Here is a 57,671-nt window from a genome sequence, read left to right on the forward strand (position 1 = left end):
GATAGTCTAAGGCATGTGTTTTTGATAGGTCTTCTGGATGATCTATATAAAAGAATCCTGGTGTTCTTAAGCCTGCTTTAGCAAAAGCTTGACGCATGAGATATTTATTTCGGGTTAATGCTGCTACTTCTGGTTCAATACTTGGAGTATTGATTTTTTTTGCAGCCAAAGCTGTCCATAGGATAGCTTCTTCGCGAAGGGTCATAATCCCAGAAATATTGCGTTCTTTTGCTCCCGTTGCAAAAGTGTCTAGAGCTGCCTCTGGGTTATCAAAAACAGGAAGTTGCCAAGTTGAAGTGACTGCTGCGGGGTGTTGAGTGGGAGCGCTTTCAGCGGTATCATAGATCATTATTAATTCGATATTAGCTGCTTGTGCTGCTTCAAATATAAATGGTAGTTTTGCATTGCGCTGGCAAACTAACGCGAGTTTTTTCATTTTGTTTCCTCATTAAATTTGGAATTTTGGGCACGACGTTTCTGTTGCCATGTAGATACCTTTGATGCATCTATAAATAAGAGTGTCATCCCTATAACAACTACAATCATAGCAATTATTTTGATCATATTGAGAGAAGGGCTCGAGCCGATTATCCATTCACATGCAACCACTGCAAAAGGGGATAATACGCCGATAGTATTGGCGTATAATACGCCTCCTTCGGCTAAAACTTTTTGATATAATACGTAAACTGGTGCCGAGCAAACAGTTCCTAAAATCAATATTTTAAATATATCTTCTAACTTAAGATATAAGAGTGGGGCAGGATCAAAAATAAATAATGGCATAAATGATGCGACAGAAATTGTTGTGATCCAAGCCAGTGAGGTGAGCAAAGGTAAATTTTTAAGATAACGTTTAGACAATAAGCCATAAGCAGAGTAAGAAAGTGCTGCTGTTAAAGCAAGAGCTATTCCTATTAGGTTATAATATCCACCTTCTCCACTGTTTATATTAAATGCTATAGCTGCTACACTGACAATTATCACTCCGCTAAACTTCAGCCATGAGAATTTAAGGACATTTGTCAATGCACCTAATATATAAGTAATCCCTGGAATAGTAGCGAGAACCATAGTTAAATCACTGGCTTTGAGCGATTTTAATGCACCAAAGCTGCATACAAAATACAGCGAAAATCCTAACACTGAGAGAATTAAAAAAGAAGGTATCATGGAAAGCAATGGTAGGGATCTGAAAACAGCTTTCTCACGAAATACTGCAATCAGCCATAAGGTGGCTGCGGTGGCAAACAACCTAAGTCCAACCGCATGCATGACGGGTATATTGCTAACCAAATTCTTAGATAATAACCAACTTATGGAAAACAATGCTAGAATAGCAAAGGTAAATAAGAATAACTGTCCTTTTAAGAAACTCAATGATTTAATCCCCTAATAATGTACTGTGCATAAGATGATGTTGAAAAATTAAATCGTGACTTTGAAGTCTGTGGTTTTCCAAGATTATTTTGGATATAATCCTTAGCTCCTGCCAAATAAGCGTCATCTAAATTTAATGCTTCAAGTGTTTCTATATCTGCTATCATCAATACTATTACTTTTTCAAGACGCTCCAAATCAAATTGAAGATAACCTTGATTTATTTCAATCAATGCTTTGTTTTGCATCAATATTTCAAAAAGCAAGACACCTGTGCCAGCATCGAATGTCATATGCTGATCAGAACTTTTTGGCTAACGAAATATGCGTTTTAATAGAACAAATTCAGTTGTTTCTTTCCAAAATTTTGGATGATTTTGTAGCATAATACGCACTGTAATTAAATCAACTTTAGTTTCTTCTAGAAGACCTGTAAACCAATTTAATTTTATATACAGATTTTTATCCAATGGCCGCGGTCCGGTATGATGTGCATAGTCATGATAATAGCCCCACAAACAGCGAGCATCGTAAATGTCTTCTTTAGATAAGTTACGACTATGCAATTGACCGAACAGGAATTTACTATCTCGACCGAGTAAACGTTCAGCTTCCACAATTGTTTGCTTGTTGTAAATATCAAAGAATTTACTGAAAAAAAACAAAGCAAATGCTTGCTTATCAATTTTTTGAGCAGCTGCTACAGATTCTGGGAATAGAACAATGCAATTGCCTTCTAAAAAACCTCTTGATGCTATTCCCATTTTTATACATTGAAATGGTGATACATAATTATTTGTATATTTTGAGGCGTCAGCAAGATAGGCCGTTTCATGACGATATCCTGTAACTAATTCCAGCCGGAATCCTTCTGGATCAGGTCCATTTGTTGCACGCATTGGAGCCAAGAAAAACAAGGGCGCATCTGGTAATGGGGCTTTGAAAGCAGCCAAAGTGTTATCAAATTTAGGAGGGGTCGTTAAACCGCTGATCATCCACTGATGAAGATCATCAGAAGTGGTCGCTAAAAGTTTTGGAGATAATCCGTCAAGAATATTGGCATGGTGGTTCAGCAGAGTGATCAATTCATTGATCATATTATTATCTGCTGAAGTTGGTTCTTTAATGCTCCCATCTCGTTCTTGGCGCATACGGAATTTGTCAACCAAGTTAACAATGGAAAGAAGCGCTTCAGATTTTTTCATGATGAGTTGACTTTAGTGAGTGGAGCAAAAAGGCCATTGGCACTTGTCCAAAATTTTCGACAATACTCAGCCTATAGCGATTTGCCGCAACCGATGTTGTGATACAAGCATCTGCTTTTTCAGCCTTACAAAGAACGGCTGCATCAGCATTGCTGTTGGCAAATACTTTGTCATATTGATGAGCTACCAGAGATTGCGGGGCAGGATGAGACGCTATGGTTTTAATTTCATCAGCGTTATTGCGTTTAGCTAAAACCATAGAGTGAGTAGGCATGATAAAGCTGTCAAATAATTGCATATCACCTAAACGGGTAAATATGAGTGTATGCAAATCAGGGTAAGCAGCACAACTTAAGAGATAAGCATCTTTTTTTTGAGCAAGTTCATTAAATGCTTCTTCAAGAGTTGCGTATTATATAATACGGGATCTCGAGTCAGTGGACAAAATATTTTTATTGTGATTGTCAAGCCACCACTGTGTTGCTGCTGCACAGTTAGTATCTGCAGGGCCAAGTGTATAGATAAAAGCATTATTTTCAGATTACATAATCTCTATTCTTTTAATTATGCGACTAAATTTAAATTAGTGTGATATGATAGAGTATATCAAGAACAATGCGTTAAGTAATTTAGTGCTTTATAAAATAATGTATATATGAAAGAAAATTTACAATTATAATTTTGTCTGTTCATTATTCTATCATGCCGTAAAACAGCGTCTTTTAGGGGAGTAATTGAGCAGAAAAATTCTATGCAGGGTATTTATTGGATATGTTAGAGAATTATTGAAATGGTTAAGCGAAGGTGAATGACACGTAAACCGTACTGCTCTATCATTTTTTGGATGAGCAGCGTTTTTGAATCTGTTCATATTGATAATACTATTGTAGGTGAATAATAAGCAAATTGGTAAGGCATGAACATCTTTGCCATAAAACTCAATATGTTTAACTTCTTAATTAAGATAATACTTTTAGAAATTGTTTTACTATTATGATTGTATTAAATATATAAAAGGCAATCATCATTGTCTTGTTTGTAAAAGAAACATGAAATATAACTCTTAAATCAGATTGAGATTGGTAAGATTTTTTTCTTCTTTGGAATCGTTAAGAAGGTCAGATTAAACCTTATTCAAGCTACAGAACCTAAAGAAACAGTCGTTTTTTTTGAAAAGATCAGAGGTAAACAAATATGCGTGAGATTTTGGATCATGTTGATATGCCATTGAATAAGAAGAGTTCTGTTCAAAAGGTTCAAAATCTTTCATTCCAATCACACCCAAAACGGTTTTATAAGCAAGTGAAGATCGCTTGTGAGGAGGGCGGCTTTACGATTTTGTTGGATGAACGTCCTGTAAAAACGCCCGCAAGGCGTCATTTTCATGTGCCAACAGAAGTGTTTGCTGAATATGTTGCTCAGGAATTTGAGAACCAAAAGCACGTTGTTGATCCTGCAAAAATGCCGATGACGCGTTTGGTTAATACTGTTATTGATGGTATCGCTGATGATATGCAGGCGGTTTTTGAAGATTTATTGCGTTTCGTTGCATGTGATATGATCTTTTATCGTGCACAGACACCTAAAGAGTTGGTGCAAAAACAATCTGCACAATGGGATCCTTTATTAGATTGGGCTGAAGAAAAATTGGGTGCACGGTTTTATTTGACAGAAGGGCTGATGCATGTGGAACAATCACCAGAAGCACTTCAAGCTGTGAGTCATTATTTACGAAGCGTTGAGTCTGCTTATATGCTTGCTGCACTTCATATGATGACAACATTAACGGGATCTGCTCTCATTGCTCTTGCTGTTGCTGCGGGAAACATTGATGCTGATCATGCTTGGTCTATTGCCCATTTAGATGAAGATTGGATGATGGAACAATGGGGAATAGATAAAGAAACAATCGCACGTCGTGCTCATAAAAAAGTTGAATTTAAGGCTGCTGCTACAATTGTTACAACTTGTTTATAAGATTTTTTTGTTTCCTTGTGCTTTTTCTCATTACAGTATTTTTGTGATTTTTTGAGGATTGGTTTTTACTTTTTCAAGTCCAGGAAATATTTCATTGGTTATGTTTAAGATTGCTTCGTCATTACCACGGATAAAATACCATTGGTTATTTTGAAGAAGGGCAATAATTTCAGTTTGAATAGAGCATTTTTTTCCAGAACTTGTTGTGGTTACAAGCTCTACGGGTATAACAAAATAAGGGGTACCATTATCAAGGGTACCTTCACGTTTTTGTTTTTGATCAATGTTGATCGTTTCAATCTTGTAACTTTCTGCCAACTGTTCTATTTGGCTTTTCATGATTTGTCTAAATTGTGATTTACTGAGATTTTTCTGGGCAGTTAAGCGGTTGATGACTTGGGGAGGGATAGCATTTAAGATGGTATTTGCATCGGCATTTTTAAGTGCTTCACTATAAGCAGATGTTGCTTGTTCAAGGGTTATGAGTTTTTGGTTTGTAATCGTATGTGCTTGAGTTGTTGATGTGATAAAGACATTGCATAAAAGAACGGGAACGAGAAAATAAATTCGCGGCATTAGAAACCTTGTTAATTCATTTGAAGAGATTCAACACATTATAAAGGAAAAGCAGATGAGCAGAAAGCCTCTTGTGCTTTTGCATGAGAAGAATATCCACAAAAATGGAGGCTTTTGCCTCCATTTTAAATACCAAAAGAGTGCGTATTGATTGTTTAAACGGAATAGTACATATCAAATTCAATAGGATGAGGCGTTGTTTCGTAGCGCAAAACTTCTTGCATCTTTATTTGAATGAAGGAATTAATCTGATCATCATCAAAAACATCGCCAGCTTTAAGAAAGCCACGATCTTTGTCGAGTGCTTCAAGTGCTTCACGCAAACTTCTTGAAACGGTAGGGATGTCTTTGAGTTCTTTTAAGGGAAGATCATAAAGGTCTTTATCCATAGCATGTCCAGGGTGAATTTTGTTTTTGATACCGTCAAGACCAGCCATTAAGAGAGCGGAAAATGCCAAATAGGGATTGGCTGTTGGGTCTGGAAAACGTACTTCTACACGTTTTGAGTTTGGTGAGGAACTCATTGGAATACGGCAAGATGCGGAACGATTACGTGCAGAATAGGCAAGAAGAACAGGAGCTTCATAACCAGGAACCAAACGTTTATAGGAGTTTGTGGATGGGTTGGTAAAAGCATTTATTGCTTTTGCGTGCTTAATAACACCACCGATAAAAAACAGACAGGTTTCTGATAGTCCGGCATATTCATTTCCTGCAAAAATGGGTTTGCCATCTTTCCAAATGGAGAAGTGAACATGCATTCCTGACCCATTATCACCAAAAACTGGTTTTGGCATGAAGGTTGCTGTTTTTCCATAACTGTTTGCTATTTGATGCACGACATATTTAAAAATTTGCATCTTGTCAGCCTCGCGAACAAGTGTATCAAAACGAATACCCAATTCATGTTGGCCTGCTGCTACTTCGTGATGGTGTTTTTCGACCTGTACCCCCATATCTTTGAGTGCTGTGAGCATTTCAGAACGCATATCTTGGCAAGAATCAATCGGCGGAACAGGAAGGTAACCTCCCTTCATTCGTGGGCGATGTCCTAGATTGCCTGTTTCATATTCCATATCATCATTAGAAGGAAGTTCACTTGAATCGAGTTTAAATCCTGTGTTGTAAGGGTCTGTTTTATAGCGCACATCATCAAAGATAAAAAACTCCGCTTCTGGACCTACATTGATTGTATCTCCAATGCCTAAAGATTTCATATAAACTTCGGCCCTTTTGGCGATAGAACGAGGATCTCTACGATAAAACTCTCCAGAGACAGGATCAAGTACGTCACAAAATATGACTAAAGTAGATTGAGCAAAAAAAGGATCAATATGTGCTGTTCCAGGATCTGGCATTAAAACCATGTCAGATTCATTAATTGTTTTCCAACCAGCAATTGAAGAACCATCAAACATGACACCATCACTAAAAGTATCCTCGCTGATCTCTGCGATATCCATTGTAATGTGATGCAATTTTCCTCGTGGATCAGTAAAACGTAAATCAACAAAACGGATTTCGTTGTCTGTAATCTGTTTGATAATATCTGATGCGGTTGTCATATTCAATTTCCTTAATGTGACGTTGAGGTAGATAAAAAAGTGAATTTTCTCGTTATTTATTAAAGAGCATCGATACCGGTTTCGTCCGTGCCTATACGAATTGCATCATCAATGGAAAAGACAAATATTTTTCCATCTCCTATATGTTTGGTTTGAGCTGCTTTACGTATTGCATCAACAGTTTGTTCTAGTTTGTCATCGGACACGACAATTTCGATCTTTACTTTAGGTAGAAAGTCAACAACATATTTCGTGCCACGATAAAGTTCTGTATGTTCCCTTTGACGACCAAAACCTTTCGCTTCTGTTACTGTAATACCATGTAATCCAATTTTTTGAAGCGCTTCTTTCACTTCATCAAGTTTGAAAGGTTTTATAATGGCTTCAATTTTTTTCATGCTGAAATTATCTCCAACGTTATTTTGTCTTTTTAGACTGCATCACATTATATTGGCAACTGTAAGATGTCCAACAGATAGTTTGTGCACAAAAAGTCATAAATGATGACACTATATACTCTTGGAGGAGAACTTTTTTGTATAATAAAGTGAAATATTATTGTTTTGGAAAAAGCTTACTATCCTTGTAAACGAATCAAAATAATATAATAAGAGTATTTGGTTTCTTTTTTGTTATATAATGCCTTTATTTATAACAATAATTAGACGTTTCCCATATTGAGTGAGGAATTCTAATAACGTAAGATTTTCTCATTTTAGATCTTCTTATAGTAAATCAATCAAATTATATCTTTGTTTATCAAGAGATACGAGCGTGTGGATAAAAATATTTGAAAAAATGACTAAAAATGCCTTTTATGAAAGCTTTCGATAACCAAAGGTTGTTGCAATATTAAAGGGTATGGATGGGACAATATTGGAAAAGAGTGTGATGATGCCGATTACGCTCCTTCATAGATGATGGTGTATAATAATCAATTTCCCATTCTCGGGTGATGTCGTGAAATGGGCTTAGGGAGTGTTGAGAAATATTTCTTTGAAACAGATGTGTGAATTGGCAACGCAAATATATTCCGTTTGGGGTGTTGTGTCCCTTCGTGAGGAATGTAATCCTATTAAAGAATGCGATAAACAAAAGCGTGAAGCAATGCGCAATCTTCATTATTTAAACAATATTGCTGCGGATGCTTTTGAAAGCCGTCAAGATGAATTAAAAGAAGATGTTAAATATGGGAATTGGGTTATACCCTTAAAACTTCGTATTCTGCCAAAATTAGGCTGTCTGGTCGTTTCAGCTATAAACAAAACAGAGAATAAATATGCAATTATGCGCGCATTCTTATTTGGCAATACGACAACTGAAACAGCTTATAAAGCGCTAAATTGTTTTTAGTCTTTGCTTCAAACATGTTGCACCACTGGAATTAGGTGTTGGTTTACAAGTAATAATAAAAGTACAGGCTTTGTTAGTATGCTGTATTTTACAATGGAAAGCGTTTCTAAGAATTGGAATTATAAAGAGATGGGCGCAGTAAAACATCTTTTAGAAATTTTCCCGTATAAGAAGCGGGAACCTTAATGATGTCTTCAGGGCGTCCAATTGCAACAATTTCACCACCGCGATCTCCACCTTCTGGTCCCAAATCAATAATCCAGTCGGCTGTCTTTATAACATCAAGGTTATGTTCAATGACGATGACTGTGTTACCTTGCTCGACTAGTTCATGAAGCACTTCAAGAAGTTTGGAAATATCGTGAAAATGTAAACCTGTTGTCGGTTCATCCAAAATATAGAGTGTACGTCCCGTTGTTTTACGAGAAAGTTCTTTCGCAAGTTTTACACGTTGTGCTTCCCCACCAGAAAGTGTGGTTGCTTGCTGTCCTACTTTTATGTAACCCAATCCTACTTTAATGAGAGTTTCCATTTTATTATGAATAGCGGGAATAGCTTGGAAAAATTCCTCTGCCTTTTCAATTGTCATATCCAAAATATCGGCTATAGACTGTCCTTTGAATTTTATTTCTAGTGTTTCTCGGTTATAGCGTTTTCCTTTACAGACATCGCAAGTAACATAGACATCAGGTAAAAAGTGCATTTCAATTTTGATGACTCCATCGCCTTGACATGCTTCGCAGCGTCCTCCTTTAACATTAAATGAAAAACGCCCAGCTTTATAACCGCGCGCTTTTGATTCTGGAAGATCGGCAAACCACTCACGAATTGGTGTAAAAGCGCCTGTATAGGTTGCGGGATTAGAGCGTGGAGTGCGTCCAATAGGGGATTGGTTGATATCGATGACTTTATCAAGAAATTCTAACCCTTCAATTTTATCATAGCTGGCGGGGCTGTGATGAGAGCCCATGATATGATGTGATGCTGCTTTGAAAAGCGTTTCAATAAGAAATGTTGATTTTCCTCCTCCAGAAACACCGGTTATGCATGTGAATGTTCCAAGAGGAATGTTCGCATTGATATTTTTGAGGTTATTGCCTTTTGCGCCAATGACTTTAAGTGTTTTCGTTTTTGATATTTTTCGTCGCTCTGTCGGCATTCTAACAGCCATTTTTCCTGCAAGGTATTGGCCTGTAAGAGAGGCTGAATTTTCTATAATTTCCTGCGGTGTTCCTTGCGCTATGATTTCTCCACCATGAACGCCCGCGGCAGGGCCCATATCGACAACATAGTCTGCTGTGAGGATAGCATCTTCATCATGTTCAACAACAATAACTGTATTGCCAAGATTGCGCAAATGGCGCAGCATTTCCAAAAGGCGTTCATTATCGCGTTGGTGTAAACCGATAGATGGTTCATCTAAAATATAAAGAACGCCTGTAAGACCAGAACCAATTTGGGATGCTAACCGAATGCGTTGGCTTTCTCCCCCTGAAAGTGTTCCTGAATTTCGAGACAAGGTAAGATATTCCAATCCTACATGATTTAAAAAAGCCAAGCGTTCGCGAATTTCTTTTAAAATACGTACGGAGATATTACGTTGTTTTTCTGTGAGATATTGATGAACATTGGCAAACCAATCATCTGCTTTTGAGATGGAAAGATCTGATATTTGCCCAATATGCATTCCATTGATTTTTACAGCAAGTGCTTCTGGTTTTAAACGATAACCATGACAAGCTGGGCAGGGCGAAGAAGACATATAGCGTTCGATTTCTTCTCGAGACCAAGCAGAATCGGTTTCTTTCCAGCGTCTCTCCATATTAGGGATAATTCCTTCAAAAGGTTGGGTCGTTTTATGCGAACCAGAATGATTTTTATAAATAAAAGAAATTTCATCTCTTTTTGTACCGTAGAGAATAGCTTGTTGTGCTTCATTAGAGAGTTCACACCATTGATCTGTGAGTTTGAAACCGTAAGCTTTTCCTAATGCTTCTAAGGTTTGTTTATAGTAAAGTGAATCTGATTTAGCCCAAGGGGCAATGGCGCCATTCTTGAAGGTAAGATTTTTATTGGGCACAATTTTCAGTGGATCTATTGCTTTTTTGATGCCCAGTCCATCGCAGAGAGGACAGGCGCCAAAAGGATTATTGAACGAAAAAAGGCGTGGTTCGATTTCAGGGATAGAGAAACCCGATACAGGGCAGGAAAATTTTTCTGAAAAAATGATCCGTTTGTGTGTATCATTTTTTGATTTATGAGCAGATTCCTTTGTCGTTTCTTTTTGTGTCAAGGGTTGGTCTGCCATTTCAGCAATGGCAAGTCCATTGGCTAGTTGTAAACAGGTTTCTATACTATCAGCCAAGCGAGAGGTGATATCTTTCTGTACAACAATGCGGTCTACCACGACATCGATGTCGTGTTTATATTTTTTATCCAGAGGTGGAATGTCAGGGATTTCATAAAATTTGCCATCAACTTTAGCGCGTTGAAATCCTCTTTTTAAAAGTTCTGTTAGCTCTTTTTTATATTCTCCCTTTCGTCCTCGCACTAAGGGTGCCATAATAAAAATTCGCATTCCTTCTGGTAAGGACATAATTTGATCCACCATTTGGCTTACTGTCTGGCTTTCAATAGGAAGTCCTGTTGCAGGAGAATGAGGAATGCCAATACGAGCAAAGAGAAGGCGCATGTAGTCATGGATTTCAGTAACAGTGCCTACTGTTGAACGAGGATTGCGGCTGGTTGTTTTTTGTTCAATGGAGATAGCTGGAGAGAGACCGTCTATGCGGTCGACATCGGGTTTTTGCATGACTTCCAAAAATTGGCGTGCATAAGCTGAAAGGCTTTCGACATAGCGGCGTTGTCCTTCAGCGTAAATTGTATCAAACGCTAAGGATGATTTCCCTGATCCAGAAAGTCCTGTTATAACGATGAGTTTGTCACGAGGCAGATCAAGATCAATATTTTTAAGATTATGCTCACGTGCACCGCGAATGGAGATATATTTTTGATGAGACATACTTTATCCTTGGCATATGTGGCAAAAATTGAGCACCTAAAATGGAATAAAACTGTTTTTTTAGAATTACAATGTGTTTAACTGCTTTAATGCAAAAGGAAGGTATAAGTTTTGTGAAAAAAATACAAATGAGCAGCTTTTTATTCTCTCGTGGTGGAATAAACTATGTGTTTTTCTCATCTTTTGTTATAATTACACTGAATACAGTATTAGGAAAGGATAGCAATACCCATATTGATGGTCAATTGCGACATGTAAATTGAAGGTCAAGATGGTTATGACTGTTATAGAACAGAGTATTTTACGAATTAAAATTTTGGAGTTTATACGATGGCTGGTAGCCTTAATAAAGTTATTTTGATTGGTAATCTTGGTGCGGATCCTGAAATCCGCCGTTTAAATTCTGGTGATCAAGTGGCAAATCTGCGTATTGCTACTTCAGAAAGTTGGCGCGATCGGAATACAAATGAGCGAAAAGAACGCACTGAGTGGCATAGTATTGTTATTTTTAATGAAAACCTTGTCAAAGTTGCAGAGCAATATTTAAAAAAAGGCAGCAAAATTTATATTGAGGGGCAGTTACAGACACGAAAATGGCAAGATCAAAATGGAAATGACCGTTATACAACAGAGATTGTTTTGCAAAAGTACCGTGGCGAATTACAAATGCTTGATGGGCGGGGAGCTGCGAGCGGGGAGCAAGGAGTAAGTCAAGGCGGGAGTTATAGTGGTGGTTTTGCCGATAGTCATTCAAATCAGAGAAATACTTTTGGTCAAAACAATCATCAATTGGGAGAAAGTTTTTCACACAAATTAGATGATGACGTCCCTTTTTAGGAGTCTTTAAATTGCAGTATTATGATCATTTTATGGTTTGTTTGTTTCAGATTTTTGAAGTTTAGCAAAATAAAAATTGTTCATTATTATTAGTAATTTAAAATATAAATTAATAACATCTTGAAAAATATTGTTAAATTTCTTTTTTGTCATGGGAGAGAAATTAGCATTTTGGTGTATTTTTCGCTATAAATAAAGTGAAATGATTCTTTTTTGAAAGTTTTGAAACTGTGACCGATCTTACTCCACACCCAGAACGTGATGTGCTAACCGGTATTGAACCAATCAGTATTATTGATGAGATGCAACGCTCCTATCTCGATTATGCGATGAGCGTGATTGTTTCACGTGCACTTCCTGATGTCCGTGATGGTCTTAAGCCTGTTCATCGACGTATCCTTCATGCTATGAATGAGATGGGGCTTTCTTTCAATAAGTCGTATCGTAAATCTGCTGGTGTTGTTGGTGAGGTTATGGGGAAATTTCATCCCCATGGTGATGCTTCAATTTACGATGCATTAGTGCGTATGGCGCAGGACTTTTCTTTAAGAAATCCATTAATTGATGGTCAGGGAAATTTTGGTTCCGTTGATGGTGATCCACCTGCGGCCATGCGCTATACTGAGTGTCGTTTAGAAAAAGTTTCAGAAGAACTTTTAGCTGATATTGATAAAGATACTGTTGATTTTCAGGATAATTACGATGGGCGTGAACGTGAACCGGTTGTCTTACCAGCACGTTTTCCTAATCTTTTGGTCAATGGATCCGGTGGAATTGCTGTGGGAATGGCAACTAATATTCCGCCCCATAATCTTGGTGAAATTGTTGATGCGTGTATCGCTTTGATTGATAATCCCGATATCACATTCGATAAAATAATTGAAATCGTTCCTGGTCCAGATTTTCCTACAGGGGGCATTATCCTCGGCCATTCTGGTGTTCGTGCAGCTTATGAAACAGGGCGTGGCTCAATTATTATGCGCGCTAAAGTTGAGATCGAAGAAATTCGCAGTGGTCGACAGGCAATCATTGTGAGTGAGATCCCTTATCAAGTTAATAAGGCAACGATGATTGAGAAAATGGCCGAATTGGTGCGTGATAAACGCATTGAGGGAATCTCTGATTTGCGTGACGAATCGGATCGTGATGGATATCGGGTCGTTATTGAGCTGAAGAAAGATGTTGTTGCGGAAGTTGTTTTAAACCAATTATATCGGTATACGCCGCTACAAACTTCCTTTGGTTGTAATATGGTTGCTTTGAATGGAGGAAAACCCGAACAGATGACGTTGCTTGATATGCTTCGTGCATTTGTTTCTTTTCGGGAAGAAGTCGTCAGTCGGCGAACAAAATATCTTTTGCGTAAAGCGCGTGAACGGGCCCATGTTTTGGTTGGTCTTGCCCTTGCTGTTGCCAATATTGATGAAATTATAGCGCTTATTCGCAAAGCTCCTGATCCGCAGACAGCACGTGCACAGTTAATGGAGCGACGCTGGCCGGCGATGGATGTTGCGCCTTTGATTAAACTTATTGATGATCCTCGTCATATTATTCATGAGGATGGTACTTATAATCTCTCTGAAGAACAGGCGCGTGCTATTTTAGAATTGCGTTTGCAACGATTGACAGCCCTTGGGCGTGATGAAATCGCTGATGAATTGAATAAAATTGGCGTGGATATCGCTGACTATCTTGAGATCTTGGCATCACGCGTACGCATTATGTCTATTGTTAAGGATGAGTTGAGTGCTCTTCGTGAGGAATTTGCAACGCCGCGACGTACCGTATTTGGTTTTGGTAGCGCTGAGATGGAGAGTGAAGATCTGATCGCACCAGAGGATATGGTGGTAACGGTAAGCCATAGTGGTTATATTAAGCGTGTGCCTCTTAATACCTATCGTGCACAGCGACGTGGTGGTAAGGGGCGTTCTGGTATGTCCACGAAGGATGAGGATTTTGTAACGCGGTTGTTTGTGGCCAATACGCATACTCCGGTTCTTTTCTTTTCATCACGTGGGATTGTTTATAAGGAAAAAGTTTGGCGATTGCCGCTGGGGACACCCCAATCGCGTGGGCGGGCTTTGATCAATATGCTTCCTTTACAACAAGGTGAGCGTATTACAACGATTATGCCTTTGCCTGAAGATGAAGCGAGCTGGAGTGCATTAGATATTATGTTTGCGACAACACGTGGGACTGTGCGTCGTAATAAGTTATCAGACTTCGTTCAGGTTAATCGTAATGGTAAAATTGCAATGAAACTTGATGAAGAAGATGAAATTCTTTCTGTCGAAACCTGTACAGAACATGATGATGTTGTTCTAACAACAGCCAATGGACAATGTATCCGTTTTCCAGTTATAGATGTTCGCGTCTTCGCGGGGCGTAATTCTGTGGGGGTTCGTGGTATCAATTTGGCTAAAGGTGATAAAGTCATTTCGATGACAATTTTAGAGCATGTCGAGGCGACGTCCATTGAGCGTTCTGCTTATATTAAACGTGTAATAAATGAACGGCGTGCTTCTGGTGCAGATGCTGATGTTGAAGATGTTATAACTCTTGATGAAGAAGATGGGGGTGCTGAAACAGAGTTAACAGATGAACGTTATGCAGAACTTCATACACGTGAACAAATGCTTTTGACAGTGAGTGAGTTTGGTTATGGTAAACGCTCTTCTTCCTATGAGTTCCGGATTTCGGGACGTGGCGGAAAAGGGATTCGTGCAACAGATCCATCTAAAACAGCTGAAATTGGTAAATTAGTAGCGGCTTTTCCGGTGAAAGCGCAGGATCAAATTATGTTGGTATCAGATGGGGGACAACTTATTCGTGTCCCTGTTGAGGGAATTCGTACTGCTGGGCGCTCAACTAAGGGTGTTACAATTTTTAATACAGCCAAAGGTGAAAGAGTCGTATCGGTTGAACGTATTTCTGAACCTGAAGATGATACGAGTTCATTAGATGATGAAGGTGAGAAGCATTCTGATACAGTTGATATGAGCGAAGAAAAATAATTTTGAAGAGGAAGGAGTAAAGTCATGAAAATTGCTCTTTACGCAGGTTCTTTTGATCCTCTTACAAACGGTCATCTTGATGTTTTAAAAGGGTGTTTTGTGTTAGCTGATAAGGTGGTCGTCGCTATAGGCATACAGGGTAACAAAAAAGCACTCTTTAGCTTTGAAGAGCGTGTTGGTTTTATTACCCAAGTAGGGAAAGACTTTTTCGGTGCAGATTTTAATCGGTTACAGGTTCTTTCATTTAATAACCTTCTCATTGACAAGGCACGTGAAGTTGGTGCTTCATTTCTCATTCGCGGATTGCGTGATGGTACTGATCTTGATTATGAAATGCAAATGGCAGGGATGAATGGCATTCTGGCTCCTGAATTGCAAACTGTTTTTTTGCCGGCAAGTGTTTCTGGGCGTGCGATAACCTCTACATTGGTTCGTCAAATTGCCTCTATGGGAGGTGATGTGACACCATTTGTGCCGCCCAATATTGCACAAGCTTTGCGCTCGAAATTCCAGTCTTTAGAGGAGAATAATTGTGTCTCGTAGAATTTTTGCTGTTTTGATATGTGTGTTTTGTTTTTTTTCATTGTCTGCTGTCGCTGGTAATCCTAGCCCAGCAAGTGATGCAAGCCTTCTTGTTTTATCTCTCAAAGATGGTGATGTCATTATTCGTCTGCGTCCTGATTTGGCGCCAAAGCATGTTGCGCAAATCAAAAGATTAACAGAGGAGGGGGCCTATAATAATGTTGTGTTTCATCGCGTTATTCCTAATTTCATGGCGCAAACTGGTGATGTAGAATTTGGAAAAAAAGGCAGTAAAGATTTTGATTTGAAACGCGTTGGTATGGGGGGCTCAAATTATCCCAATATACCGGCAGAGTTTTCAAAGCAGCCGTTTAAGCGTGGTACAGTTGGGATGGCACGGTCACAAGATCCGGATTCCGCGAATTCTCAATTCTTCATTTGTTTTGATGATGCTGATTTTTTAAACGGTCAGTATACGGTTGTTGGAGAGGTTATAAAGGGAATGGATGTTGTTGATAAAATAAAAAAAGGTACGACAAGTAATAATGGATCTGTAAAAAATCCTGATGTTATTAATGCTGCTACTTTACAAGTTGAAAAATGAATCAAGGGAGCTTTCCATATGGCTGAGAATAAAAATCCAGAGAATACTTTAATTCTTGAAACAACAAAGGGCAGAGTTGTTATTGAGCTTTTTGCTGATTTAGCACCTTGTCATGTTGCACGTATTAAAGAACTCGCCCGTGAAGGTGCTTATGATAATGTTATTTTCCATCGTGTTATTGATGGTTTTATGGCGCAAACAGGGGATGTACAATTTGGAAAAAAAGATAGTGATAAATTCGATTTATCACGTGCTGGTATGGGGGGAGCAGAAAAACCAAATTTAACAGCAGAGTTTTCAAATCTTTCTCATAAGCGTGGTACAGTTTCTATGGCACGGAGTCAGAATCCAAATTCTGCTAACTCTCAGTTTTTTATTTGTTTTGCAGATGCTCCGTGGCTTGATCGTCAATATTCCATATGGGGGCAGGTTGTTGAAGGTATGGAAAATGTTGATAAAATTAAACGTGGTGAACCTGTTGTAGAGCCCGATGCAATTACCAAAGCTGTTATTGCTGCGGATGTAGAGTAGTATAAATTATACTAATTTCAATTGTAAGTTTCTAAGAAAAAAATATTCTTTTCTGATCAATAAAGGCACACGAAACTCTTTTGTAGTATCACGCTTTACCTTTTATAATTTCGAGCTAAGCATTGTCCATATATTTCCTTCAATCGGATCTTCCTGAAGAATATAACGCAAAGGATTTGTAAAACACCTGTCAAAATAAGAAAACGTAAAGTCTGTTGTATTATGGTTGTTGTTTGGCAAAGTGTTTTATAAAAAATTCGGCATTTCTCTTCAATCTATTGCCGCTCTTAATGGTTTTATGATGTTACTTTCTTAAGAGAGCGTGTGCTTTTGTTTTCTGCTCGTAAATCAACATCCAATTCTAATGCAGAAGCATGTTTGAAACACATATTAAGACAGATAAGAGCTTTACTCGCTCATCCAGTTTTCTTAGCAAGGTGGAAAACCAGCATTTATATATATTGGCGTAATCTTTAAAATAAGAAGACAGTTTAATCTTAGAAGAATATAAAGGTGCAGAAGTGAAACAAATGGCTAGTCTTGCTATCTCTTTTTTAATTCAACTTTACTTTTTTTAAGTATCTAACGCAATATCTTTTAAATAATGAAGATTATGCATGGACTTACGCTTTTATTTTTCTCGTTTTTTAATAGAGAAATGCTCCAAACGGAATACACTTGTGTTGCGTATTTACGTGTTTTTTTAGAAGCATTTCTTAGTACATATCAACATTCACTTCCACGATGACATTCATGGCGTGTATAGTTTTAAAGCTATAAATAGTATAAAATCTATTATGCACCACCACCTTTAAAGCTTGTGAAGGAACAAACGGGTACCATCATACGCTTTTTCAGCCTCTAATGTTACGATAGAGCTTTTGGTATTTGAGAATCTTTACAAAAAGCATTTTTGGTTTTTTAAAGTATTTTTATTTACACGTTAATTTCTTTTGTGAATTATCTCCAATGTCAAGAGCTATCTTAATATTGTGAGTGGATAAATGATTATGCTCATTTGTGCTGTTATTAAGCGTGAGGATTGCCGTGCCCAATAGATGAAAAATTTTTATCTGTAAAAGTTAAAGAATATTGTAAGTTGTACAATGCGTTCAAAATTTTCTTCTGTGCGCACAAAGTTATTGCTTATGGAAGTATGTGAGGATGAAATTATTGTGATAATAATTTTGCAGTTCTGTTAAGGCTTTAGTGCGTTAAGCGTAGGTATTTTGAGGTGTGATATTATAAGGATTTTACTCTTTTTCTGGAGCTAGATTATCACTTTTATTATGGTGATTTCTTAACAAGAAATGTTCTTTTATCTCGTTTAATTTTTTATGCTGGGTACAATATTGAGCGAATCAAGAATTAATTCATAAAATTTATAACAATGTTCGTAAGGGAGATACCTTTTCTCTTTCTATAGAGATATGCATTGATGGAATCAAAAAGACGAGAGTTATGATAAAGACATTTCATTATAGAAAAATTGCTCAAGATGGGTATGCACGTCGAGGAGAAATTATAACGGGGCGAGGATGTGTTCGTACACCCGCATTTATGCCTGTTGGGACGGCAGGAACCGTTAAGGCTATGTATATGGATCAAATACGTGATCTTGGTGCAGATATCATTTTGGGGAATACTTATCATTTAATGTTACGTCCAGGAGCTGAACGTGTTGCGCGTTTGGGAGGATTACATGAATTTTCACGCTGGAGCGGGCCTATTTTAACCGATTCTGGTGGCTTCCAGGTTATGTCATTGGCGGGAATCCGTAAAATTACTGAACAAGGTGTGATTTTTCGCTCTTACATTAATGGAGCTTACTATGAAATGAGTCCAGAGCGTTCTATCGAAATTCAAGGACTTCTTGGTGCGGATATCCAGATGCAGTTGGATCAATGTATTGCATTACCAGCCACTGAAAAAGAAATGGAAGAAGCTATGGAACTTTCATTGCGATGGGCGCTGCGTTGTAAAACAGCTTTTGGAGATCAGCCAGATAAAGCATTGTTTGGGATTGTTCAAGGTGGTGATAATATGAAACTGCGTGAACGTTCTGCTCAAGCATTAAAAGAAATGGATTTAAAAGGTTACGCTATTGGAGGGCTTGCTGTTGGTGAGCCGCAGAGTGTTATGACAGCAGTATTGGATACTACTTGTCCGATTTTACCAGAGAATAAACCACGCTACCTTATGGGAGTAGGGACACCTGATGATATTTTACAAAGTGTTGCTCGTGGTGTTGATATGTTTGATTGTGTTATGCCAACGCGTGCAGGACGTCATGGTTTAGCTTTTACCCGCTTTGGTAGAATTAATTTGCGTAATGCGCGTTATGCAGAAGATCCCCATCCTCTTGATCCACAGTCACTTTGTCCAGCAGCAAATGATTATAGTTGTGCTTATTTGCATCATTTGATTAAATCTGGTGAATCTCTTGGGGGGATGTTGTTGACTTGGAATAATCTTTTTTATTATCAGCAACTGATGCAGGGAATTCGTGATGCTATTGAAGAAGGCTGTTATGCTGATTTTTGCGCTGAAACGCGTGCTCTATGGGCACAAGGACGCTAAAATATTAATCGTACTATAGTACTTCATTTTTTTATTGAATTTATTCTCGCATTTACAAATTTAGCTAAAAATATGAAATTAGAAATATCTTCCAAAATTATAAAACTCCACTATCTTAAGATATAACAGTGCGGTTTTATAAAGACACATATTCTTGTTCTAATTACTAGATAAAAACAGAAACTGTTACTCCGGTACGCGCTACCTGATCCGGAGAAAAACAGTTTTTCTGTTTCTGATTACTGTTTACAGCAACAATGTTAATGAGGCGTTAGCGAACTCTTAAAGAAGTATGAAAATTGTATTTTTATGAGATATTTTGTGTTTTTTATTACTAAAGGTAAAGAATGGATTATATACAATCGAACAGATAAATTTTTAGAAAATTAAAATAAAACTAAAATAAGCTTATAATATTTAAAATGTTATAATTTTATGTTGTTATTATTTTTATATCTTAATATAAATATTATTTACAATATATTTATGTAATATTATTAATATTATAAAACTAAAAAACTATAGATTTAATGTCATGGAAAATAAATATTAATTATTATATTTATAAAATATAAATAAATATATTAAAACAAAACTTATTATATTTACTTTCTAATTTTTATATATAATTTATCTGAAAATAATCATAATATATTTACGTGAATATTTTAATTTACAGATAGTGAGTTAGATATCTGATGCAATTCCTCTGTGAGGGAGGGGTAAAGATGTCTAAAAGAGAATTTTTAAAAGACTCTATAATAATTGATAAGAATGGCCTAAAGTTGAAATTATAGCTTATCGATTTGGGGGATCTGCATTTAGGTAGCAAAAATAAAGCAACAATAATTGGGGGAGAAGTTTTATCTTTGTATCAAGATAATGATGAGATATTGTTCACTTGTTTGAAATGCATTATTCAGCAAATTTTAGAATTATTTATAGGGTATAGTATATCGTTGTAAAATAAAGTTTTCACTGTAAAATTTGAACGGCTGAAAAGAGGAGACAAAGTTTATTATCTGGTAGATCTGATAGAAATAGGTGAATGTGAATACGTCTATGATCTTGAGGTTTTCAAAGATTTTCCATTAAAGAATCTTACTTAAAACTCCATAAAATGCTTTATATATCAAAATATTTCTAAAACTTTATTGGGGACTATTGGGCATGCGTATAACAATGTTTTGAATTTTTGTTTGTGTGTATTACAGATATTTACAGTTAAAACTCCTATCCAGAAGTGATGATATGAGGGATTCTTATCAACAAAAGGTTCTTGTATTGGGAATTAATTCGAGAATACGACGTTTAATAATTTTAGCTCTTGCCGTGGGCAGTTTTGCTATTGGTACTGCAGAGTTTGTTGCAATGGGGCTACTGCCAGAGATGGCACGAAGTTCCTATGTTGATATTCCTACCGCTGGTCAATATATTTCTGCTTATGCATTAGGAGTTGTGATTGGAGCACCTCTTTTAGCTGTGGCAACAGCTCAGGTATCACGCAAAATTGTTTTGATAGGCTTGATGTTTTTTTATGCCTTAGCAAATATTGCTAGTGCCTTTTTTTCTGATTTTAGCATATTAGTAGTATTACGTTTTCTCAGTGGACTTCCTCATGGAATCTATTTTGGACTTGCGGCTATGGTTGCCTCTTCAATGGTAGAAATGAAAGAACGTTCTAAAGCTGTTGGCTATGTTATGCTTGGCTTAACAATTGCAACCGTTCTGGGAGCACCAAGTGCTACTTGGATGGGACAACTTATTGGTTGGCAGTTTGCTTTTATTCTTGTGGGGATGATTGCTTTATTATGTTGTTTGCTTATTTGGAATTTTTTGCCTTGTGATTCAAATGTTCAAAAAACGAGCCCTTTACGCGAAATGAATGCATTAAAGCAAAAGCAGGTGTGGCTTCTTTTGCTGATGGTTTCGGTGGGAGCGTCAGGATTATTTTCTGTTTTCACTTATATTAAGTCAACATTAATGCATATTTCTGGGGTTTCACTTGAGTGGGTACCATTTATTATGCCGTTAGTTGGATTGGGGATGGTGGTAGGAAATCTCTTGGGTCCTAAATTGGCTGTTAAAATTGGCATTTCACCGATGATATTTTTCTCTATGCTTTGGAGTGTATTGGTTTTTTTTCTTTTTTTCTTTTTATCCTATGCTCCGTTAACGGCAGCAATAGGATGCTTTTTTGTTGGAACTTCTTTTGCTGCTATGCCTTCTATACAAACAAAAATTATGGATGTTGCATTACAAGGACAGATTTTGGCAGGAGCATTAATGCAGTCTGCTTTTAATATTGCCAATGCTCTTGGTGCAGAATCTGGAGCATTAGTTTTAAAATTGGGCTATAGTTATGAATATACAGCTGTTTTAGGAAGTGTTCTAACTTTGTGTGGATTAATGGTTTTTTGCGTCTCATGGTATATGGAGGAGCATGCTTAATTATTTTTCATTTTTAAAATGAAGAAGGTATTGTTATATTTATTTAATTATTGGAATGTCCTGTTGGATTTTTAAACATGCAGTAAGAAATGCGCAGCGCTAATGGAATAGCAAGACAAAATAAAAGACCAATGAGCACTATAAGAAGAGTTTTTGCTGCTAAGATCATTCCTATTGTTCCTCCAGGATTAAATAGTCCGGCAAGATTGGTGATAACTCCGGCTAGAGTTGCACTTAAGGCCGCTGAAAATAGTTGTACAGAGGTAAGGGATTCACTGGCACGTAGAGCATCTTCATCATTTGCACATTGTAAGATCCGTGTGAGCAAATGGGGCCATGCTATGCCCGCACTGATTCCAATAGAAAATAGTGCTAAGCAGATAATAAAAATATATTCAAATGTGGAAACTTCTGTTGGTATGAGCCATAAAAGAATAGCTATGCCCAACAGTTTTAATAGGGGGGAGTATACAATGATATTGCGAATTTTTTTTGCCGATACACCAACACTTGAAAGGGATCCACATGTCCACCCTAGGCTCATAAGTGCTGCTATATAACCAGCAATAAGTGGAGCTTGTCCATGAAGCTCTTGAAGAAAAAGTGGAAGATAAAGCTCTATACTATATACGACTGTCGTCATAACGAGTATTAATGCGTAAACAGAAAAAATTTCAGAAGAGAAAGAAAAGGATTTGTGCGGCAACATAGGGTGAAGGGTAGAAGATTCGATTTTTGCTAGAACAAAGAGAAGACTAAGTCCGATGACTAATCCGAAAATTTTTGCCATTGTCGTGTCCATAGCTCCTCCAACAGAAATAATAAAAATCAATAAGGTGAGTGTGAAAAGCTGGAGAAGAGGGAAAGGGGATGTTGGAACATAATTTTCATTCTTTTTGGGTAAAAATTTAAAGGCTATGAGTGAGAAGAATATAGCTAATGCGCCAATGATCCAAAAAGATGCTCTCCATAGGCCATAATATACAGAAATTCCTCCGATTGCTGGTCCTAACAAGGTTGATATTCCCCACATTCCAGAGATAACACTTAATGCCTGAGACCATAAAGATGGGCTGAAAATAATACGTACCATGGAATAGGATAGAGATAACAAAGAACCACTTCCCAATCCTTGAATAAAGCGTCCTATTAAAAATAATGGCATAGATGAAGAAATGCTGCACAAGAAAGTGCCTAAGGTAAAGATAAGTCCAGAGATAACATAAGCGTTGCGAGGACCTAGTTTCCCTAATATTTTTGTTGCAAGAGAAGTACCAAGGAGTGAAGCTGTAATAAAGACAGTCGCCACCCAAGAATAATATTCATTACCAAGATGATTCATAAGGGAAGGTAAAATAGTAATAACAATATAAACATTGGTAGCGTGTAATACAACACCACCTGTAAATGTTAAAAAGCAAAGACCATTTTTACCCAATAAAAGCGCAGACCAGCTTTGTTTTTTCACCGTTTTTTGCTATTTAATAAAAATTTATCCTCTTTTTACTTATAAGGTACTTCTTTGAATTTGCCAAGAGAAATTCAAAGCTCTAAACAGAGCTTTGAATTTTTAATTTAAGTAATAACTTAATTGTCCATTGCCTTTTTGAGTTTCTCATCAATTTTATCGAGGAAACCTGTTGTAGAAAGCCATTTTTGTTTAGGTCCAATCAAAAGTGCGAGATCTTTAGTCATAAAACCTTCTTCGACGGTTTTAATACAAACTTCTTCCAATGTCGTGGAAAAGTTTTTTAATTTCTCATTGTTATCTAGTTTAGCACGGTGTGCCAGTCCACGCGTCCATGCAAAAATGGATGCAATAGAATTTGTTGATGTTTCTTCACCTTTTTGATGCTGACGATAATGGCGTGTTACGGTGCCGTGTGCTGCCTCTGCTTCAACAATTTTACCGTCAGGTGTCATGAGAACAGAAGTCATCAGACCAAGAGAACCAAAGCCTTGGGCAACAATATCAGATTGGACATCACCATCATAGTTTTTACATGCCCATACGTATCCACCTGACCACTTTAATGCAGAAGCAACCATATCATCAATAAGACGGTGTTCGTAATATAATTTACGGTTGTCAAATTCAGTTTTAAATTCCGTATCGAATATTTCTTGAAATATATCTTTAAAACGACCATCGTAAGCTTTTAGAATGGTATTTTTTGTTGAAAGATAAACTGGAACATTCCGTTGTAGTCCATAATTAAAGGATGCGCGGGCAAAAGCACGAATTGACTCATCAAGGTTATACATAGCCATGGCAACCCCTGCGCTTGGAGCATCAAAAACATCATGTTCAATAACTTGATTGTCATCACCTACAAATTTAATACTTAATTTCCCTTTTCCTGGAAATTTAAAATCTGTTGCCTTGTATTGATCGCCAAAAGCGTGACGTCCGATAATAATTGGCTTTGTCCAGTTAGGAATAAGGCGAGGGACATTTTTACAGATAATGGGTTCGCGAAAAATGACTCCTCCTAAAATATTGCGGATTGTACCATTAGGTGATTTCCACATTTTTTTTAGGTTAAATTCTTTAACGCGTGCCTCATCAGGTGTGATGGTTGCGCATTTTATACCAACCCCATATTTTTTGATAGCATTGGCAGAATCAATTGTTACTTGATCATTGGTTGCATCACGATTTTCGACGGAAAGATCATAATATTTTAGATCAATGTCGAGGTAGGGATGGATTAATTTATCTTTAATATATTTCCAGATGATGCGGGTCATCTCATCCCCATCAAGTTCAACAACGGGGTTTTCTACTTTGATCTTTACCATTAGAAATCCTTTTTTTTTAAGCGATACGACTTTATAGCACTTTCAAGTTTATAATGAAAAGTAAAAACAAGGGAAAAAAGCATTCAAATATGAGCTTTTAGAATATATTCTCAATAGAGTGTAAAATTTTGTTGGAGGGTTTAATCTTTGAAAAGAAGTGATGTGTTTGCAAATCTATAATTATTCTATGATTGATGAAGAATCTGTTTAATGGATAAGGTAGTTAGATCAGAGGGGGTGGGGATTATGCATTTTTATTATCAGAGATTCCATTTAATAAGTTGATCGTATTCTGAATTATAGTTTCTTGATTTGTTGTGTTAGGTGAATAAGAAACTATTTTTATATTGCTATTCCAATTCTAAGATTATGGTCTGTTTGTTTATAAAAAGTTTAATGTGATAACAAAGGCACTGTAATTAGAAATGCTTCATATAAAATGCGTTTGGGATAAACTTCAGTTTTGAAGGTTGGAAAAAACGTATAAATGATGCGGCTGGTTTTAATTTAAAAACTAACAGCATACGCAAGAATATGATTTATAAAATTACCGTATTGCGCGTTAGAATCCTCTAATTCTTAATATTTTATCGATTCTTATTGTTATTAACTGTGCGCAGTAAAGTACCATCCTCGAAATGCAACAAAGGAATTAATCACCTAATGATTCTTGTATCCTTTTTACGAAGAGATACCTTTTAAAATCTTATTCTCTCGTTTTTATTTATGCATCCCTCATTAAAAAAACAAATAAAATGAATATATTACACATAAAGAAAGAATGATGGTACGCCCAAGGGGAATCGAACCCCTGTTTCCGCCGTGAAAGGGCGATGTCCTAACCGCTAGACGATGGGCGCAAACCAATGATGAGGCTTATAGAGAGGATCTTTTTACTTCGCAAGCCCTCTGTGTCATTTTTTTTGAAAAAAGTGTGTTTTATTGAATAATTTTTGAGCGATTCCTGTTTGAATTCTTTTTTCCAGTTTGAGGAGTAGGCAAAAATGATCAAAACAGCATTTTAAATGTATTTATTTTTTGCATATGTTATCGTTTGTTATCTTTGCTCGCTACATGAGAATATTATTTAACTTGCTTGAAAGAGCCTTTGTACAAAAGATTGCTCATTTGAGCTTATCATACAGCAAAAACTGTATAATTTATGAAGTAGAAAGATAATATTTATTACAAAATTAAAACATAATACCAATCATAAAAAAGTTTTTTATGAATAATCCATAGATTACTTGCATATTTAACAAAATATAAATAGATATTTGTATGTTAAAAATGAAAATATTAAAGAAATTTTTATAGAATATATTAAAAAATATTTTTTTATATTTACTTTTATATTTATGTAAGAAATTTAAGGTTAAAAAACTCATTTGTTCTTTTACATATTGAGAAGGTTCTTGATTTGAAAATGAATTAGCGTGGATAAAGGGTAGATAGAGCTTTTTCTCATTTCAATTCGCTAGTTTTTTAAAGAGGTGGCAATAAGTTGAGATAAAATATTCGAATTTTACAAATTTATTCTCCATATTTACAATATTTTAGAATTATGGTGTGTGCATATTAAGTCTTGTATTTTACTTTAATGTAAGGTTCTATTTTGATATATGATTACGTGAGGATTTTTGCATTAAAGATTTATAGTTTAAGCTATGGAATGGTAGGAAGGAATGTGTTATTATTGACTGATCTACTTTATTTTATTCATTCTCTTAATTTATCATATGAAAGAATGTTTTTTGTTCCATATTTGTCGTTTTAGAAGAGATATTTTTATTCTTTCTTACTAAGTCTTCAATATTCTTTAAATTGTTATTGATTATTTTTTAGAACTTTTCTTTATGGCAACTTGCATTTATTAGTTTTACAGATTTTCATTCTGAATTAAATATTTTATAAAGATTCTGAAATCTTTGAAGACAATAAATATTATATTTTTAGGAATGTTGATTGAATAAGCGGGGATAATTCTATTGGAGAAAATAAATTGAATAGAGCGGGATATTTCTTTTGTTCTTATGGATATAGATATTCTTTGTGTTGATTGGCTCATCATTTAAACGATTTTTCAATGAAGATAGGGATCAGTGGTTAATAATGGCAGAAGCTTTAAAAGTTGGTATTGCGGGACTTGGTACAGTTGGTACTTCAGTTGTTCGAGCTCTATGTGAAAAAGCGAATAGTTTAGCTTGTCAATGTGGGCGATTCATCAAAGTTGTTGCTGTTAGTGCACGCGATAAAGGCCGCAATCGTGGAATTGATCTCAGTGGCATAAAATGGTTTGATTCACCTGTGGAGTTGGCTGCTTCTGATGAGATTGATGTTTTTGTAGAGTTAATTGGTGGTGAATTGGATGTGGTGTATACCGCTGTTAAGAGAGCGCTTGAGGCGGGACATCATGTTGTAACAGCCAATAAAGCTCTTCTTGCTCAACATGGCGTAGAGCTGGCTATAATTGCAGAAAAAAAAGGTGTTTTTCTTCATTTTGAAGCAGCTGTTGCAGGGGGAATTCCTGTCATCAAAGCGATGAGAGAATCACTTGTCAGTAATCGCATATCGCGAATTTATGGTATTCTCAATGGAACATGTAATTATATATTAACACGCATGTTTACGGAAGGTCTTTCATTTAAAGATTGTTTAGCAGATGCACAGAGACTTGGGTATGCTGAAGCAGATCCAACTTTTGATATTGAGGGAAATGATACTGCTCATAAATTAGCTTTGTTGACAAGCTTGGCATTTGGAACAGCTGTTTCGTTAGATGATGTTTATGTTGAAGGAATTCATAATATTTCGCAAATTGATATTCGAGCAGCTGATGAATTGGGGTATCGGATTAAGCTTTTAGGGGTTGCATTAAAAACGGATTCTGGAATAGAGCAACGCGTTCATCCAACAATGGTACCTGCATCCTCAATGATTGCACAGATAAATGGTGTAACCAATGCTCTTTCTATTCAAAGTGATTTATTAGGTGAATTACTGTTTTCGGGTCCTGGCGCTGGAGGAAAGGCAACAGCATCAGCCGTTATTGGTGATTTGGCTGATATAGCAAAAGCACGTTCTGGTTTTCAGTATGCACCTGTTTTAAGGCGCCCAGCATTAGAACTTGCTCCTCACAAAAAAGCACGTATTTCGCATCATGCAGGTGGTTATTTTATTCGTTTAAATGTTCATGATCGTACTGGTGTTTTTGCCGCGGTCGCAAGGCATATGGCTGATAATCATATCTCATTGGAGTCGATTGTTCAAAGATCTTTTGTAGAAGATCAAATTGAAAAAACAATTATTTTAATTACGCATGAAACAACAGAGGTGAATGTACGACAAGCACTTGCAGAAATTGAAAAAGATGGACATCTTATTGCAAAATCTCAATTTATTCGTATTGAACGGATGGCAGAGAATTGATAACTTTTTTAATAATAACAAAAAGGCAAGCTTGAGTGCTTTTATCTCTTGTGAAAAGTTTTTATCTTTGCCAAAGCTTTATTCTTAGTGCTTAATAAGTACTCATTTTTTTCTGGTATTCATTCGGTAGGATTTCTCATATGCCCACAACTCAGAAGATTTTAAATGGACTTGATCGTATTTTGACGCTTGAATTGGTACGTGTCACTGAGCGTGCTGCTGTTGCTGCTGCACGCTGGCGCGGACGTGGCGATGAAAAGGCAGCGGATCAAGCTGCTGTAGATGCAATGCGGCAGGAACTTAATCGATTACCTATTGATGGTACAGTGGTGATTGGTGAAGGTGAGCGGGATGAAGCGCCTATGCTTTATATTGGAGAAAAGGTAGGTCTTCAAAGTGGATTGGCGATCGATATTGCACTTGATCCACTAGAGGGAACAACACTTTGTGCTAAAAATATTGCCAATTCTTTGGCAGTAGTTGCAATTGCTGAAAAGGGTAATCTCCTTTATGCCCCTGATGTTTATATGAATAAAATTGCTATTGGTCCTGGTTATCCAAAGGGAGTAGTCGATATAGACGCTTGTCCTACCGATAATATCCATGCTCTTGCAAAGGCTAAAGGAGTGGCTGTTAATCAGATTGTTGTTTGTATTATGGATAGACCTCGTCATGAAAAATTGGTTAATGAAGTACGAACGACAGGGGCGTCGATTCGCTTGATTGGTGATGGAGATGTGGCTGCTGTTATTGATACAACTGATCCAGAAGAAACAGGTATTGATATCTATATGGGGATTGGTGGAGCCCCTGAAGGTGTTTTAGCTTCTGCTGCTTTGCGTTGCATTGGGGGACAGATGCAAGGCCGTTTGCTGCTTGATACAGAAGAAAAAATTGCCCGTGCTGCTAAAATGGGGATTAGTGATCCCAATAAGGTTTATACAATGGAAGAAATGGCAAAAGGTGATGTTTTGTTTTCAGCAACAGGGGTGACAGATGGCAATATGCTTTCTGGTGTTAAATTTACACCTCGCTACATTCAAACGGAAACTCTCGTGATGCGTTCCCATACGGGTACAGTTCGTAATATTAAAGCACAGCATAGAGATCATTCAAAATTTGATTAATGTTTTCTTTTTTTGTCACTAAAAATAAAGGAAGTTTTTTAGGAAATACGCTTCCATGAATCTGCTTTCATGGAAGCGTTTATAGATATGAGAATACCCTTATTATTATGAGAGCTGCACAGAATGCACCCAGCCATTTTTATCTTCTATGTTCCCTTTTTGAAGGCCAACCAATTGTGTACGAAGCTGCTTTGTAATTTCTCCAACTGTTTCATTTCCGATAATAAATTCTCCCCCCTTATGTCTAAAGCGGCCAATTGATGTGACAACGGCAGCTGTACCACAAGCAAAGACTTCTTTAAGTTGTCCACTCTTTGCATCTTCTTGAAGAGATTTAAAAGAATAAGGACGCTCTTCTATTTTTAATCCCATTTGTTTTGCTAATTCTAAGAGTGAATGACGTGTTATTCCTGGAAGGATCGTTCCATTAAGTGGAGGGGTTATGAGTGTATTATTGTCCATAATAAAGAAGACATTCATACCACCAAGTTCTTCAATCCATTTATGTTCAACCATATCAAGGAAGAGCACTTGGCTACAATTGTTTTCAGTTGCATTTTTTTGTGCAAGTAAGCTTGCTGCATAGTTTCCACCACATTTGGCAGCCCCTGTCCCTCCTGGACCGGCTCGACTATAATCTGTTTCAATCCAGACGCTGACAGATTTTTCTTCTCCTTTGAAATAGGATTCAACTGGAGAGGCTATGATACAAAAAAGATATTCTTGAGAAGGGCGAACTCCCAAAAAGTTCTCATTGCCAAACATAAATGGACGTATATAGAGGCTAGCATTGGGATGATCGGAGACCCATTTTTGATCAATTTTGACTAATTGATGAACGGCATCTAGAAAAATATCTTTTGGTAATGCTGGCATAGCTAAACGCCTCGCTGATTCTATAAACCGTTGTGCATTGGCATCAGGACGGAAGAGCAAAATGCGTCCATCTTTTGCACGATATGCTTTTAAACCCTCAAAAATTTCTTGTCCGTAATGCAAAACGGTACTTGCAGGGCTAATTTCTAAAGCTTTGTATTGAGAAATAATGGCATTATGCCAGCCTTTGTCTTTAGTCCATTGAATGGTACACATGTGGTCTGTAAAAAATTGACCAAAACCGGGATTTTTTAGAATTTTTTCCCGTTTTTCTTCTGACAGAGGTGATGGATGTTTTTCGGTTTTAAAGGGAAGTGACGATATGGGAGATTTCATAAGAAAAACCTTTTGAGTATGTTTTATTTTTTATTAATAAAAATAATGAGATCTTTTGATCACAACTCTATTATTAGCAAAACCTTTGTGTCAATGTTTTATTATAGATTTCAGAGGCAGTGGTCGATATTTTTGATTCTATTCTGGGCTCTTTTCTCAACTTTATGAAGTAATCTGGAACCTTTATCTATATTTATCGTTTTCTCAAAATAAGTATCTGAATAATTTCATATTTTCTAGAAATTTAAAGGTAAGGGAATCGAGAAAAGGAATCCACTATGATTGATAAAAATTATCACACATTTGAAGAACGTATGGCAGAAGAAAGAAAAGATCGTGAACAGCGTGTTTCAATCGCTAAGGGTATTTTTGCTATTCTTCTTGCGATGGTTATTATCTGGTTTATTTTTGGTTTTTTAGGATCTTTTTTTGCGAAATCTCCTGAACATATTTCGCATTATAATACTCCAGAAACAAGTCAGACTGTAACGACGCCCCAAAAAGATTTAAATTCGCTCCCTTCTGTACCTTATACCTATAAGGGTACGCAGTGATTTTTTCATAAATATAATCTTTTAGATAGGGCGAAAATCGACGTAGATTAAAGAATAAAGTTAGTGCAAACAGATAAGCGAAAAAGATTGGACGATTTTAATTTCTGAAGTTTTTGATAAGTAATTAAATGGTATGGAAATAAATAATGCAACGGTTGTTAAAACCGCTGCATTATTGGTTTAGCGTGTGATGAAGCAGCTTCCACCAGAACTTTTAATGGATTCACAAAGGATTATGGCTTCATTACGGTCTTGCGCTTGAATCCGAACACGGTAATAAGTACCTTTTCCTGGTATAAAAGCGGATTGAATATTTAAAGAACGGGCCCCGATAAGGAATCCAAATTTAGATTTCATATTTTTTAACGAATTTCTAGCGAGCTCATGCGTTGGTTGAGATGCAAGTTGTACGTAATAACTTTCTGAATTTTGTGCTGCGACTCTGTTTGGTGATGTGGGGCGAGACGCGGCAGGCGTTTCAACTTGTGTATTTCTTTCTGCATGAGAAGGAATAGGAATAAATTTTTCTTCAATATTTGAGCTAGAATTATTTTCTGCGATTATTTTATCAATATTATTTTTGAGATCATGATCTCTTTCTTGATCGTTTATATCAGAATCATGCGACGAAACAAGGGACGAATCTTGAAGTTCATTAGAATCTTGATCAGTGCTTTCTTCAGATTGATCAGTAGCTTTGCTCTCTGTTTGATGCACGGGCGCTAGTGTAACTGTACCATCTTGATTTACAATAACAGTTTGTACTTCTCGTGTGGAAACAGTATGATTGATAGCTTCTGTGACTGCATTTTCAACATCAGATTCATTTGCAGAGGATGATGAAAAGTTTGAAGATTCTTCTGGATTTAACTTTTCTAAATTTTTAGGTTTTTCAGAGTTATCAATAAGAAATTGTTGTGTATTTTCTTGTTTCTCATTTTGTTCAGTTGTTTGTTTATAGATATCTAAATTATGTGCAACATCATTTTTCGTGTCAGTTGTTTCTGGTTTGAATTTAAAAGGCGTATTATCAGCGTGGATAATGACCGTTTCTTCATTTTTTTGTGATGGCATAAAAAAGTGAGAATAACCAGCAAACCCAATTCCTATTAAAATAAGTATAAAAAAACCTTTAATGAAAGTTTTACCAAAAATAAAACTTTTTAAGGGAGGAGGAGCTGATGGAGGTGTGGAAACCTCATCTGAGCTTGTATATGGTGAATTCTCGGTAAAAGAGGGAGAATTGTACTCCATATTGGCAGCAGAAAAATAGTTGGCATTTTGTTCTTTAGAGTTTATATGAACACCTTCTTTTGAATTTTGCATAGTTTGTTGAAAAATTTCATTAAAAAACTCATTTTTCTGTTGTCTTTGAGAAAAATTGTCTGTTGGGACATTTCCTACATTGAGCACGTCAGCAAATTCTTCTTCTAAACTACTACCAGTCGGTACATCATATTCTGGGGCTTCATACGGGACTTCTGGAACCATAATAGGGCCAGTTTTTTCTACGATTTCCTCTGAAAATTTATAAGTATCAACAGTGGGAGGAGGAGTATCTCTGCCCGTATAGTTATGGGCAAAAAAGCTATCCGTTTGTTTTGTATTGAGGGAGGCTGATGAGGAAAGAAACTCATCTAAATTATTTTTGTTATATGAAATTTCTCTGTTTAGGTTAGAGATATTTTCAGTGTTATTGATGTGTTGGGTTTGAGCTTCATTATATATCGGAACTTTTTCGCTATAAGTTTCTTGTTGTGAGGGGTTTTCTTCAAAAAAATGGGGATAATTGGTTGTATGATCTTCTTGTGAAGCCCCCTTTAAATAAGATTGTCTATCAACTGGTGGAGAATCTAAAGGTGAGGAGAAGGTACTTGTTGTTTGATTTCTTGCAGTGTTTTGTTTTTCTGACTCAATATTAGAAGATGAGAAAAACTCATTTTCCTCTGTAGAAAAGGAGACATCAGGATAATCTTTTTTAATCAAATTTTCTTGATCAGCTGAAATTTTATAGGGATGGTTTATAGGAGTGTCATAGAAGTTTTGATTGTCATCATAAGTTTTTTGTATATTCGTAGTCTCAGGTTGTTGTGAATTTATTTGTGAAAAACGATTGGTTCGTTCAACATCTTCAGGCATCTCTCTCTTATTTTCGCGCCTTTCAGATTTATCAAAAAAGAAATTTTCTGATTCTGATTGTGACATAAGATTACTTTTTTCAAGAAAAGGATTAGCACTGGTTGCTGTTGTTTTCTGTTGAGGTGATTGATTCTTTGGGATTGGTAATGGAGAAAGTGCATCTAAAATTTGTTCTTCATCATGGCTGCTAGGTGAAGAATATTTCTCTTTAGATAAATTATTTCGTTTTGAATGGTTGAAAGAAGCAGCTTGTGCAATATCTGAGGCTGTTGCGTTGCTGATTGCATGCAAGTCCCATTGTTTTTTTTGATCATTGAACGGTAAGTCATGTGCTAAATTATTTTCAAGTTCCTCTTCTAGAAAGGACAAATCAAAATCATTATCATGGGGCGATGTTTCAGGGTGAGATGTTGATCGATCTGTTTTTAAAGAAGATTGCTCATTTTTGTTTCCGCTTTGTTTGTGCGGATTAAAAATGCGCGTAAGCCTTTCTAAGGGATCATGGTGTTCATGATCGTGTTTTGTTTCGTGTAGATTTTTGCGATCGTTATCGCTCATAGCTTTTCTCACATGATGGTTTGCACTTACGTGCAATAAATGGTTGATTTTGATTTGTTATATTAAAATTATAAATTTTCCCCCTCTCATGCAAGGATACATGAAAAAGTTTACCAATAGAGTACCTATTGTATGTATTTATAGAACTTTTTCAACGCATTTCTATGGGGGCTTCGACTCCTATGATGGTAAGCCCTGATGATAAAGTATTGATAACAGCTTGTATCAATCCCAATCTTGCAAAGGATAATTCTTTATCATCAGGTTGAATAAAGCGTAAATTGAGATTTTCACTCCCTTTATTCCAATGGGTGTGAAAGCTGGAAGCAAGGTCATAAAGATAAAACGCTAATCGATGCGGTTCCTTATGAACTACGGCCTGTTCAATGATACGTGGATATTCAGAAAGTTTGCGTATTAACAATATTTCATGGTCATCTGTTAATCGATGAAGATGGGCAATCAATGTATCATTTGAAAAGCTTTTAATATGAAGCGCTTCTTGTGCTTGACGAAAGACTGAGTGACAACGTGCACTTGCATATTGTACGTAAAAGATGGGGTTATCTTTTGATTGTTCTGTTACTTTTGCAAAGTCAAAATCAAGAGGCGCTTCACACTTACGGTATAGCATCATAAAACGTACAGGATCACGACCAACTTCCTCGACAACATCGCGTAGCGTGACAAAAGATCCTGCTCTTTTTGACATGCGTACAGGATGACCGTTGCGAAAAAGTTTTACCAATTGACACAAGAAGACGCTTAATTTAGCTTTATCCCCAGAAATTGCTTTTGCCATTGCCTCTAGCCGCTTTACATAGCCAGCATGGTCTGCGCCTAGAATATAAATCATTTCATCAAAATGACGATTAAATTTATCCCTAAAATAAGCAACATCAGCAGCAAAATAAGTGTAAGAACCGTCAGATTTGACTAAAACACGGTCTTGGTCATCACCGACATTTGTTGAACGGAATAAAGTTTGTTCGTTTGGTTCCCAGTCTTCTATATTTTGTCCCTTGGGAGGGGGGAGTTTTCCTTTGTAGATATAACCATTTAAAGTGAGGTCGTTGATGGTGTTACGAATGGCGCGTGCATTATCTGCATAAAGCATTCGCTCAGAGAAAAAGATATCATGATAAATATTAAGAGCAGCCAAATCTTCGCGAATCATGGACATCATTGCATGAATTGCACGTTCTTTCACAAGAGATAAGGCTTCATCTTTATCCATCGTGAGGAGTTGGTCACCAAACTCTTGAGCAAGCGATTGACCCAATGGTATCAAGTATTCTCCAGGATAGAGTCCTTCTGGAATTTCATTAATTTTTTGCCCAAGAGCCTCACGATAGCGCAATAGTACAGAGTGGGCGAGGACTTCGATTTGTTGACCAGCATCATTGATATAATATTCTTTTGTAATGTTATAGCCCGTAAACTGCAGCAAATTGGAGAGAACATCCCCAACAACCGCTCCACGGCAGTGTCCTACATGCATTGGTCCTGTCGGATTTGCTGAGACATATTCAACATTGACGCGTTTTCCTTGTCCCATTGGAATACGACCATAAGAAGTGCCTAATTCAAGCATGGATTTTATAGCATTTTGCCAAAATAATTTTGTAAGCTTTATATTTATAAAACCAGGACCGGCAACATCTATATTTTCGATAGAGGAATCATTTTTAAGAAGTTCTATGATTTTATCGGCAAGTGCACGGGGATTGAGCCCAATAGATTTTGCAAGCACCATAGCAGCATTGGTTGATAAATGACCATGGGAGGAATCACGCGGAGGATCAACAGTGATTTTTGATAAATCTAGATCTTCTCCATTTTTTCCTTTTATATCAGATAATTCAATTGATCTTTTAATTTTTTTTTCGAAGTTTTTAAAGATATTCATATTTAGCTTCCATGATGATGCCAAAAGCCATTAAACGAAATTATCTGTATGGTCAAATAAACGCTGATATTCACGTAGAGCGTAGTGATCCGTCATGCCTGAAAGAAAGTCAGCAATCAAACGTGCTAATTCTTGATTTTTTAAGTGCACTGTTTTGCTCTGCCAACTTTCAGGCATTGTATTTGGATTTTCATAATAACAATTGAATAATTTTTGTACAATGCATTTTGCTGCATTGCGACGACTAAGAACTTGTTCATGGTAGTAAAGATTTTTAAATAAAAAGTTTTTTAGTTCTTTTTCATAAACGGTCATTGTCGGTGAAAAGGTGACAATGGTTTGTTTTGCTTGGTGAATATCGTTTATACTGGTTGGTTTGATGCGTGCTAAATTTTCTTGTGATTGTTTGATAACATCTTCAACCATGGTTGTTATTTGTCTTCGTACAAGTGTGTAACCGCGACGCGCTTGGTCGAGGTGGGGATGCTCATCTGTTATATCTTTTAATATTGCTGCTGTTAGTGGAACATGTTCAAATTGATCGAGTGTTAAAAATTGCGAACGTAGACCATCATCAATATCATGCGCATTGTATGCGATATCATCTGCAATAGCAGCACATTGCGCTTCTAGCCCTGCAAAACAATCGAGTGCAAGGTCTTGCTTTGCATTGTATTGTAAAATATCGATAGGAACCTCCTTATTCTTTGCGTGAGGACCTAAAAGGGGACCATTATGCTTTACAAGTCCTTCGAGGGTTTCCCATGTAAGGTTAAGTCCATCAAAATTTGCATAGCGCTGTTCTAATTTTGTGACAATGCGTAATGCTTGTGCATTATGATCAAAGCCGCCATAATGTACCATGGCTTCATTAAGAGCATCTTCTCCAGCATGGCCAAAGGGTGTGTGTCCAAAGTCGTGAACAAGGGCAATGGCTTCGGCAAGGTCTTCATCAAGACACAGGGCACGGGCTAATGTTCTTGCAATTTGAGAAACCTCTATGGAATGGGTTAGACGAGTACGGTAATGATCGCTTTCATCAGCAATAAACACTTGTGTTTTATGTTTAAGACGTCGAAATGCATTAGAATGGATAATACGATCTCTATCTCGTTGAAAAGGTGAGCGTGTAGTGCTCATTGTTTCATAGTATAACCGACCACGGCTTGTTTGTGGATGAGCACTGTATACTGCTCGAGATTGGTAATTGAAGTTGATATTTCCTATATCCATTGCAAGCTGTCCATTATCATCTTAAAATTGAGAGTGGTTTATGACAAATAAACTGCTCTGTAAGTGTGGGATACTCTTTCTTGATGGTTTAATGCAAGGATATATAAAATGAATGTGAAAATTTCAGATGTTGCTGCTAAAAAAATTGCACAGATACTTTTGCGTGAACCCGATAAAATAGCCTTACGTATTTCTGTTGAAGGTGGTGGGTGTTCTGGTTTTTCTTATAAATATGACTTGGTTTCTGAAATGTGTGAAGATGACCTCGTTCTCAAAAAAGACGGGGCAGTTGTGTTTATTGATTTACTATCACTTCCTTTCATGGAAGGAGCTGAGATTGATTTTGTTGATGATCTTATGGGACAGTCTTTTCAAATCCACAATCCCAATGCTGTTTCATCATGTGGTTGTGGTGTAAGTTTCTCAATTTAAAATGATGGCTGTGTGATATTGTTTCTTGAAAAAAAGATCATGTTGATCAACAATGCAAAAATGGGTATTCTTATAAAAATAGTGCACCGATGTGTATGGTTGTGCGTGGTACTTACTTTATTGACTTGGAGCCACTGTGCTTTTTCTGAAGCAGGAGAAGGGCAAGATCAGCAGCAGGGACAATCAAGGAGTTTTATTGTCAAGACTCAAGAGCAGGAAAACGAAAACTTAGCCTCTCAAACACAACTCATTTTGAAGGCTCGATTAACAAAGAGTCATCCGGATATTGAAAAAGGGCTTGTCTGGCGGGTTTATGCCCCTATTCTAGGGATTGATAATAAATTACCATTAGTGGCAACCTATAAGGGGGGAAGTGCACGTTTTGATCTCGAACCAGGAAATTATCTTGTTCATGTCTCATTTGGTCATATGAGTGCTGTGCGCCATATTCGTTTAGAAAATGGGCAGAGTCTTGTAAAAAACTTTAATCTTGAGGCTGGTGGTGTCATTTTAAATGCAACACTGCTCAATGGTGTAATGAATGAAAAAGAACTCCGTTTCACTATCTATGAGGATGAAAAAGAAAATGATGATACGGGAGTGATTATATCAAATGTTAAACCCCAATCAGTTGTGCGTTTAAAAGCTGGCCGCTACCATGTTGCTTCCCATTATGGTTCTATTAATGCGACCGCTCGTTCGGATATTCAGGTGGATGCTGGTAAAATAACAGAAATTACTCTTGAACATCAGGCCGCTCAGATTGTCTTAAAGCTGGTACGACAAGAAGGAGGAGAAGCGCTTGCAGATACAAGTTGGTCTCTTGCCAATGATTCTGGTGATATCGTTTATGAAACAGTTGGTGCGTATGTTTCACTTGTGTTAGCAGAGGGAGAGTATATTGCAATTGCTAAAAATAAAGATAAAATCTATCAAAAAGTTTTTTCAGTCGTTTCTGGTCATGATGAAGATATAAGTGTGGTAGCGAATGAAGAAAATATGCAACGAGTTGATGAAGATGTGGATTGATCTTTGTTCATGGGGGTAAACTATGATGAAAGACGGGGTATGAATTTTGATTGAAATTTCAACAGTTGGTGTGTTTTTTGCTGGGGCTCTCTCTTTTTTGTCACCATGCGTTTTGCCGTTAGTTCCTCCTTATTTGTGCTATATGGCAGGAATTGGTATTGATGATTTTCGTTCAGAAAAGCCTGCTGAGAAAGTCTTTATAAGGTGGGCTTTATTGTCTTCTGTTATTGCTTTTGTTCTTGGGTTTACGACTGTTTTTGTTGCTTTAGGTGCCAGTGCTAGCACAATTGGTCAATTCATCGGTTATTATCGTGATTGGTTTGCTCTTGCTGCTGGAATTGTCATTATTATTTTTGGTTTAAACTTTTTGGGGATTTTCAAAATCGCTTTTTTATTTCGTGAGGCGCGTTTTCAGACCAAAAAAACACCTGCTGGTCCTTTAGGCGCGTATATTATAGGTTTAGCTTTTGCCTTTGGCTGGACACCTTGTATTGGTCCCATTTTAGGTCCTATTATAACGCTTGCTGGAACAAAAGAAACTGTAGGTGAAGGAGCTGTTCTCTTAGCAGTTTATGCATTAGGTCTTGCTATTCCTTTTATGTTGGCAGCTTTATTTTCGAGCAGTTTTATGCGATTTTTAGGCGCTTTTCGTATTCATTTAGGAAAAGTTGAAAAAATTATTGGTGTTTTTCTTATTCTTACAGGGATTTTGTTTTTAACAGGTTCTATGCAGGATCTTTCATTTTGGCTTTTAGAACATTATCCTTCGTTGAGTTATATTGAAGATATTCGTTGGCACGATATTATGAATTTTTTTGGATTTTCTCGTTAGTCTTATGTGTTTTTATGGTTAGAAGTTGTCTTTCTATTGTTCTTGCCGCAGGTGAGGGGACGCGCATGAAATCGTCTCTGCCTAAGGTACTTCATAAAATTGCTGGATTGCCTCTTATATGCCATGTTCTAAAACAAATAGAATTGGCAGGCTCTTCACAATTAGCAGTTGTTGTGGGATGTGGTGCTAAGGAGGTTACGCACGTTGTTCAGTCATTTGTAAAAGATGTAATGATTTTTGAACAAAAAGAGCGTTTAGGAACAGCCCATGCTGTTTTGTCTGCTCGTTTAGCTTTGCAAAAGGGAGTGGATGATGTTCTTATTGTTTTTGGTGATACTCCTCTCATTCAGCAAGATTCATTGCACCAAATGCGTGCACAGCTTGCTGATGGAGCAGATGTTGTTTTTGCAGGTTTTCATACCCAAAATCCAACAGGTTATGGGCGTCTTCTCGAGAAAAATGGTCAATTGATTGCAATTGTAGAAGAAAAAGACGCTAGCGATGAAGAAAAAAAGATTTCTTTTTGTAACGGTGGAATACTCGCTATGCGCGGAAAACACGCACTTTCTCTTTTAGAGAAGGTTGGTAATAACAATGTGAAAAAAGAATATTACTTAACAGAGATTGCTTCTCTTGCAACACGCAAAGGATTAGATATGCGTGTTGTTGAAGTTCCTTTTGAAGATATTGTAGGAATTAATAACTGTTTTGAGCTTTCTCAGGCTGATTCTTTATGGCAGAAACGTAAAGCACACAATTTAATGTTATCAGGTGTTACAATTTTAAAACCAGAAACAGTCTATTTTTCTTATGATACAGAAATTGAACCAGGTGTGGTGATAGAACCAAATGTTTATTTTGGATTAGGCGTAAAAATACACTCTGGTGCTGTTGTTCACGCATTTAGTTATCTAGAAGGTGCTGTAGTTGGGACGGATGCACAAATTGGTCCCTATGCACGTTTGCGTCCTGGAACAGAGTTGGCGAAGTCCGTAAAGATTGGAAATTTTTGTGAAGTCAAACAAGCTAAGGTAGGAGAATCTTCTAAAATCAATCATTTGAGTTATATTGGTGATGCTGAAATTGGTGCACATACCAATATTGGAGCCGGTACGATTACTTGCAATTATGATGGATTTAACAAATATAAAACCATGATTGGTGATCATGCTTTTGTTGGCTCTAATACGGCACTTGTTTCCCCATTGGTAATAGGGGATGGCTCTTATGTTGCTTCAGGAAGTGTTATTACTGAAAATATTCCTATGAACAGTATGGCTTTTGGGCGTGCACGACAGGTTATAAAAGAGGGCTATGCGACACAATTTCGAGAGCGTTTGTTAAAGAAAAACTTGTCAGAAAACAAACAGAAAAAATGATCTTTTTCAGTCTATTTCTTTGTTTAGTGCTGATTTAACGATGGATGGGAGGTTTATTCTTAAAGATTGCCGTACTCCATGTTTGAATTATTTTTATTATTTATAGTTTTAAATAAAGGCTGTTGGATTGTTTTATAAGATTTAAATCTTAAGATGTGAGTTGGAGCTTTTTAATGTGTGGAATTATTGGAATTCTTGGAAAGAGGTGCGTTACGTCCTCTTTGGTTGAGGGGTTAAAGCGTCTTGAATATAGAGGATATGATTCATCTGGGGTGGCAACGGTCCATAATGGACATCTTTATCGTATGCGTGCTGAGGGGAAGCTTGTTCATTTAGAAGAAAAATTAAAAAAAACACCTCTGGAGGGAAGTTTAGGGATTGGTCATACCCGTTGGGCTACGCATGGAATTGCTGTTGAACGCAATGCGCATCCCCATGTGACTGAAAAGCTTGCGGTTGTTCATAATGGTATTATTGAAAATTTTGTAGAATTGCAAAAGGAACTCATAGAGGATGGTTATATCTTTGAAACAGAAACGGATACGGAAGTTATTGCACATTTAATAACGCGTGCATTAAAAGATGGTCTTTCTCCGCAAGAAGCCATGTGTACTAGTTGGAAAAGGTTGCAGGGGGCTTTTGCTCTTGCTCTTATTTTCGAAGGTGAAGATAACCTTATGATTGCGGCTTGTTCTGGTCCACCTCTGGCAATTGGTTATGGAAAAGATGAATTTTTTGTGGGGTCAGATGCCATTGCTTTGGCACCATTTGTTGATTATATTAGCTATATGGAAGATGGGGATTGGGCTGTTCTCACACGGGAAGGTGTCACAATTTATGATGCTAACAACCAACCGGTAAAACGTCCTGTGACGACATTACTTGAAGGGGCTTTATTGATTTCTAAGGGTAATCATCGTCATTTTATGCACAAGGAAATGTTTGAACAACCTGAAGTAATTTCTCATAATTTGGCTCATTATCTTGACCTTGGAAATTATGCGGTTCGACCGCTTGAGAATTTGATTGATTGGAAAAATATTAATCGGCTCCTTTTTGCGAGTTGTGGAACGGCGTATTATTCAACCTTAGTTGCGCGCTATTGGTTTGAGAAATTTGCTGCTTTAAGTGTTGATAATGATGTTGCTTCGGAATTTCGTTATCGTGAACCTCCTATAACGTCTGATGCGTTATCGCTGTTTGTTTCTCAATCTGGTGAAACAGCGGATACATTGGCTTCTTTGCGTTATTGTCGTGAACGGGGTATAAAAACAGCAACAATTGTGAATGTTGAACAATCAACAATGGCAAGGGAGGCTGATTTTATTCTCCCAACACTTGCGGGACCAGAAATTGGTGTTGCTTCAACAAAAGCTTTTACCTGTCAATTGGCAACGCTTGCTTCACTCGCTCTTAGTGCTGCTAAACAACGTGGTTATCTTACAGTTCAAATGGAACAACAATTGGTTCAACAGTTGGCAGAAGTTCCCCGTATTTTAAATGAGGTCTTAAAATTAGAAGGAAAAATTGAATCTATTTGTCGTGATTTGGTGAATGCAAAAAGTGTTCTTTATCTGGGACGTGGAACTTCTTATCCAATTGCTTTGGAGGGAGCCCTTAAATTGAAAGAGCTTTCTTATATTCATGCTGAAGGTTATGCGGCGGGTGAGTTGAAGCATGGGCCAATTGCGTTGGTAGATGAGACAATACCCGTTATTGTTGTTGCACCTTATGATCGGTGGTTTGAAAAAACTTTTTCTAATATGCAAGAAGTGGTAGCGCGCAATGGTCGTATTATTTTAATAACCGATAAAAAAGGAGCAGAAGTAGCTTGTCTTAAGACTTTATCAACGATCACTTTACCAGATGTTCCAGAATTTATTTCTCCTATTATTTATGCTTTACCCATTCAGTTAATCGCTTATCATACGGCTGTTTTATTAGGAACAGATGTTGATCAACCCCGTAATTTAGCAAAATCAGTCACGGTTGAATAAAAGTATATTTCTGAATCTTTTGGAGAATAATCAAGTGTAAGAAATTGATTTATAATGATAGCTTATTTTCCATTTTTCTCTGTTGATCGCGAATACCGGAGACAGGTCTTTTCTTTCTCAATCCTTTACGATAAAATAAAAAATATCTTCTTATCTATCAAAAAATGGATCAGCTATGTGAACATAATGGTAAAAAAGACGCAATATTGCTTCTACTGTTTTAATGCAAAGAATAATTCAGATTGAAAGAGAAGATAGTGCTGTTGATTTGTTATTCGTTCATGAAACATAAAAATGGTAAGAGACTGCATAGATCATTTATGGGTAATTCTAAGAGAGAAAATCATATTTGAACAGAGAGGTATTTAAGTTTTTTATTAGAGGGTCTTTGTTATCCTGCTCGTAAGAGGCGTGTAGCATCGTTGTGTCCGAAAAGATAAAGGAGCAAGCGTAAAGCTTGTCCTTGCTCAGAAGAAAGATAAGGATCGCGTTGTAAAAATAAACGAGCATCTTTTCTTGCCATTGACAAAAGATCGCTATGAACTGCAAGGTTTGCTATATGAAATTCAGGGACTCCGGATTGTTTTGTACCTAAAAGTTCTCCTTCGCCTCGTAGGCGCCAATCTTCTTCAGCGATTTCAAAACCATCTTCTGTATTGCGTATAATATTAAGGCGTGTTGCTGCTGTTTTAGTCAGTGGATCTTTATAGAGCAAAATGCAGGAAGATTTTTTATCGCCTCGTCCTACACGTCCACGTAATTGGTGCAATTGAGAAAGACCAAAATGTTCCGCGTGTTCGATGATAATGATCGAAGCATCTGGAATATCTACTCCCACTTCAATGACGGTGGTTGCAACTAAAATACGTGTATTTCCACATTTAAAAGATGCCATAGCGGCTTCTTTTTCTGCTGTAGACATTTTTCCATGGATCATACCAACGTGTGCTCCAAAGCGCTCATGGAGAAATGCAAAGCGGTTTTCAATTGAAGTGAGATCAAGAGCTGTCGATTCCTCCACTAAAGGACAAATCCAATAGAGCTTTTCTCCTTTTTCTAATGCAATTGTGATTCTCTCTATAAGTTCATCAAGACGTTTCAAAGAAAGCGTTGCTGTTGTAATGGGTTGTCGTCCCATTGGTTTTTCGGTAATTTTAGAGACATCCATATCACCAAAAGCTGTTAAGACAAGTGTGCGCGGAATGGGCGTGGCGGTCATAACCAGCATATCAGCTTTATTGCCTTTTTCTGTAAGAGCGATACGTTGATGAACACCAAAACGGTGTTGTTCATCGATAATGGTTAAAGCGAGATTATTATAAGTAACGCTGTTTTGTATGAGAGCATGGGTTCCGATGACAATAGAAACTTGACCTGACAGAATATCATTTAAGATATTTGTCCGCAATTTTCCTTTTTCTCGTCCTGTTAAAAGCGTTGTTTGTAATCCGATTTTTTCGGCAAGAGGGGCAATAGTAGCAAAATGTTGCCTGGCAAGCACTTCGGTTGGTGCCATTAAAGCTGATTGTCCTGAATTTTCAGCAATTTGTGCCATTGCCATTAATGCAACGACAGTTTTTCCTGCGCCTACATCACCTTGGAGTAGTCTTAGCATCGGTTCTGGTGAAGCAAGATCATTTGCGATATCTTCTACTGCTTTTTTTTGTCCGGTTGTGAGTTGAAAGGGGAGGATATTGAGCAATTTGTTAGTATAAATTCCTGTTGCTGGTCGAGAAGTGCCAACGAGAGATTTAGTTTTCAAACGCACGAGTCCCAGCGCCAATTGACAAGCGAGCAATTCATCATAGGCAAGGCGCTTACGTGCTGTACTTTCTAAGGATAGATCATCGGGGTTAATGGGCGCATGGATACGGCGTAAAGCAACAGAAAAAGAAGGAAAATTTTGCTGCTTTTTTACATTTTCATCTATCCATTCTGGGAGGAGAGGAACAAAATCAAGAGCGTTTTGTATGGCGCGTCTTAGTATTTTTACAGTTAGTCCTGCAGTAGAGGGATAGACAGGTTCGATGAGAGGTATCTGATTTGATTGTTCGCTTGGGGCAATATAGTCTGGATGCGCCATTGAAAGCTGTCCATTAAACCATTCAACTTTTCCTGATATAATGACTTTTTTTCCTTCGGGGAGTTGTTTTTTTAGCCAAAGAGGTTGAGCGTGAAAAAAGACTAAATTTATTTTTCCTGTTTGATCATGGGCAATAACACGATAGGGAATTCGGTTATGACCACGTGGGGGTGGTTGATGTTGATCAATAATAATTTCAAGCGTAACAGTATCTCCTTCTTTTGCACAAGCAATGTTGGGACGCATTCTGCGGTCTATAACGGAATGGGGCATTAATTGAAGAAGGTCAATAAGGGTTGCTTCGCGTTGTGTGGGATTAACATTTAAGAGTTTGGTCAGTAAGCCATAGATTTTAGGTGTAATACCAGAAAGGGTTCGAAGAGAATGAAAAAGAGGGGTAAGTAGACTTGGAGGCATGAGAAAATTTAACCTGCTCTTTTTATTTTTTCTAGACCTTTAGAAGAGCTTTTTGGGGATAAAGTCATAAAGAGGAGGTTGCTTTATTTACACATTGAACTTTAGGAAGAGAAATTAATATTTAAAGAAAAATACAATTAAATGATCAAAAATTAAAGTGCTTAGATGTGGTATATTGTTTTTCTTTTTATTTTAGGTGTTTATTTGCTGTGAATAGAGGCATTTTCTTGATAGAACTCTCTTATAAATATTAATAAAATTGGGATATTGCTCCTATGTAGCATGATGAATTTATAGCTTTAAAGTTTGATGATAAACAGAAGTTTTTTCTTTTATAAGGGGTGCTGTTTAGCATTTATTTTGTAGTGGGAAATTGTGAGAGTGGTAAAAAATAAAATGCAAATGCAAGAGAACAAAAATTCTCTTCCTCGCTTTATTCATTTGAGAGTGCATTCCGCTTATTCCTTGCTCGAAGGGGCTTTAAAAATCCCCCAAATTATTCAACAGGCGATTTCAGATCATGCACCAGCGGTTGCCATTACCGATACCAATAATCTATTTGGTGCTTTGGAATTTTCACAGTATTGTCTTTCTCATGGGGTACAACCTATTATTGGTTGTCAGCTTACTGTTGATTTTTGTGATGAAAATGATCATTCACATTTGGTTAAATGGCGTAATCCTTCTGATTTCTGCTCTATTGTTCTGTTGGCTGCTAACGAAACCGGTTATGCTCATTTGGTTCGCCTTGTTAGCCGTGCTTATCTTGATAAATGTGATACTGATCCTCCTCATATTAAAGCGAATTGGTTGTCGGCACACAGTGAAGGCATAATTGCTTTAACGGGAGGAAAGGGAGGACCTATTAATCTTTCTTTGGCGGAAGAGAAAAAAGAACATGCTGTTGAGCGCTTAATTTATTTGAAAAAATCTTTTGCTGATCGTCTTTATGTGGAGTTACAACGGCATGGCTCTTATGACCGGAGAGTAGAAGCTGATCTTATTGAATTGGCTTATGCGCATGAAATTCCTCTTGTTGCAACAAATGAAGCCTTTTTTCTGAAAAGAGAAGGGTATGAAGCGCATGATGCGCTGATGGCTGTTTCAGAAGGACAAATCGTCTCTAATCCAGATCGCAAACGTGTGACACCAGATCATTATTTGAAGTCACAAGATGAAATGGTTGCACTGTTTTCTGATCTTCCAGAAGCTTTAGAAAATAGTGTTGAAATTGCTTTGCGTTGTCATATTGCCTCGCCTCTTCGAAAACCGATATTGCCTCGTTTTATAGAACAATCCACTAATTCAGAAACTACTTTAGAAGTAGAAGATAGTGAGTTGTTAAATCAGGCTAAAGCTGGTTTGAAGATGCGGCTTGAAACAATAGGGTTGGCTGAAGGGTATACGATTGCAGATTATGAGCAGCGGCTTGATTATGAAGTTTCAGTTATTACGCGTATGCAATTTTCTGGATACTTTCTTATCGTTTCAGATTTCATAAAATGGGCAAAGGTTCATGATATTCCCGTTGGACCAGGACGGGGTTCTGGTGCTGGTTCACTTGTTGCTTATGCATTGACGATCACCGATGTTGATCCTTTGCGTTTTTCTCTTCTCTTTGAACGTTTTCTCAACCCAGATCGTGTTTCGATGCCAGATTTTGATATCGACTTTTGTCAAGAGCGGCGCGAAGAAGTTATTCAATATGTTCAAAAAAAATATGGACGTGATCAAGTTGCTCAAATTATTACCTTTGGTAAGTTACAGGCGCGTGCAGTTTTGCGTGATGTGGGGCGTGTTTTAGAAGTTCCTTATCGTCAGGTGGATTATCTTACAAAATTAATTCCTGCCACGCCAGGAAGTCAGGTAGAATTAGCTGATGCTATTAAGGATGAACCTAAATTTGAGGAAGAAAAGAAAAAAGATCCCGTTGTTGGACGCGCATTAGATATAGCGCTTCAGTTGGAGGGACTTTATCGTCATGCTTCAACTCATGCTGCTGGGATTGTTATCGGAGATCGTCCGCTTTGGGAGCTTGTCCCGATGTATCGTGATCCTCGTTCTGATATGCCTGTTACACAATTTAACATGAAATATGTGGAACAGGCGGGGCTGGTAAAATTTGATTTTCTTGGATTAAAAACGCTTACTGTTTTGAAAATGGCAGTCGATTTTGTTGCCAGAAAGGGGATTAAAATAGATTTATCAAATATTCCTCTGAATGATGAAGCAACCTACGCTATGATGGCACGTGGTGAAACGGTTGGCGTGTTTCAGGTGGAAAGTTCTGGTATGCGCAAGGCGTTGATTGGAATGAAGCCAGACCGTATTGAAGATATTATTGCGCTGGTCGCGCTTTATCGTCCTGGCCCAATGGAAAATATTCCAACCTATAATGCACGCAAACATGGGGAAGAGGAAATTGCTTCTATTCATCCTAAAATAGATCATCTGATCAAAGAAACACAAGGTGTTATTGTTTATCAAGAACAGGTGATGCAGATTGCTCAGGTGCTTGCTGGCTATTCGCTTGGAGAAGCTGATTTATTACGTCGTGCTATGGGGAAAAAAATTCATGCTGAAATGCAAAAACAGCGTACGCGTTTTGTCAATGGAGCTGTTGCAGGTGGCGTGGATAAAGATCAAGCTGATATTATCTTTGATCTTTTAGCAAAATTTGCCGATTATGGTTTTAATAAATCGCACGCTGCTGCTTATGCAATTGTTTCTTACCAAACAGCTTATATGAAAGCAAACTATCCCGTTGAGTTTTTAGCTGCTTCAATGACATATGATATGACGAATACCGATAAGCTCAATGATTTTCGGTGCGAAGCGTTAAGGCTGGGTATTGAAGTTATTGCTCCTTCTATACAAACATCTCATCGTATTTTTGAGGTTGGTGATAACTGTATTTATTATTCTCTTGCTGCCATTAAAGGTGTGGGAGAAACTGTTGTAGATCATATTGTTTCTTGTCGTGGGAATAAGATTTTTAAGGATTTGGAAGATTTTTGTGCGCGTGTTGATCCTCGTATTGTTAATAAGCGTGCGATGGAAAGTTTAGTTTGTGCTGGTGCTTTTGATTGTTTTAACATTGCACGTGAGGTTTTATTAGCCAATCTTGGAATCCTTCATGCGCGTGCACTTCGTATTCTCGATGACAATTCTAGCGGGCAGGTTGATATATTTGGAATGGCAGGCGGATTAAAAGAGCCCTTGATTTTATCGCAAACGACTCCTTGGTTGATGGCGGAAAAACTTTATCGAGAATTTCAAGCTATAGGTTTTTACTTTTCTGCGCATCCTTTGGAGGAGTATCAAGCTATTCTGAACAAAAAACGCATTCAGACTTGGGGTAATTTTGCCAATGCCGTTAAAGGGGGAGCAACGGCTGCACGGCTTGCTGGAACTGTTGTGGCAAAAAACGTGCGCAAAACAAAATCTGGTAAAAAAATGGGAATTATTCATTTTTCTGATACAAGTGGACAATATGAAGCAGTTCTCTTTTCTGAGGCACTCTCGGATTATGAAGAGATGCTAGAACCCGGAAAATCTTTTATTATTACGGTGAGCGCAGAAAATCGTTCTGAAGGAGTTAGTTTGCGAATTGAAACAATTCAGTCTTTGGAAAATGAATCATTACAACAGCATAAAATGATGCGTCTCTTTATAAAAACAGTTGATATGCTTCCACAAATTGAACAAAATTTAAATCTTGGGGGGAATGGAGAGGTTGGGCTTATTTTAATTCAAGAGGATGGATTGCGAGAAGTCGAAATTGCGCTTCCTAAGCGATATAAGGTAAATTCACATGTCGCAAATGCTATGAAATTAATTCAGGGTGTTGTTGATGTAGAATTGAGTTAAAGAAAGATTAAAGATGGGAGCTGATTTTGAGTGGTGTTTTTGCTTTTAGGAGAGCTAAAAATTAAGCTTTTAAAATTAGATTGTAGGTTTCGAAAAGTATTGCTTTTATTAGAGTAAATTATGATATTTTTTAGTGTCATAAAATTAAAAAAATCTCGTTCTTTCGTAATATTCAAAGTGCCGGAAGAATTTTATAAGTTTTTATCATTATTTTTTATAGAATTCATCGCATCATACATGTAAAGCCAATTGAGATCTGACATAATGCTCTCTGGTGTACGAATTTTCATCATGAGATTGCGTGCAATTGCTATGGGACCGGTTGCGTGATAGGCTAATCTATTGAAATCTCCGCGTTTTTTTACTGCTGCAATACGCGGGGTGCGTGTTGTTTCGTAAAGCGAAAGTGCTTTCGTTAATGAAAAATCTTTCAATGAAAGTGCTTTTGCTAATGTGGCGGCATCTTCGATTGCCATAGCGGCACCTTGTGCTGCAAAAGGTAAGGCAGCATGTGCGCAATCGCCAACAAATACTTGTCTCTCTAAACCGATAAAACGATTTTGTTTCATTTGAAAGAGTGGCCAATAGCTCCATTCATCAATATGATCGAAGATTTGTAAGATTTTTGAATTCCAATCTTTAAAAAGAGATTTGAGTTTTTCTTTATCTCCTTTATGGGCCCATCCTTCTTTTGAATTTTCTCCATGCGTAATGGCGACAAAATTAAAAATTTTTTCTGACGATTGAATGGGGTAGACAACAAGATGATTTTTGGGTCCCATCCAAGCCGTAATTGTCTTCATATTTTGCAATGAAGAACGAAAGTTTTGAGGAAGATTATCAAATGTTGTTGTTGCACGCCAAGCAATAAAGCCACTAAAATTTGCTCTCTCATGAAAAGGAGATTGTTGCCGTAATGTTGACCAAACGCCATCACATCCGATCAGGAGGGGCGTTGAATAAAGCTGTTCTGTTGCCGTATCTGTTTTTATTGTCGTGATTTTAATGTTGGTTGCCGATTGGGTAGAAGATACAATTGTTTCGCCTGCTTTGTATTTGATCAAAGGATTTTCAATCACTGCATTATATAAAATTTTTTGTAAAGCCGCGCGGTGAATCGTCATATAGGGGGCTTTCCAATATTTTTCTGTTAGATTAATAAGATGAGCCCGTAGATGTATTTTTAAAGATAATCCATCTTTTAACTCAAGAAAATCTGGGATTGTCGCGACTTCAGAGAGTTTGTTAAGAAGTTCCCAGCGAGCAAGAATAGATGTTGCATTTGGTGTCAATTGAATACCAGCGCCTATCGTTTCAAGTTGTTTACACTTTTCGATAATGGTGCTTGCAATTCCTTTATGAGAGAGTGCTAAAGCAGTGCTTAAACCAGCAATTCCTCCTCCAACGATGATGGGTGTTTGGTCCACAAATGATTTCATATTAAACAAGTAGAGTGTAAAAAGTGGCTATTTAAGAAAACCCTAGAACACATTATAATAGCTTGTCTGGATGATATAAACATCCTGTTGGGTTTGTTTGATTGTACGATAGCGAGGGAACATAACGATAAAGGGTTGAGCAATAAGGGCAAATTTTCTCATCAGCTGCTCCCATGTCGATAAAGATATGAGGATGATCGAATGGTTGTGTAGCGCCTACACACATAAATTCTTTCACACCAATTTCGATTGTTTTATATCCAAGATCATTTTGGAAATGGGGAATATTGTGATCAGCCATGGCGTACAAACTCCAGAATAAATTTTCTCATCAGCTATGATTGAGCTCTTCTATTTTATAGGCGTGAGTTTGTAATAAAGCGTATCATAATGCAAGCTGCTTTTTAAGACAAATTTCTCCTCTTTTATGCTATATTAAAATAGCTGTCTTACTTTTAGTGCTTTGCGCTTCGTTTCAAGTATTTTTAAATATTAAATGGAAATATAATAAAAAAGTTAGGCATTGACGCATTATTATGATGATAACATATTATAAAATATTATGTGAGATATTTTATCAAAGATTTTAGAAAGTATAAAAGAAAATTATTTAGGATATATGGCACAGAGGGTGGTAAATAAAATTTCTATATCGAATATAACAATGAAAAATCCGGTACGGTTTATTAATCGAGAGTTTTCATGGCTACAATTTAATAATCGTGTTTTGATGGAAGCGGCTAATTCGAAACATCCTTTATTAGAACGTCTACAATTTCTTTCTATTTCAGCTGCAAATCTTGATGAGTTTTTTATGGTTCGTGTTGCTGGACTGGCGGCTCAAATTCGTTCTTATGTTACAGTATGCAGTGCAGATGGGCACACTCCACAGGAACAGCTTGATATTGTATTAGCTGAGATTTCAAAGCTGCAGGCTCATCAACTACGAGAATTGAATGTTTTACGTGATGAATTAAAAAAGAATGATATTGAAATTATTTGTTCTGATGATCTTTCAGAAATTGAAAAATCATGGCTTGAAAAATATTTTCTTGAGACAATTTTTCCTGTTTTAAAACCTTTGCCTGTTGATTCTACTCATCCTTTTCCATTTATTCCTAATTTAGGGCTTTCTCTTGCGATTCAATTGTCTGGAGGAACTGATCAGAACTCACACACAGTGTTGTTACCTATTTCAATGCTTTTGAGACGTTTTGTTCTTCTGCCTCAGAAGGGCAATCATTTTCGTTTTATTGCCTCTGAAGATATTATTTCTTTTTTTATTAAACAGGTATTTCCTAACTATGAGGTTAATGGAATTGGTACATTTAGAGTAATCCGAGATAGTGATATTGAAGTAGAAGAAGAAGCTGAGGATCTTGTCCATTTTTTTGAAACTGCTCTCAAAAGGCGGCGCCGTGGGCAGGTTATTCGTGTTGAGTTTGACGCAAAAATGCCAGAGAGTTTACGCCAATTTATAGCGAAGAGTCTCGCTGTTCCTGATAATTGTATTAATGTCCTTGATGGATTTTTAGCGCTTAATACGGTATCAGAAATTGTTTCTATTCCCCGTGATGATCTCAAATTTATTCCTTATATTCCTCGTGTTCCAGAATGTATTCGTGAACATAATGGGGATTGTTTTGCGGCTATTCGTGAAAATGATATCGTGATTCATCACCCCTATGAGACATTTGATGTTGTTGTCCAATTTTTACGTCAAGCTGCTTGTGATCCTGATGTTGTGGAAATTAAACAAACTCTTTATCGTACATCAAATGATAGCCCAATTGTTGGCGCTTTGATTGAAGCCGCTGAACAGGGAAAATCTGTGACTGCTTTGGTAGAACTTAAAGCGCGTTTTGATGAGGAAGCAAATATTCGTTGGGCACGGGATCTTGAAGGTGCTGGGGTTCAAGTTATTTTTGGTTTTATTGCATTAAAAACGCATGCTAAGATGTCATTGGTTGTGAGACGTGAGGGAAAACGTCTTCGCTCTTATGTTCATCTTGGAACAGGAAATTACCATCCCGTTAACGCTAGAACTTATACTGATCTTTCTTTTTTTTCTACAGATGATGTTATCGCTCATGATGTTGCGTTATTGTTCAATTATATTGCGCAATATGAGCGTCCAAATGAAACCATGAAGATTGCTTTTTCACCCTTAACATTGCGTGGTCGTATCTTAGAGCATATTGAAAGAGAAATTGCTCATGCACACCAGGGAAGATCTGCTGCTATTTGGATGAAAGTTAATGCATTGGTTGATCCTGAAATTATCGATGCTTTATATCGTGCCAGTCAAGCAGGGGTGCAAATTGATTTGGTTGTGCGGGGAATATGTTGTTTACGTCCTGGTATTCCAGGAATTTCAGATAATATTCGTGTAAAATCAATTGTAGGGCGTTTTCTTGAACATAGTCGCATCTTTTGTTTTGGGAATGGTCAAGATTTACCCAATGAAAATGCACTTGTTTACTTAGGCTCTGCCGATATGATGCCTCGTAATCTAGATTACCGTATTGAAATATTGGTTCCAGTTTTTAATAAAATGGTGCGTCGGCAGATTCTTTTACAAATTATGTTGGCTAATATCATTGATAATCAACAAAGCTTTGATATACTTAAGGACGGAACATCAAGACGTGTCACACCACAGAGAGGTGAAAGTCTGTTTAATGCGCAGGAGTATTTTATGGCGAATACGAGTATTGCGGGGAAAAATGAGTCTTTTGAATCTTCTGTCTCGCGCTTGGTTGCGTTGCATCGGCAACAAGCCGAAACACATAAAGACTAAAATCCAATGACATATGGAGATGCTCAAGGTCGGCTAAAAGGGCGTAAACCTGTTGCTGTTATTGACATTGGTTCAAATTCTGTTCGGCTGGTTATTTATGAGGGGCTTGTTCGCTCACCAACGGTTTTGTTTAATGAAAAGGTTCTTTGTGGTCTCGGTCAGGGTGTGGCAAAAACGGGATTTTTAGAAGAAAAGTCGATGAAAATGGCGTTACAAACACTGAAACGGTTTCGTACGCTTTGTCGACAGATTGGGGCAGATGAGGTTTATACTTTAGCAACGGCAGCAGCACGAGATGCAACAAATGGTGTAGCGTTTATTCAGCATGCTGAGGATATTTTGCAAAATAAAATATATCTTCTTTCAGGAAGTGAAGAAGCTATGTATTCAGCCTATGGAGTTGTTTCTACTTTTTATCAACCAAAGGGTATTTCTGGAGATCTTGGTGGCGGAAGTCTCGAGCTGATTGATATTGATCATTCTGATGTGGGTGAAGGGATAACGCTTCCATTAGGGGGATTACGGTTACAGTATATGTCAAATAATGATACTACTGTAGCGACAAAAATTGTACATGAGCAATTTTATAAATCTTCTGTTGCTCGTACGCGTAAAGGTATAGCACGTTATTTTTATGCTGTAGGGGGGACATGGCGTAATTTGGCAAAGCTCCATATGGCAATGAAACACTATCGACTCCCTGTTATGCATGGCTATGAAGTTGATGCCGTTGAAATGGAAAGTTTTTTACGTCTTGTAGCAAGTGGTAATATTGATAATATGAGAGGAATTGCAGCGGTTTCTCAGAATCGCCGGAAACTTTTATCTTATGGAGCAATAGTTCTTATTGAACTCATTCAGTGTATGGAGTTTGAAAAGATAATCTTTTCTGGTGCTGGCGTTCGTGAAGGTTTTCTTTATTCACGATTGCCGCAGGCGATTCGACTTTCAGATCCTCTCATTGCGGCGTGCACAGAAATGGCTATTTTACGGGCACGTTCACCAAAACAAGCAGAAGAACTCATTGATTTTACGACGAATGCCTTTGAAGTTTTTGGAATTTCAGAAACTGAAAATGAATACCGTTATCGTCAAGCCGCTTGCCTTCTTGCTGATATTGGGTGGCGTATACATCCAGATTATCGAGGCAATGAAGCGGCAAATCAGATAGCATTAGGATCTTATCCAGGAATTTCTCATGAAGGGCGCCTTTATGCGGCGCTTGCTGTTTTTTTTCGCAATACGAGTTTACTGGTTGATAAAGAATCTCTTCCCATTTTTCAGTTAGCAACTCAAAATATAATTGAAAAAGCACGTATTCTTGGTGAAACTATGCGTCTTGCTCATCTTTTTAGTGCTTCTGTTGCAGGGATTTTACCTCATTTATTGTGGCATAAAAAAACAAATCATATTATCCTGCAGATTCCAAAGAATTACGCTGGGTTATTAGGAGAACGTCCTCTTGGACGATTAAAGAAGTTATCAAAAATAATAAAACAACCTCTCGCTTTTGAAATTTTTTGATTTTTTATCCTCATTTATTCGCGTTTCATATCTTATAAAAAGTGCTATTATTAAGTATTTTAGTTGCTATGCGGCTCATTTTTGATTGTTAAATTGCAATTTCTATAAGTTTTTTATAGGTATGGTAATGTGAGATATTATATCTCCGCGCTTTCTTATTACGCTAGGCTGCTATTTTTTTAATGAGACATGTTTTTATTATAAGAATTTTTTCTTTTTAAAACTTTTAAATGAGAAACTATCTATTTTTCTAGATTTTCCTTAAAATAAGATCGCTATTTGGTTGATCTGATAAAGATTTAACTGTCATTTTTAATAAGAATTTACTATTAAGTTTTTAAATTTGTCAGTAGTAGGCTCTATTTAACATATTTTCGTTGTTCTATATATTAATTGATGTAGCTAATGACTAGCATAATGGATTTTTTAAAATGAGAATGTTTTTAAATTTATTCAGAGTCTCTTCTACATTTTTCAAATAAAATTGGTTTAATTTAATAAGGTGCGATTGCAAAATTTTTCTCTTTTGATTAAAACTGTTTTGTGCTTATTTTCCCATCATTAAAGTAAAAACCTATTTGTCCCTTTAGTAGTTGTTCGGCTTTTTGACCAAATATTTCATAGCGCCAGCCATTCATAGCGGGGATATTTTTCTTTATTCCTCCATTGGCGATTTTTTCTAAATCATTGGATGTTGCAATAATTTTAGGAGCAATGCTGTTTTCGTTTGCAACAAGTTTTAATAACACTTTGAGCAGGTCGATAACAGCGGTTGTCGTATCATTGAGTGGATTATATTTAGGAATGGGGGGCAAAGTAGAAAGATCTACCTCTAAGCCTTCGTGGACAGCTTCGATTAATGATTGCGCAATTGAGAGTTTATCCCAATTCTTCTTATTAAGACCGCGCAATCGTTTTAATGCAGATTCATCTTTTGGTTGTTGGGTGGCTATTTCTATAAGGCATTCATCTTTCATGATATGACGACGTGGCATATTGTATCTTCGTGCTTCACGTTCACGCCAAGCTGCTATCTTTTGTAATACAGCGAGTTCACGTGGTTTTTTAATTTTTCCTTTCACTTTTTTCCATGCTTCATCTTCTGGCATATCATAGGTTTTAGGATTTAAAAGGATTGTTATTTCATCATCCATCCAGTGAGTTCGTTGATTTTTCTCTAACCTTTTTTTCAATAACAAGTAAACATCTCTTAAGTAAGTTACATCGGAAAGTGCATAGAGCAGTTGTTTTTCAGACAAAGGGCGGTAACTCCAGTCTGTAAAGCGGGAGGATTTATCAAGATGATGCCCTGTACAGCGTTGTACAATTTGATCATAGGAGATAGAATCACCAAATCCACAAATGGATCCTGCTATTTGTGTATCAAAGAGAGGGGAAGGAATAACACCTCCAAGGTGATAAATTGTTTCAATATCTTGGCGCGCAGCATGAAAAACTTTTACAACTTTTTTATCGACCATAAGGTCAAAAAAAGGTTGTAAATTAATATCTGGTGCTATGGGATCAATCAAAACTGTGACATCTGGTGATGCGAGCTGGATTAAACACAGTTGAGGCCAAAAAGTTGTTTCGCGGATAAACTCAGTATCGACTGTTACAAAATCAGAGGTACGTAGAGCGTTAAGTGCAATTTCAAGATCTGTTGTTTGTGTAATAAGATTCATCATTTTATTATAATTCGATAAATTAAATTTGTGCTTTATTGACTTTATTTTTGAGTTTTTATTCTCATATCTTGACAAATGGTTATTAAAAAGCGTTTGTAGCGCATGTGAATATTATAATCAAAGGTAAAAAACATGCACCGTTATCGCAGTCATCATTGTGCGGCTCTTCGTAGATGTGATGTAGGAACACAAGTTCGTCTTTCGGGGTGGGTTCATCGTGTTCGTGATCATGGAGGGATTCTTTTTGTGGATTTACGTGATCATTTTGGAATCACACAAATTGTTGCTGATCCTGCTTCACCAGCTTTTAAAGTTATTGAAAAAGTGCGTTCTGAATGGGTTATTCGTGTGGATGGGGAGGTGTGTGCTCGTTCTGATGAGGTTATTAATGCAACGCTTCCAACAGGTGAGATTGAAATTTTTGCACAAGAGGTAGAAATTCTTTCAAAATCTGATGAGCTTCCTTTACCGGTTTTTGGTGAGCCTGATTATCCAGAAGATATTCGATTAAAATATCGTTTTCTTGATTTGCGTCGGGAGACTATGCACAAAAATATCATGCGTCGGACTGAAATTATTGCGGCTATGAGACGGGCTATGCAAAATAATGGTTTTACGGAATTTACGACGCCACTTTTGACAGCTTCATCGCCGGAAGGCGCACGTGATTTTTTGGTTCCGAGTCGTGTTCATCAGGGAAAATTTTATGCGCTACCGCAAGCGCCACAGCAATATAAACAATTGTTGATGATGTCAGGTTTTGATCGTTATTTTCAGATTGCTCCATGTTTTAGAGATGAAGATCCGAGGGCCGATCGTCTTCCCGGTGAATTTTATCAATTAGATGTTGAAATGAGTTTTGTTGAGCAAGAAGATGTTTTAGCAACTATGGAACCTATTATGCGTTCTATTTTTGAAGAATTTGCAGATGGAAAGACTGTGACACAAAGCTTTCCTCGCATTTCTTATGATGAAGCAATACAGAAATATGGTTCTGATCAGCCTGATCTACGTAATCCGATCATTATGGAAGATGTTTCTCAGCATTTTTATAATTCTGGTTTCAAAGTCTTTGCTCAAATTTTAGCGAATGATGAGAATGCACAAGTGTGGGCTATTCCAGCTAAAACGGGTGGAAGTCGTGCTTTTTGTGATCGTATGAATGTATGGGCGCAAGGCGAGGGGCAACCAGGGCTCGGCTATATTTTTTGGCGTGAAGAAGAAGGAAAATTTGAAGGAGCAGGGCCTATCGCCAAAAATATTGGTGAACAGAGGACTGAAGCAATCCGTATACAGCTTGGGCTTGAAAGTGGGGATGCCTGTTTTTTTGTAGCTGGCGATCCAAAAAAGTTTTCATCTTTTGCCGGAGCAGCACGCATAAGGGTAGGGGAAGAATTAGATCTTCTTGATAGAGATAGTTTCTCTTTGGCGTGGATTGTTGATTTTCCATTTTTTGAATGGAATGAAGATGAAAAAAAGATTGATTTTGCACATAATCCTTTTTCCATGCCTCAAGGGGGAGAAAATGCCCTTGCCTGTCAAGATCCTCTTACTATTAAAGCTTTTCAATATGATCTTGTTTGCAATGGTTATGAAATTGC

40 protein-coding genes and 1 tRNA gene (2 of these 41 cut by a window edge) are annotated in these 57,671 nt (G+C 37.1%); 21 read left to right on the forward strand and 20 right to left on the reverse strand.

Annotated features, from left to right (window positions below):
* The 5 genes in view from ACFIJL_RS02665 to ACFIJL_RS02685 are tightly spaced (at most 21 nt apart) and all read right to left on the reverse strand, a layout consistent with a single transcriptional unit that may run on beyond the window.
* A protein-coding gene (locus ACFIJL_RS02665) for an acetyl-CoA carboxylase biotin carboxylase subunit family protein (RefSeq protein WP_375622371.1) crosses the window boundary here: on the reverse strand, positions 1–436 show its beginning. Its footprint begins 827 nt before the window's first position; the window shows 436 of its 1,263 coding nt (coding positions 1–436); the start codon lies at positions 434–436; its stop codon lies beyond the left edge, outside the window.
* A complete protein-coding gene (locus ACFIJL_RS02670; RefSeq protein WP_375622372.1) occupies positions 433–1,380 on the reverse strand; it encodes a DMT family transporter in 948 nt (315 codons plus the stop codon). Before ACFIJL_RS02670 ends, ACFIJL_RS02665 begins: the two co-directional genes overlap by 4 nt.
* Positions 1,377–1,673: a hypothetical protein gene (locus ACFIJL_RS02675; RefSeq protein WP_375622373.1), complete on the reverse strand. Its 297-nt coding sequence runs from the start codon at positions 1,671–1,673 to the stop codon at positions 1,377–1,379. The genes ACFIJL_RS02670 and ACFIJL_RS02675 overlap by 4 nt, the downstream gene beginning before the upstream one ends.
* A gap of 21 nt (positions 1,674–1,694) precedes the next feature.
* Positions 1,695–2,585, reverse strand: a complete 891-nt coding sequence (locus ACFIJL_RS02680) for a DUF6421 family protein (RefSeq protein ID WP_375622374.1) — start codon at positions 2,583–2,585, stop codon at positions 1,695–1,697.
* Entirely contained in the window at positions 2,572–2,883 is a 312-nt protein-coding gene (locus ACFIJL_RS02685) for a prephenate dehydratase domain-containing protein (RefSeq protein WP_375611511.1), read from the reverse strand. The genes ACFIJL_RS02680 and ACFIJL_RS02685 overlap by 14 nt, the downstream gene beginning before the upstream one ends.
* Before the next feature lie 896 nt (positions 2,884–3,779).
* Here ACFIJL_RS02685 and ACFIJL_RS02690 point away from each other — a divergent pair.
* The gene (locus ACFIJL_RS02690) at positions 3,780–4,562 is read left to right on the forward strand and encodes an ATP12 family chaperone protein (RefSeq protein ID WP_375622375.1); all 783 of its coding nucleotides are present in this window, start codon (positions 3,780–3,782) and stop codon (positions 4,560–4,562) included.
* Between the two features lie 30 nt (positions 4,563–4,592).
* Here ACFIJL_RS02690 and ACFIJL_RS02695 read toward each other — a convergent pair whose 3' ends face one another.
* The 3 genes from ACFIJL_RS02695 to ACFIJL_RS02705 form a co-directional block, all read right to left on the reverse strand.
* Positions 4,593–5,138, reverse strand: coding sequence for a hypothetical protein (locus tag ACFIJL_RS02695; protein WP_375622376.1), 546 nt, complete (start codon positions 5,136–5,138; stop codon positions 4,593–4,595).
* Between the two features lie 155 nt (positions 5,139–5,293).
* Positions 5,294–6,703: a type I glutamate--ammonia ligase gene (gene glnA / locus ACFIJL_RS02700; protein ID WP_375622377.1), complete on the reverse strand. Its 1,410-nt coding sequence runs from the start codon at positions 6,701–6,703 to the stop codon at positions 5,294–5,296.
* A gap of 59 nt (positions 6,704–6,762) precedes the next feature.
* Entirely contained in the window at positions 6,763–7,101 is a 339-nt protein-coding gene (locus ACFIJL_RS02705) for a P-II family nitrogen regulator (RefSeq protein WP_375606671.1), read from the reverse strand.
* Between the two features lie 583 nt (positions 7,102–7,684).
* Here ACFIJL_RS02705 and ACFIJL_RS02710 point away from each other — a divergent pair.
* Entirely contained in the window at positions 7,685–8,056 is a 372-nt protein-coding gene (locus ACFIJL_RS02710) for a hypothetical protein (RefSeq protein WP_375622378.1), read from the forward strand.
* Between the two features lie 106 nt (positions 8,057–8,162).
* On the opposite strand, the gene uvrA is transcribed toward ACFIJL_RS02710, so the two are convergent.
* Complete coding sequence (gene uvrA, locus ACFIJL_RS02715; RefSeq protein ID WP_375622379.1) at positions 8,163–11,078, reverse strand: excinuclease ABC subunit UvrA; 2,916 nt, start codon at positions 11,076–11,078, stop codon at positions 8,163–8,165.
* A 330-nt stretch (positions 11,079–11,408) separates the two neighbouring features.
* On the opposite strand from uvrA, the gene ssb reads away from it, so the two are divergent.
* From ssb to ACFIJL_RS02750, 7 genes are all read left to right on the forward strand, one after another.
* Complete coding sequence (gene ssb / locus ACFIJL_RS02720; protein ID WP_375622380.1) at positions 11,409–11,915, forward strand: single-stranded DNA-binding protein; 507 nt, start codon at positions 11,409–11,411, stop codon at positions 11,913–11,915.
* Between the two features lie 230 nt (positions 11,916–12,145).
* Positions 12,146–14,929 (forward strand): DNA gyrase subunit A, encoded by a 2,784-nt coding sequence (gyrA, locus tag ACFIJL_RS02725; RefSeq protein WP_375622381.1) that lies wholly within the window; start codon positions 12,146–12,148, stop codon positions 14,927–14,929.
* 24 nt (positions 14,930–14,953) lie between these two features.
* Positions 14,954–15,472, forward strand: coding sequence for a pantetheine-phosphate adenylyltransferase (gene coaD, locus ACFIJL_RS02730; protein WP_375622382.1), 519 nt, complete (start codon positions 14,954–14,956; stop codon positions 15,470–15,472).
* Positions 15,462–16,055 (forward strand): peptidylprolyl isomerase, encoded by a 594-nt coding sequence (locus tag ACFIJL_RS02735; protein ID WP_375622383.1) that lies wholly within the window; start codon positions 15,462–15,464, stop codon positions 16,053–16,055. The genes coaD and ACFIJL_RS02735 overlap by 11 nt, the downstream gene beginning before the upstream one ends.
* Before the next feature lie 18 nt (positions 16,056–16,073).
* Positions 16,074–16,586: a peptidylprolyl isomerase gene (locus ACFIJL_RS02740; RefSeq protein ID WP_375622384.1), complete on the forward strand. Its 513-nt coding sequence runs from the start codon at positions 16,074–16,076 to the stop codon at positions 16,584–16,586.
* A gap of 1,461 nt (positions 16,587–18,047) precedes the next feature.
* Positions 18,048–19,166 (forward strand): tRNA guanosine(34) transglycosylase Tgt, encoded by a 1,119-nt coding sequence (gene tgt / locus ACFIJL_RS02745; RefSeq protein ID WP_375622385.1) that lies wholly within the window; start codon positions 18,048–18,050, stop codon positions 19,164–19,166.
* Positions 19,167–20,417: 1,251 nt separating this feature from the next.
* A complete protein-coding gene (locus ACFIJL_RS02750) occupies positions 20,418–21,617 on the forward strand; it encodes an MFS transporter (protein ID WP_375622386.1) in 1,200 nt (399 codons plus the stop codon).
* A gap of 43 nt (positions 21,618–21,660) precedes the next feature.
* Here ACFIJL_RS02750 and ACFIJL_RS02755 read toward each other — a convergent pair whose 3' ends face one another.
* The 3 genes from ACFIJL_RS02755 to ACFIJL_RS02765 all read right to left on the reverse strand — a co-directional run bounded on the left by ACFIJL_RS02755 (position 21,661) and on the right by ACFIJL_RS02765 (position 25,279).
* Positions 21,661–23,085 (reverse strand): MFS transporter, encoded by a 1,425-nt coding sequence (locus ACFIJL_RS02755; RefSeq protein WP_375622387.1) that lies wholly within the window; start codon positions 23,083–23,085, stop codon positions 21,661–21,663.
* A 119-nt stretch (positions 23,086–23,204) separates the two neighbouring features.
* Entirely contained in the window at positions 23,205–24,419 is a 1,215-nt protein-coding gene (locus tag ACFIJL_RS02760) for an NADP-dependent isocitrate dehydrogenase (RefSeq protein ID WP_375622388.1), read from the reverse strand.
* A gap of 785 nt (positions 24,420–25,204) precedes the next feature.
* Positions 25,205–25,279: transfer RNA gene (locus ACFIJL_RS02765), tRNA-Glu, on the reverse strand.
* 1,252 nt (positions 25,280–26,531) lie between these two features.
* On the opposite strand from ACFIJL_RS02765, the gene ACFIJL_RS02770 reads away from it, so the two are divergent.
* Together ACFIJL_RS02770 and glpX are read left to right on the forward strand one after the other, a co-directional pair.
* Positions 26,532–27,848 (forward strand): homoserine dehydrogenase, encoded by a 1,317-nt coding sequence (locus tag ACFIJL_RS02770; protein WP_375622389.1) that lies wholly within the window; start codon positions 26,532–26,534, stop codon positions 27,846–27,848.
* A 140-nt stretch (positions 27,849–27,988) separates the two neighbouring features.
* Positions 27,989–28,975 (forward strand): class II fructose-bisphosphatase, encoded by a 987-nt coding sequence (gene glpX, locus ACFIJL_RS02775; protein WP_375622390.1) that lies wholly within the window; start codon positions 27,989–27,991, stop codon positions 28,973–28,975.
* 105 nt (positions 28,976–29,080) lie between these two features.
* Here the strand turns inward: glpX and ACFIJL_RS02780 are convergent, their stop codons facing one another.
* Entirely contained in the window at positions 29,081–30,187 is a 1,107-nt protein-coding gene (locus ACFIJL_RS02780; protein WP_375622391.1) for a branched-chain amino acid aminotransferase, read from the reverse strand.
* 278 nt (positions 30,188–30,465) lie between these two features.
* On the opposite strand from ACFIJL_RS02780, the gene ACFIJL_RS02785 reads away from it, so the two are divergent.
* Complete coding sequence (locus ACFIJL_RS02785; protein ID WP_375622392.1) at positions 30,466–30,741, forward strand: hypothetical protein; 276 nt, start codon at positions 30,466–30,468, stop codon at positions 30,739–30,741.
* Positions 30,742–30,921: 180 nt separating this feature from the next.
* On the opposite strand, the gene ACFIJL_RS02790 is transcribed toward ACFIJL_RS02785, so the two are convergent.
* From ACFIJL_RS02790 to ACFIJL_RS02800, 3 genes are all read right to left on the reverse strand, one after another.
* Positions 30,922–33,438, reverse strand: a complete 2,517-nt coding sequence (locus ACFIJL_RS02790) for an SPOR domain-containing protein (RefSeq protein ID WP_375622393.1) — start codon at positions 33,436–33,438, stop codon at positions 30,922–30,924.
* Positions 33,439–33,589: 151 nt separating this feature from the next.
* Positions 33,590–35,347, reverse strand: a complete 1,758-nt coding sequence (gene argS / locus ACFIJL_RS02795; RefSeq protein WP_375622394.1) for an arginine--tRNA ligase — start codon at positions 35,345–35,347, stop codon at positions 33,590–33,592.
* Positions 35,348–35,377: 30 nt separating this feature from the next.
* Complete coding sequence (locus ACFIJL_RS02800; protein ID WP_375622395.1) at positions 35,378–36,580, reverse strand: deoxyguanosinetriphosphate triphosphohydrolase; 1,203 nt, start codon at positions 36,578–36,580, stop codon at positions 35,378–35,380.
* Positions 36,581–36,688: 108 nt separating this feature from the next.
* On the opposite strand from ACFIJL_RS02800, the gene ACFIJL_RS02805 reads away from it, so the two are divergent.
* From ACFIJL_RS02805 to glmS, 5 genes are all read left to right on the forward strand, one after another.
* Positions 36,689–37,012 (forward strand): iron-sulfur cluster assembly accessory protein, encoded by a 324-nt coding sequence (locus tag ACFIJL_RS02805; protein WP_273791197.1) that lies wholly within the window; start codon positions 36,689–36,691, stop codon positions 37,010–37,012.
* Between the two features lie 39 nt (positions 37,013–37,051).
* Positions 37,052–38,041, forward strand: coding sequence for a carboxypeptidase regulatory-like domain-containing protein (locus ACFIJL_RS02810; protein WP_375622396.1), 990 nt, complete (start codon positions 37,052–37,054; stop codon positions 38,039–38,041).
* Positions 38,042–38,084: 43 nt separating this feature from the next.
* Positions 38,085–38,873 (forward strand): cytochrome c biogenesis CcdA family protein, encoded by a 789-nt coding sequence (locus ACFIJL_RS02815; RefSeq protein ID WP_375622469.1) that lies wholly within the window; start codon positions 38,085–38,087, stop codon positions 38,871–38,873.
* A 14-nt stretch (positions 38,874–38,887) separates the two neighbouring features.
* A complete protein-coding gene (glmU, locus tag ACFIJL_RS02820) occupies positions 38,888–40,252 on the forward strand; it encodes a bifunctional UDP-N-acetylglucosamine diphosphorylase/glucosamine-1-phosphate N-acetyltransferase GlmU (protein ID WP_375622397.1) in 1,365 nt (454 codons plus the stop codon).
* 173 nt (positions 40,253–40,425) lie between these two features.
* Entirely contained in the window at positions 40,426–42,249 is a 1,824-nt protein-coding gene (glmS, locus tag ACFIJL_RS02825) for a glutamine--fructose-6-phosphate transaminase (isomerizing) (RefSeq protein WP_375622398.1), read from the forward strand.
* A 391-nt stretch (positions 42,250–42,640) separates the two neighbouring features.
* Here glmS and recG read toward each other — a convergent pair whose 3' ends face one another.
* A complete protein-coding gene (gene recG, locus ACFIJL_RS02830; protein WP_375622399.1) occupies positions 42,641–44,749 on the reverse strand; it encodes an ATP-dependent DNA helicase RecG in 2,109 nt (702 codons plus the stop codon).
* A gap of 402 nt (positions 44,750–45,151) precedes the next feature.
* On the opposite strand from recG, the gene dnaE reads away from it, so the two are divergent.
* Entirely contained in the window at positions 45,152–48,619 is a 3,468-nt protein-coding gene (dnaE, locus tag ACFIJL_RS02835) for a DNA polymerase III subunit alpha (protein WP_375622471.1), read from the forward strand.
* Between the two features lie 191 nt (positions 48,620–48,810).
* Here the strand turns inward: dnaE and ACFIJL_RS02840 are convergent, their stop codons facing one another.
* Positions 48,811–50,058: an FAD-binding protein gene (locus ACFIJL_RS02840; RefSeq protein WP_375622400.1), complete on the reverse strand. Its 1,248-nt coding sequence runs from the start codon at positions 50,056–50,058 to the stop codon at positions 48,811–48,813.
* 52 nt (positions 50,059–50,110) lie between these two features.
* Positions 50,111–50,359: a zinc-finger domain-containing protein gene (locus tag ACFIJL_RS02845; protein ID WP_375622401.1), complete on the reverse strand. Its 249-nt coding sequence runs from the start codon at positions 50,357–50,359 to the stop codon at positions 50,111–50,113.
* A 318-nt stretch (positions 50,360–50,677) separates the two neighbouring features.
* Here ACFIJL_RS02845 and ACFIJL_RS02850 point away from each other — a divergent pair, with 318 nt between their 5' ends.
* Both ACFIJL_RS02850 and ppx read left to right on the forward strand, forming a co-directional pair.
* Positions 50,678–52,858, forward strand: coding sequence for an RNA degradosome polyphosphate kinase (locus ACFIJL_RS02850; protein ID WP_375622402.1), 2,181 nt, complete (start codon positions 50,678–50,680; stop codon positions 52,856–52,858).
* A 6-nt stretch (positions 52,859–52,864) separates the two neighbouring features.
* Positions 52,865–54,382: an exopolyphosphatase gene (ppx, locus tag ACFIJL_RS02855; protein ID WP_375622403.1), complete on the forward strand. Its 1,518-nt coding sequence runs from the start codon at positions 52,865–52,867 to the stop codon at positions 54,380–54,382.
* Positions 54,383–54,912: 530 nt separating this feature from the next.
* Here the strand turns inward: ppx and rnd are convergent.
* Positions 54,913–56,070: a ribonuclease D gene (gene rnd, locus ACFIJL_RS02860; protein WP_375622404.1), complete on the reverse strand. Its 1,158-nt coding sequence runs from the start codon at positions 56,068–56,070 to the stop codon at positions 54,913–54,915.
* 132 nt (positions 56,071–56,202) lie between these two features.
* Between rnd and aspS the strand changes: the two genes are divergently transcribed.
* A protein-coding gene (aspS, locus tag ACFIJL_RS02865) for an aspartate--tRNA ligase (RefSeq protein ID WP_375622405.1) crosses the window boundary here: on the forward strand, positions 56,203–57,671 show its 5' portion. 325 nt of this gene lie beyond the right edge of the window; the window shows 1,469 of its 1,794 coding nt (coding positions 1–1,469); its start codon is at positions 56,203–56,205; its stop codon lies off the right edge, out of view.

The organism is Bartonella sp. TT119HLJHH (assembly GCF_042193385.1).
GTDB lineage: Bacteria > Pseudomonadota > Alphaproteobacteria > Rhizobiales > Rhizobiaceae > Bartonella.

Bases quoted from the DNA above. Each gene is read 5' to 3' on its own strand.
- ACFIJL_RS02675 (WP_375622373.1), bottom strand. From the start codon at position 1,673: ATGACATTCGATGCTGGCACAGGTGTCTTGCTTTTTGAAATATTGATG.
- ACFIJL_RS02680 (WP_375622374.1), bottom strand. From the start codon at position 2,585: ATGAAAAAATCTGAAGCGCTTCTTTCCATTGTTAACTTGGTTGACAAA.
- ACFIJL_RS02685 (WP_375611511.1), bottom strand. From the start codon at position 2,883: ATGCAATTATTTGACAGCTTTATCATGCCTACTCACTCTATGGTTTTA.
- ACFIJL_RS02690 (WP_375622375.1), top strand. From the start codon at position 3,780: ATGCGTGAGATTTTGGATCATGTTGATATGCCATTGAATAAGAAGAGT.
- ACFIJL_RS02695 (WP_375622376.1), bottom strand. From the start codon at position 5,138: ATGCCGCGAATTTATTTTCTCGTTCCCGTTCTTTTATGCAATGTCTTT.
- glnA (WP_375622377.1), bottom strand. From the start codon at position 6,703: ATGACAACCGCATCAGATATTATCAAACAGATTACAGACAACGAAATC.
- ACFIJL_RS02705 (WP_375606671.1), bottom strand. From the start codon at position 7,101: ATGAAAAAAATTGAAGCCATTATAAAACCTTTCAAACTTGATGAAGTG.
- uvrA (WP_375622379.1), bottom strand. From the start codon at position 11,078: ATGTCTCATCAAAAATATATCTCCATTCGCGGTGCACGTGAGCATAAT.
- ssb (WP_375622380.1), top strand. From the start codon at position 11,409: ATGGCTGGTAGCCTTAATAAAGTTATTTTGATTGGTAATCTTGGTGCG.
- coaD (WP_375622382.1), top strand. From the start codon at position 14,954: ATGAAAATTGCTCTTTACGCAGGTTCTTTTGATCCTCTTACAAACGGT.
- ACFIJL_RS02740 (WP_375622384.1), top strand. From the start codon at position 16,074: ATGGCTGAGAATAAAAATCCAGAGAATACTTTAATTCTTGAAACAACA.
- tgt (WP_375622385.1), top strand. From the start codon at position 18,048: ATGATAAAGACATTTCATTATAGAAAAATTGCTCAAGATGGGTATGCA.
- ACFIJL_RS02750 (WP_375622386.1), top strand. From the start codon at position 20,418: ATGAGGGATTCTTATCAACAAAAGGTTCTTGTATTGGGAATTAATTCG.
- ACFIJL_RS02760 (WP_375622388.1), bottom strand. From the start codon at position 24,419: ATGGTAAAGATCAAAGTAGAAAACCCCGTTGTTGAACTTGATGGGGAT.
- ACFIJL_RS02770 (WP_375622389.1), top strand. From the start codon at position 26,532: ATGGCAGAAGCTTTAAAAGTTGGTATTGCGGGACTTGGTACAGTTGGT.
- glpX (WP_375622390.1), top strand. From the start codon at position 27,989: ATGCCCACAACTCAGAAGATTTTAAATGGACTTGATCGTATTTTGACG.
- ACFIJL_RS02780 (WP_375622391.1), bottom strand. From the start codon at position 30,187: ATGAAATCTCCCATATCGTCACTTCCCTTTAAAACCGAAAAACATCCA.
- ACFIJL_RS02785 (WP_375622392.1), top strand. From the start codon at position 30,466: ATGATTGATAAAAATTATCACACATTTGAAGAACGTATGGCAGAAGAA.
- ACFIJL_RS02790 (WP_375622393.1), bottom strand. From the start codon at position 33,438: ATGAGCGATAACGATCGCAAAAATCTACACGAAACAAAACACGATCAT.
- argS (WP_375622394.1), bottom strand. From the start codon at position 35,347: ATGAATATCTTTAAAAACTTCGAAAAAAAAATTAAAAGATCAATTGAA.
- ACFIJL_RS02800 (WP_375622395.1), bottom strand. From the start codon at position 36,580: ATGGATATAGGAAATATCAACTTCAATTACCAATCTCGAGCAGTATAC.
- ACFIJL_RS02805 (WP_273791197.1), top strand. From the start codon at position 36,689: ATGAATGTGAAAATTTCAGATGTTGCTGCTAAAAAAATTGCACAGATA.
- ACFIJL_RS02810 (WP_375622396.1), top strand. From the start codon at position 37,052: ATGTTGATCAACAATGCAAAAATGGGTATTCTTATAAAAATAGTGCAC.
- glmU (WP_375622397.1), top strand. From the start codon at position 38,888: ATGGTTAGAAGTTGTCTTTCTATTGTTCTTGCCGCAGGTGAGGGGACG.
- glmS (WP_375622398.1), top strand. From the start codon at position 40,426: ATGTGTGGAATTATTGGAATTCTTGGAAAGAGGTGCGTTACGTCCTCT.
- recG (WP_375622399.1), bottom strand. From the start codon at position 44,749: ATGCCTCCAAGTCTACTTACCCCTCTTTTTCATTCTCTTCGAACCCTT.
- dnaE (WP_375622471.1), top strand. From the start codon at position 45,152: ATGCAAGAGAACAAAAATTCTCTTCCTCGCTTTATTCATTTGAGAGTG.
- ACFIJL_RS02840 (WP_375622400.1), bottom strand. From the start codon at position 50,058: ATGAAATCATTTGTGGACCAAACACCCATCATCGTTGGAGGAGGAATT.
- ACFIJL_RS02845 (WP_375622401.1), bottom strand. From the start codon at position 50,359: ATGGCTGATCACAATATTCCCCATTTCCAAAATGATCTTGGATATAAA.
- ACFIJL_RS02850 (WP_375622402.1), top strand. From the start codon at position 50,678: ATGGCACAGAGGGTGGTAAATAAAATTTCTATATCGAATATAACAATG.
- ppx (WP_375622403.1), top strand. From the start codon at position 52,865: ATGACATATGGAGATGCTCAAGGTCGGCTAAAAGGGCGTAAACCTGTT.
- rnd (WP_375622404.1), bottom strand. From the start codon at position 56,070: ATGATGAATCTTATTACACAAACAACAGATCTTGAAATTGCACTTAAC.